Below are 44,186 nucleotides of genomic sequence, written 5' to 3' on the forward strand. Positions count from 1 at the left end.
TGGCAGCCGCGGCGCACAAGCTTTTTCCGCTGTCACGCCTTTTATGCGGCCACAGTCTCGGAAGCGGCTATTACTATACGCTCGAAACGGGAAAGCCTATAAACAAAGAACAGATCGAAGCGCTTGAAAAATCTATCCAAAAGGCATACGAAAAGGGGCGTAAAGTCCCGCCGGGGCTTTATTCGCATCTGGGGCTTTTATATCTAAGCGCGGGCAACGGCGTGAGGGCGAGGGAGAGCTTTGAAAAAGAAGCTCAGGCCTTCCCTGAATCAAAACCGTTTTTGACCTTCGTTACAAACCCCGCCGCGCTTAAAAAAGCTGAGGCTGCAGCCAAGCCCGGCGCCGATAAAGCCCAAGGATCAAGCGGACGCGAAGCCGCCAAAGCAGCCTCTGCAAAGCAAGGCAAAGTTGCCGCAAAGCAGGGCGGCAAAACGAATAAAAAGGCTAAAAAATGAAAAATAAAGCTCAAATAGCGATTTTTAGCGTATTCGTGGCGCTGTTTTTTAACGCGTGCGCTCTAAGCGAGCCTGAAATTTACGACTACTCGGCGCTTCAGCAGGCTAAGCCGCGATCGATTTTGGTGCTGATGCCGACAAACGAACCTACCGAAGTGGACGCAGGTGCTGCCGTGCTTGCCAACGCGATCTATCCGCTAAGCGAGGCGGGCTATTACGTATTTTCGCCTACGCTCGTGCATGAGACCTTCAAAAATAACGGAATTTACGAAGCGAGCGAGATCCAAAACGTCTCCGCGCACAAGCTAAGACAGATTTTCGGCGCAGACGCCGTGCTATACATGGATGTCGTCAAATACGGTACTTCGTATATGCTGCTAAATAGCGTAAGCGTCGTGGCGGTCAATGCTAAGCTAGTGGATCTGCGAAGCGGCGCGACGCTCTGGGAGGGCTCGGCGCAGGTAAGCGACGACTCAAGCAGAGGCAGTAGCGATCTTGTAGGCATGCTGATCTCCGCGGTTATCAAACAGATCGGCGATACCGTCTCCGACGCGGGATACAAGCTCTCTGCGAGCGCAGATGCGATGCTGCTGGGCCAAAACTGCAACAAATGCTTGCTCTACGGCCCGTATTCGCCGCACTACGGCCAGGATAGACAGCTTGGCGGCGGAAAATAAATTTTAAAAAGGACGAAAATGAAACTAGCCGAGGCGCTGATACTGCGCGCCGACATACAAAAACGCATCGAGCAGCTAAAATCAAGGCTCGCGGACAACGCAAAGGTGCAAGAGGGCGAGAAGCCCAGCGAAGAGCCAAAGGCGCTGCTAGCCGAGCTGGATGCGCTCACGGATGAGCTTGAGCGCCTAATCGTTCGGATAAATTTAACCAACTGCACCGCAAAAGCGGACGGCAAAAGCCTAACCGAGCTAATCGCTAAGCGCGACGTACTCACGCTAAAAGCGGGCGCGCTGCGGGCTTTCGCGCAAACTGCCGCACAAAAGGTGGACGTTTATTCTCGCAGTGAGATTAAAATCCTAAGCACGGTCGACGTCGCGGCGCTGCAAAAGCAAGTAGATGAGCTAGCTAGGCAGATCAGACAGCTTGACACGACGCTGCAAGGCGCAAACTGGCAGACCGATCTGACCAACTAAAGCGTCAAATTTAGCGGCGAAATTTGAAAGGATTTCGCGAAAAATAAAATTTCGGGTAAGTATCGCAAGGGGCGAGTACAAAAAATTATGGCAGCGCTCGCGGAAACGGCGCACCCCTTTTACGATTTATTTTCAGTAAATTTACAAGGGCAATGTAACTACGCAATGTAACTACCGCGTACTGATCTAGCGATACCCAGGGCGGGAACGGGGAAATTTTGAAACGAAATTTTGATTTTAATAGCGCGACTTGCTGGCTCGCGGCGAAATTTGGCGGCGATTTTGGCGGGTTTGACGCTCAAATTTTTCGTTAAATTCAGGCGCGCTTGCAATTTTGCATTTTAGCCGCGAGTGTCAAATTTTACAAAAATCATAAAATTTAGCCAAATTTAAAGGATGAAATTTGAAATTTAAAACCCTTGCGCTGGCGGTCGCGTTTTGCTTTGCGACCGGCGTAAATGCAGAGCTCGCTACAGAAGCGAATTCCATAAATTTTAGAAAAACGAGCGGCGCGGAACAAAATCTCGCGGACGCAAAAGACGCCAAATTTCAACACGCGCATTTTAAAAACGCAGATACCGCAGCGAGCGGCACAACCCCAAACTCATCGCAAAAAGCAACCCTCATCGACGAAGCGAAAAATTTCTACCGCGTGGACGAGCTACTGTTTCGTAGTGCTCAGCTTGACGGAAACGACGCCGCAAAGCTGCACGAGCTGGGTGTCAAAAGCATCGTAAATCTGCGCCATTTTAGCAGAGGCGGCGACAAAAGGGTGTTTGGGGATCAATTTTGGCTCGCGAACAAGCCGCTTCGAAGCTGGGAGATAAAGCCCGCGCAGATCGCGGACGTCTTGCGCACCATTCGCGAGCGCCAAAAGGAGGGTGCCGTGCTCGTGCACTGCTATCACGGAGCCGATCGCACGGGCCTTGTGGTGGCGATGTACCGCGTGATCTATCAGGGCTGGAGCTTGGATGCCGCGCGTAGCGAGATGATAGAGGGCGGATACGGCTTTCATCCCATGTGGCAAGATATCGCGGGCTTTTTGACGCCGCAAAACGAAGCGCTCGTAAGAACCGAGCTTGGAATTTAGACGAAATTCGCCCGTTAGATCAAACGGTGGCGAAATTTGTAAATTTAATAATGACAAAGTGCCGTTTATAACGAAATTTTAGAATACGAGCTACGTATATTTTCTGGGGCGAGGCTCTGGGTACACCAAAATAGGGGCGAAAAACGAGCTGCAAAGACGCGCGGAGTTTGAGCAAAAATTTGAGGCGTACAAGCAAAAGGCGCGAGAAATTTTAAATTTATAGATATTGCTAAAATTTTACTCTTTGCGGCGAGCTAAATTTAAGGCCGCAAATTTCTAAAAAATATAGTAAAGAGATTGCAAGATAGCAAAATTTAAGTCGTAAAAATTTACGCATTTTTCTACTAAAAATTCTCATACCTTTTTCAAATATGCGCTCATACCGCTGCGGCGCATGCATAACAAGCAAAAAGCTAAATTTTAAGAGCCCAATTTGCGCTTGCGGCGACTGAGAGCGTTAAACGTCCGCAAATATCAGACAAAATATTCGTAAATTTAGCCGAAACGCAGTAAAATTTGAGCGGCAAATTTAACAAAAGGAGCGATCGTGGAAAATTTATTGTTAGCGCAGCTGCGCGAGGCGCTACCGCAGGGCATGCGCGTGCCAAGCGAACTTGAGGCGCTTTATGCGTGGATCGAAGCGAATGGCTTTTATGACGACGCGGGCGGGCGCAGACGCGGCTATCTCTACCCACAGGATCGGCTGCAGCAGAGTTGGAGCGACGATGAGCGCGAGGGCGGCACGGACATCGCCTTTTTCACGGATGAGCCGAAAAATCGCGACGAGGAGCTAAGGTATTGGTTTTACGGCGAGGATCGCGAGCTTGCCTCGGAGATCAAGCAGCAGCTTTGTGTGTTTGCGGGTAGCGGCTCGGAGGGCTCGATGTGCGCGCTGTGGCTGGATGATGCGGGCGAGACGAAGATCGTGCACATGGGCTCCGGCTCGGGTTCGACGATGACCTGCGTTTTGGCTCATAGCGGGCTTGATTTTTTGCGATTGCTTGCGATCGGATACGATGAGATCTGCTGGGACGAGGATTTTAGCGCTCCGCCAAACAGCGAGGAGGACGACTTTATCGTGCATCCAAACCTGAAATTTCAGCAGTGGGTAACACAGACGTTCAAAACGACGATCCCGCAAACAGCGCTTGAGCTCGTCACTCCCGCGCATCTAGACGACGAGAACCCGAGCGATGAGTTTTTGATCTGGGTAAATCGCGTCGCGGGATAAAATTTAAAGCGGCTTTTGCGCTGCTTAATGAAGTATTGCGGGGTTTGCTTTCACAGGGAACCTTGTGAAATTTAAGCTTTTGCTGGCTAATTTAAAGAGCCTAAATTTAATGGATATCTTTTGATTAAAATTTTAATGGTAGCGGTATCTATTTGGAAAAGCATTAATCATCTATTATTGCTTTTGCTACTCTTAAAATTTTTAATAAATTTGCTCGATAGAATTTAACTCTTTGCAGTGTGGCGGTAGAATTTTTGCTGCTATCCGAAATAAGACGCGATAGAAAAGTTGCTGCGTCTTTAGGAATCCAAATAAAAATTTAGCTAAATTCCGCGTGGATGGATTATATCAAAGCATGGAAGTTCTGTCGGTTTAGCAAAGAACTGATTGAGACTAAATTCTAAAGCAGAAAAAACAAGGTTAAAAGCTTTTCGGTAGTTTTGGCGATAGGTTGTCTTTAAATGTCGTATCAGAAAAATTGTAACCGCAGCGACGCAGGCAGCGCGCGCAGAGCAAAAAATGGCGCGAGCATCTGTATCGGCGTAGCGTTTTTAGGCTTCGTACGAAAGATCGTATCCAAACGATCCTATTGCCAAATATCTGCATAAATTACGACGGATTTTTATCGAGGGTATGGGGGGCGAGCTACAAGGCGTATCCAGCGAATATGTCTTTGCAGCTAGCTGCGCGCAGGCATTTAAAAGACGGAAAGTAAAAGCGAACAGGTTGAAATCTGAAAGCATTAATAGGCGCGCAATAGGCAAATTGCGCTCAGTGGCGAAGTGAGCGCAAACTTTTTGGCAGCTTTGAGCTGTTTGCACGCGCGTAGGGTGGCAGGCGCTACTTTACTTTAAATCTCTTTTTGGATCTTGGGTTTGCGCGTGCAGAGCAGCAAGCGCTAAGCAGCTCGGCGCGGAGGTATCGTATTTTGCACCGCTTTCGCAGTAACTTCTCCTTGATACCTACCAGCTGACGCACTTTCTAGCAAGATGAGTGATTGTTGTTTTGACATTGATGAGGATGAGCTTGGCGGGCTTATGACAGCATATACAGCTCAGTAGCCGTAAACGCGTAGTTCGCAGCGTTTTATGAATTTAGCGGAGGGTTTGAGCCGGGTGGGCATGCATAGTTTTTTAGCGCCTTGTGGAAATTTAAGACGAGTGTTATTGCGAGCGGGTGCAAATTTTTAGGTAAAATTTTATGCTCATTGATTTTTATATGGCTGCACTAAAGCATGCTCTATACGGAAAAATTTCGTATAAATTTTTAACGTAAGCTTTGCCCATTTAAGGGGAGAGGAGAAGGGAATAAAATTTTACGATCAAAAGGGTGGGGGATTATTCAGCAGGCTGTGTGTGCAACGCAAAAATAGCGATACAGGAAGCGTGCCGTGCCAAGCAGTGCGGATGAAAAGATGATTTTCATCCGCCACTTTTAAAATAAAATTTCGCGACCAAAAAGGCGTTTTTGCCTTTGTAAATTTTAAAATTTTGCTAAAAATTCTTTGTATTTTTCTGCACTTTTTGCGATATATTCGCTATCTAGATGAAATGAAAATCCATAGCCAAAGTGGCACGGCAGCAGTTTAGCACCCGTAAAATTCATCGCGCATTTAAAAGGCGTGATAACTTCTTCTATGCCAAATCCGATCGTGCCGTCTTTTTTATAGTTGTTTTGCTCGTCGCCTATAGTGATCGCTAGGGAGAATTCTTTACCTTTTAGCTTGCCGCCGGTGCTGCCGTAAGCCCAGTCGTAGGCGAATACATCGTCGAACCACTGCTTTAAAAGCGGCGGATAGCTGTACCAATAAAGTGGAAACTGAATGATAATTTTATCGTGGCTTAAAAGTAGCTCCTGCTCGCGCGCAACATCTATTTTGCCGTTTGGATAAGCAGCGTAAATTTCGTGAATATCAAATTTATCCGCTTGCTTTTTGGCTACCTCGCGCCACGCCTTATTTGCGTGTGAGCTTGCCATATCGGGATGAGCGATGATGATTAGGTTTTTCATATTTTCTCCTTGTTTGAAATTTCTTACATTATATGTTTTTTGGCTGAAATTTTGATTTACTATTCAGATACTTATATTATGAAGGATCTAAAATTTATATACGAAATGCGATAGGCTTTGTAATCGTAAAATTTTATCAGAATTAAATTTTTTACATAAATTTTATCTGCGAGATTTCATTTAAATTTATAAGTAGATTTTGACCTTAGCCATATTGGAGTGACAAGAGAGATAAAATTTGGTTTATGCGAGACTTTACTTATCAACAAAATTTAAGTTTAAGTAGATACTCTGGATGGGATATTTGCGTCATTGCTTTTAGGTAAATTTCAATATTAGTGTTTAAGTCTTAAGCGAATTAATAAAGCCGAGAGCGAGTCTCGGCTAAATTTTACAATAAAATCGGTGCTATTAGAAAGCCGAGCGCTACTGAAAATGCTATAGCTAAAACACCTGGGAGGAAAAAGGAGTGGTTGAATATATATTTACCTATCCTAGTAGTTCCGGTATCATCCATCTGAACGGCTCCAAGTAAGGTCGGATACGTAGGAAGCACGAATAGTGCGGAAACTGCAGCGAACGATGCAACTAAGATATATGCGTCTCCGTTATTTGTAGCAGTTAGTCCAAGCGCAGCAATAACCGTAGGTATAAGCGCTTTTGCAGTAGCGGCTTGAGAGTAAAGAAGCATACTCGCAAAAAATAACGCTATAGCTAGCATAAATGGATAGTCTTTGACAAAATCACCAGCGAAATTTTTGATAGCATCGGTATGATTTACCACGAAAGTATCACCTAGCCACGCTACGCCGAGTACGCATACGCACGCCGTCATACCACTTTTAAATGTAGCGGTATTAAATAGCTTATCGACTTTGACGCCACAACTTACCGTTATTAGAGTAGCGATGACTAACATGAAACTCATAATGGCATTATCTCTAGTTAGCACTAATACTTTAGTAGGTTTATCGGTATTTTCTACGTATTTTACATTGGTAGTTGAGTCGGTTTTGACTTTTATGTTTTTTGCGACTAGTTCGTTAAATTTATCAGGATCTTTGCTTTCATAGATTTTTTCGTAGCCTGTCACGTAACTTGGTTTTATCCAGCCTACATTTTTGCTAATAGCCGTAGCGTATAAAACGACGGCGATAACACCGATCAAAAATATCAATACCGATCTTTTGGCTCCTGCAGGAAGTTCTTTATTTTCTTCTGTTTTAACCTCTTTTATTAAGCCCTCTTTAAGCCTTCTTTGATATTCTGGATCGCTACTTAGATCGAGATTATAAAATAAATTTATAACAAGAGCCGTAAGCATACAACCGATAAAGGTCGTAGGTATCCAAATAGCAAGCAATAATGGATAGCTAATGCCTAATCCGCCTAAAGCATGCTCGCCTGCCATAAATACAACCGCCGCTGAAACGGGGCTAGCAGTAATGGCTATCTGGCTAGCGACGACGGCTATACTAAGAGGTGCACTAGGCTTAATATTTTGAGTCTTTGCTACCTCTGCAATGACAGGTATCATAGAAAACGCCGTATGTCCCGTCCCTGCAAATACCGTAAGCAAATATGTAACTATCGGAGCTAAGAAATTTATATATTTTGGGTGTTTTCTTAGTATTCCTTCGGCTATTTGTACCAAATAATCGAGTCCTCCTGCTACTTGCATAGCCGTAATAGCGGCGATAACAGACATAATGATTAAAATGACGTCCCATGGTATACTGCCCGCTTTTAGACCAAGCCCCAACGTAAGAATGACGACGCCAAGACCGCCTGCATAGCCTATAGCCATACCACCTAGTCTAACACCCAAAAATATCGCACCGAAGAGTACGATCAATTGCAATATCAATGAAATGTCCATTGCAAAACTCCTTATAAAGTAATTTTTTTAACGGCGCGCAGAATTCTAAAGATTTCAGCAGGTAAAATCCGAATTATCTTTATAATTCAGTGGTCGGAATTCTATGCGGAATTTTATCCTAAAATTTCGCAAGTGGAATTTTACTCCACGGAAGCTAAATCTAACTTGATGAAATTCTGCATCTACGGAATTCTGCACGATCAATTTTATCTATTTAGAATTCTACTTTGCGGAATTTCGCCTATTAAATTAACCGACGAAATTCCGCGCCGCACCTAGTTTGGAACTATTTTTTGCTCATATGTGGGTTGAGCATAGATTTAGGCTCTAGGATCTTATCGATCTCCTCTTTTTTCAAATATCCGCGCTCTAAGCAGATTTCGCCGACGGATTTTCCGGTCTGAAGTGCCTCTTTGGCGATACTTGCGGATTTTTCGTAGCCGATGTATGGATTGAATGCAGTAACAATACCAACAGAATTTAGCACCGATTTTAGGCAAGCTTCAGGGTTTGCTTTTAGATGTTTGATAGCTTTTTCAGCTAGTGTATTCATCGCATTTTCCAAAAGCACAATCGAGTTAAATAGCGCATATGCGATGCCAGGCTCAAACGCATTAAGCTCGAATTCTCCGCGCTCGGAGCAAAGCATGATAGTAACGTCGTTGCCGATTACCTCATAGCAAGCCTCGCCTACGACCTCAGCGATGACTGGATTTACTTTGCCCGGCATGATGGAGCTGCCCGGTTGCATCTTAGGAAGCTCGATTTCGCCTAGTCCGCATCTAGGACCGGAGTTCATAAGACGTAGGTCGTTTGCGATCTTGCTTAGGCGAACGGCTGCTGTTTTTAACGCGCCACTAACGTGAACGAAGTCTGCGGTGTCTTGTGTAGCGGCGATGAAATCCTCTGCAGCTTTAAATTTAACGCCGGTGATTTCACCCAGTTTTTTCTCGACTACGTTTTTGTAATCAGGATGGCAGTTGATACCCGTACCAATCGCCGTAGCGCCCATATTTAGGTAAGTCATCGACTCTCTAGCGGCTTTGATAAGCGCGATATCGGTTTTGATGTAGGTAGCAAAAGCATTGAAAGTGTTTCCAAGAGTAGTAGGAACGGCGTCTTCAAGCTCCGTCCTTCCCATTTTGATGACATCTTTGTATTCTTTGGCTTTAACTTCAAGCTCTTTTTTCAAATTTTCCATAGCTTTTAATAAGTCGGTTAGCTTGGCGTAAGCGGCGACTTTGATCGAGCTAGGATAGGTATCGTTGGTGCTTTGACCCAAATTTGTGTGGTCGTTTGGATGAAGGTATTGGTATTCGCCCTTTTTGTGTCCCATGCTCTCCAAAGCTATGTTTGTAATGACTTCGTTGGTATTCATATTCGTCGAAGTTCCGGCGCCGCCTTGGATCATATCGACTACGAATTGATCTCTAAACTCTCCTGCGATAAGTCTGTCGCAAGCTTTTGCAATCGCATCGGCTTTTTGTGCGTCTAGGACTCCGACCTCTTTATTGGCTAGCGCAGCTGCTTTTTTGATTTGTGCAAATGCTTTGATAAAAAACGGATAGTCTTTGAGCGCTCGTCCGCTTAGATGGAAGTTCTCTAGTGCCCTAAATGTTTGCACACCGTAGTAAAAATCGTCGGAAATTTCTAATTCACCGATGAAATCGTGTTCTTTTCTGGTCTTTGCCATAATAAGTCCTTTCGTTGAAATTGTTAATGGAATTTTAAAGCTTTTAGTATTAAAAGCAGCTTAAAACGTAACGAAAAATTAAAATTTAGAAATTAGTATGATTGTTTAAGGCTTTAAATGGAATTTTACTTAAAAAATATTTTGGAATTCGCTACTAAGGCATAATTACACTTTAATAGAAATATTGTATCGCACGTAGATTATGAAAGTGAAATTATAAAAATTCTTGTTTAGCTTAAATTATAATTTGAAAAATTTGAACTTAAAGGCGATAAAATGGAATTTTTCATTGTATTTGTATTTACTGGCGTGGAACTATTTTTTGCGTTTTATAAAATAAACATATAGAAGCGAGATTATAATGACGACGGCGAACAGAGCGATCGTAATTAGATGCAGATCTTGCTTGATTAGCTCCTCGTTTTCGCCGATGAAATAGCCCAAACTCATAAGTATTAATGTCCAAATCGCAGCTCCAAGCCCAGTAAATAGCACGAAGCGCGCGACATTCATCTTTGCAAGGCCCGCAGGAAGGCTGATGTATTGACGGATGCCAGGGATTAAGCGGCAGTTAAACGTTGAAATTTCGCCATGACGGTTAAAAAACGCTTCGAATTTTGCAAATTTCTCCTCGGTGATGCCTACGTATTTGCCGTATTTAGCGATAATCTTACGTCCAAAAAAGTAGCATAGATAGTAATTAAACAGCGCGCCGGTAATGCTACCACCAAGCCCACAAACAAATGCTATAACAAAGCTCATCTGCGATTTTGAGGCCAGATAGCCCGCAGGGATCATCACGACTTCACTTGGGAAAGGAAAGAAGCTGCTTTCTAAAAACATCATCACAAAAATGCCAAGGTATCCCCAACCTGCGACAAATTCTACGATAAAATTTACGATATTAGAAAGCATTTGAATTCCTTGATTTAATGTGTAAAAACCGACTGTATTTAAAATTACGCAAAATTTAACATCGGCAGAGCAAATAAGTTTGAAATTTAACAATCCGGCGATATAAGAGTGATCTTAAAATTTCACAAAATTTAGCGCATATAAAACAAAGACGCAGGCTAAAATTTATCCCTGCAAGTTGCCGCTGCAGCGAACTTGCATATAAATTTAATAGCCTCGCGCCTTAAAATTAAAACTATTTTGCGTATTCGATGTTTAGTTTGCCGAATAGCTCATTAGCCTTGTCATCGATTTTTTTGTTTACTTTGCTTGGAAGTAATTGATTTTTGATGAGATCTTTTACCTTTTCAAACGGCATAGTCTCAGCCTTTTTGCTGCTTTCTTTGTAGATTACATGATATCCGAATTGTGTCTTTACCGGAGTTTTGCTCATCTCGCCATCTTTTAGCGCAAACGCCGCTTTTTCAAACTCCGGCACCATCATCCCTTTGCCAAAAGAGCCCAAATCGCCACCGTTTTCTTTCGCACTTGGATCGATTGAAATTTCTTTAGCTAGTTTATTAAATTCCTCTTTTAAATTCTCTTTTTTGACTTTTGATAGCTTCGCAATCGCGTTTTTAGCAGCCTTTTCGTCTGCTACTAAGATATGACTTGCGGTAACGGAATCTGGTTGCATGAAATTCTGTTTATTTTCATCATAAATTTTTTTAGCTTCCTCGTCGCTGACGCTTACGTCTTTAGCTTGCTCGCGTTGCCATAGATTAAATGCAATGCCATCTTTAGCAAGCTCTAGCTGATGTTTATATTCGTCGCTGTTTTCAATACCTGATTTTTTCGCCTCTGCGATTAGAAGTTTGTATTTGATTAGATCGTCGATTAGTTTTTTCTTCTCATCGGCGGTTGGTTCCTGTCCGCCGTGCTGCATGCCTTGAGCTAAAAACGGTGCAACATCCTCATCCGTAATAGTGATATTCGCGTCTTTTGCAGTAGCCAAAACGCCTGCATTAAGCGAAGATATAGCCATAGCGGCAACAAAGCTGAAAGATAAAATTCTTTTCATTATTTTTCCTTTATTCGGTAAATTTCGCGCAATTATAAAAAAAGATAGTAAATAAAATAGCCAATGCCAGCAAATTCGGCGCGAATCCTGCGCCGAATTTTAAAAAGAGGGGAGTTAAAACGACGGGATGATTGCGCCTTTATATTGCGTCTCGATAAACTTCTTCACTTTCTCGCTTTGAATCGCTTTATCTAGCGCCTTGATTTTAGGGCTATTTTCGTTGCCTTCTTTAACGCTAATAACATTTGTATAAGGGTTGCCCTCAGCCTTTTCTAAAAATAGCGAATCTTTGATCGGGTTTAAATTTGCGTTAAAGGCAAAATTTGAGTTAATAACGGCAATATCGACATCGCCCAGAGTGCGTGGAAGCGCGGCGCCTTCAAGCTCTAAAATTTCTAAATTTTTAGGGTTTTTCGTGACATCTAACGGCGTGCGTAGCTTGGCGTTTTGATCAACTTCGATGAGCCCCGCGGCTACGAGCAGATCAAGAGCGCGGCTTTCGTTGGTCGGATCGTTTGGCACGGCAACTTTGGCGCCGTTTTTAAGATCTTTTAAATTTTTAATCTTATGGCTGTAGATGCCCATCGGCTCTAAATGCACGCCCACGGTCGCTTTTAATTTTGTGCCTTTGTTGGCGTTAAATTCCTCCATATACGGCACGTGCTGGAAAAATCCCGCATCCACGTCGCCGCTATCGGTAGCGAGATTTGGGGTTACGTAGTCGTTGAAAACCTTGACCTCAAGATCGTAACCTTGGGCTTTTAGATCAGGCTTGATCTGCTCTAAAATTTCGGCATGCGGTATCGGAGTAGCGGCGACTACGATTTTTTCGGCAAGAGCGAAACTGACGACGCTAGCGCTAAGAAGCGAAGCGAGAAGAAATTTCTTCATATTTAATCCTTTTGGTTAAAATTTCGCGGTATTATAGCAGGTAGAATTTTTAATGTCAAGTGTTTTTATATGATTTTTTAAAATTTTATCTAAAATATTCTAAAATTCGATATTTTTATATATATTTAAATACTACATTTTATTGTATAATGCAGAATTGGCACGCTTTAATGAGCGCTTTACATAAATTCCGCTAAAATCGCAAAATTTAAAATTTTAAAAAAGGGCTGAAAATGGCAGATTTTTACGACGCGAAAGCCGTAGAGGAGAGCTTTTATAAAATTTGGGAGCAGCGCGGTTATTTCGAGATCGACGGCAATAAAGATATCCAGCAAAAAGGCAAAAACTTTTGCATTATGATGCCCCCTCCAAACGTCACCGGAGTGCTTCATATCGGGCATTCTCTCACTTTTACGCTGCAAGATATTATGACGCGATACAAGCGAATGGACGGCTACCGTACGCTTTGGCAGCCGGGGCTTGATCATGCAGGCATTGCGACGCAAAACGTCGTCGAGCGCGAGCTTTTGGCGCAAGGGATCAAAAAAGAAGAGATAGGGCGCGAGGAGTTTTTAAAGCACGTTTGGCACTGGAAGGAGCAAAGCGGCGGGCAGATCGTAAAGCAGATGAAGCGTCTTGGCGTCACGCCTGCGTGGAGCAGACAGCGCTTTACGATGGATGAGGGGCTTAAAAACGCCGTTCGCAAAGCATTCGTAAGCTTATACAACGCGGGGCTCATCGTGCGCGGAAACTACATGGTAAATTGGTGCACGCACGACGGCGCGCTAAGCGATGTAGAGGTCGAACACAAGGAAAACAAAGGCAAACTTTATCATCTGCGCTACTACTTTGCGGACGAACAAAATTCAAATTCTTGCAAAGATTCGAGCGAGACGAGCCGCAACTACATTGTTATCGCGACGACGCGCCCCGAGACCTACTTCGGCGACACCGCCGTAATGGTAAATCCCGCGGACGAACGCTATAAAAATTTGGTCGGTAAAAAAGTCGTGCTACCGCTAATCGGTCGCGAGATAGAGATCATCGCCGACGAATACGTCGATATGAGCTTCGGAACGGGCGCCGTGAAGGTCACGCCCGCGCACGATACCAACGACTACGAGGTTGGCAAGCGCCACGAGCTGGGCTTTATCACCGTTTTTGACGAAAAAGGAATTTTAAACGAGCAGTGCGGTAAATTTCAAGGCTTAGAGCGACTTGCCGCGCGCGAGCAGATCGTAGCGGAGCTTGAGCGGCTGGGCTTTATCGAAAAAATCGAGGATTACGAAAATCAAGTCGGCTACTGCTACCGCTGCAAAAACGTCGTCGAGCCGTACATCTCGCAGCAGTGGTTCGTGCGCGCAGATATCGCAAAAGAGGCGATCTCTAAGGTAAATTCCGGCGAGGCGGAATTTTTCCCGAAGCACTGGATCAATAGCTTCAACGCCTGGATGCGCGAGCTGAAGGACTGGTGTATCAGCCGTCAGCTGTGGTGGGGGCATAGAATTCCCGTATTTTACTGCGACTGCGGTCATCAGTGGGCGGATGAGCGCGAGAGCCCCGATGTCTGCCCAAAATGCGGCGGTAAAAATTTTACTCAAGATCCCGACGTGCTCGATACGTGGTTTTCAAGCGGTCTTTGGCCGATCAGCACGCTTGGCTGGGGCAACGGTGAGGCGTTAAAAAACGAGAAGTGGTTTGAGGGGGATTTGAGCGAATTTTATCCGAATACCATGCTGATTACGGGCTTTGACATTTTATTTTTCTGGGTCGCGCGTATGATGTTTCAGTGCCAAAACGCCATGGGCGAGCTGCCGTTTCGCGACATCTACCTGCACGCCTTGGTTAAGGATAAAGACGGCAAAAAGATGAGCAAATCGAGCAAAAACGTAGTCGATCCGCTGCTAAAAATCGATGAGTTTAGCGCCGATATTTTGCGCTTTACGCTTACGATTTTGTGCGTGCAGGGGCGCGATCTGCGCCTTAGCGACGACAAGCTTTTGATATATCGAAATTTTACGAACAAGCTTTATAACGCGAGCAAGTTTTTGCTTTTAAACGCCTCTAAATTTGACGATTTGGACGCGGCACGGATTAAAACAAGCCTCGGCAAATATATGCTTTCGCGCTTCAACTGCTGCGTGGGCGCGGTGCGGGAAAATTTAGACGAATACCGCTTCAACGACGCTGCAACCGAGCTTTATAAGTTTTTTTGGGACGAGTTTTGCGACTGGGGCATCGAGCTTAGCAAAGCGGACAAGACCGCGATCGGCGAGCTGGGGATGATTTTTAAAGAAGCGATGAAGCTGCTAAGCCCATTTATGCCGTTTCTAAGCGAGTATCTGTATCAGGAGCTAAGCGGCACGAAGCTGCAAGACGCGCGCTCCATCATGGTGATGAGATACCCACATCCTGGCGAGCGCGACGAGCGGATCGAGGAGCTATTTTCGCTTCTTATCGAAGCGATCGTTAGCATTCGCCGCGCAAAGGCGACGATCGAGCTCGGCAATGCGCGCGTAGCCAAAGCCTACGTCAAATCCGCGGTCGACCTAAGCGCTGCTGCGGACTACATCAAAACGCTAGCAAAGGTCGATGAAGTGGAATTTACGCAGCAAAATATCGCAAATTCCGCCCGCGACGTAAGCGAGAGCTTAGAAAGCTTTGTACCGCTTGAGGGGGTCGATCTTAGCGGCGTGATTTCGCGCCTTAACGCGCAAAAAGCAAAGCTGCAAAAAGAGATCGAAAAGCTCTCGGGCATGCTAAATAACGAGAAATTCGTGGCCTCCGCCCCGCAAGCCGTAGTCGAAGCCAACCGCGAAGGACTGCAAAGCGCGCAGGAAAAATTCGCCAAGGTATGCGACGAGCTAAAGGCGTTTGGCGAGTAGTCCGCTCGTTTGAGTCTAAATTTAAATCAAGGAGAAAAATATGTCAAAAGGTAGTATCGGTGGATTTACGTTAGGCACGGTCATAGCCGTCGCACTATCGTGGGGAGCCAATAAAAGCATAATGTGGGCGATAATCCACGGATTTTTAAGTTGGTTATACGTGATTTATTATTTTCTACTGAGATAAAATTTCATCGGCGGCGCGCCGTTTTACGCGCTAAATTTTAAAATTTTAAGGATAAAAAATGAGCGAAAAAATAAAAATAGCGGTTTTGGGATATGGAAATTTAGGTCGCGGCGTAGAGCTTGCCGCGCGAAATAACAAGGATTTAGAGCTTTCGGCGGTTTTTAGCCGTAGAAATCCGAGCGAAGTAAAAACATGCGGCGCGCCAGTATTTAGCGTGGATGAAATTTTATCGCACAAGGGCAAATTTGACGTTTTGGTGCTTTGCGGCGGTAGCGCGACGGATCTACCGACTCAGACGCCGGAGTTTGCGCTAAATTTTAACGTCGTAGATAGCTTTGATACGCACGCAAAAATCCCCGAGCACTTCGCCGCGGTGGACGCCGCAGCCAAAGCGGGCGGAAATGTAGGCATCATCGCCGTTGGCTGGGATCCGGGTCTGTTTTCGCTAAATAGACTGCTCGGCGAGAGCGTGCTGCAAAACGGCAGCAGTTATACGTTTTGGGGTAAAGGCGTGAGCCAAGGCCACTCCGACGCTATCCGCAGGATCGAGGGTGTCGTGGATGCGCGACAATATACCGTGCCGATAGAAAGCGCCTTAAAGCGAGTTCGCGCGGGCGAAAATCCAAAACTTAGCACGCGCGAAAAACACCTGCGCGAGTGCTACGTCGTGGTCGAAGAGGACGCCGATAAAGCGCGTATCGAGCGCGAGATAAAAACGATGCCCAATTACTTTGCCGACTACGACACGAGCGTGCATTTCGTGGGTCTTGCAACGCTTAAAAAAGAGTACGGCGGCATCCCTCACGGAGGATTTGTTTTGCGAAGCGGAGCGACGGGCGAGCACGGCGAAAATAAACATCTGATCGAGTTTTCGCTAAAGCTTGATTCAAATCCCGAATTTACCGCAAGCGTGCTCGTAGCCTACGCCCGTGCGGCGTATCGCTTGGCGCAAAGGGGCGAGCGCGGCGCGTTTAGCGTGTTTGACATCGCTCCAGCGTTTCTTTCGCCAAAGAGCGCAGATGAGCTAAGGCGCGAAATTTTATAAATTTCCGGGGGCGTTTCGGCGGAATTATGAACGAGGAAATCTGAGTGATAAAGATAGAGAATTTAAAGAAATTTTACGGCAAAACCTGCGTGATCGACAATGTGAGCCTGGAGGTGAAACAGGGCGAAATTTTTGCCATCGTCGGCCGCAGCGGCGCGGGTAAAAGCACGCTGCTGCGCTGCATAAACGGCCTTGAGGATTATCAAGAAGGAAGCCTTAAGGTAGAGGGCAGGGAGGTACGAGATCTAAGCGCCGCTCAGATCCGCGAGCTGCGCAAAAATATCGGTATGATTTTTCAGCACTTCGCGCTTATGAGCCGCCGCAGCGTCGCGCAAAACGTCGCCACGCCGTTAGCATTTTGGGGCCATCCCGAGGACCACACGAAGCGGCGCGTCGCCGAGCTTTTGGAGCTCGTAGGACTTGCGGATAAAGCAAATGCCTATCCTAGCGAGCTTAGCGGCGGACAGAAGCAGCGCGTGGCGATCGCGCGCGCGCTTGCATTAAGCCCTAAAATTTTGCTTTCCGACGAGGCGACTTCGGCGCTTGATCCCAATACCACCGCGCAAATTTTATCGCTTCTGCGCCGCATTAATCGCGAGCTAGGCATTACGATCGTGCTCGTCACGCATGAGATGGAGGTCGTAAAAGGCATCGCGCAGCGAGCGATCCTGCTTAAGGGCGGGCGCGTGAGCAACTCGGGCGATATCGTCTCGCTGTTTTTGCACCCGGATGAGAATATGAAGGAGTTTTTGGGCGAGGAGGAGGTGCTACCCGCAAGCGGCGTGAATATCAGGCTCTTTTTCCCGCCTGCGGTCGCGTTTGACAGCGTGATCACGCATATGGCGCGCGCCTTGGAGATAAATTTTAACATCGTCTGGGGCAAGCTCGAGCGCCTCGATAAAAACGTCGTCGGAAGCCTCGTCATCAACGTAGAGCCCGCACACGTCGCGCGCGTGGAGGAGTTTATCAAAAACGCGGGCGTAATCTACGAGATCGTAAGCGAGGATGAGATCAAAAGCTGCGCCGCGATCTAGGTGCGATTTCGCGCCCTGTGCGCTTGCGCCGCACTAAATTTAAGGGCTTACGCGGCATAGCGAATTTAAAAGCTCGCGCGATGCCGCAAATTTAAAAGCTCGCGTGGCGTTTTAAATTTAATGACCGAGCCGTGGCATTATAAAATTTAATCAGTTTCGCTGGCGGTTTAAATTTCTATTTTGCCTCGATAAAATAAGCTCGGCAATGCGCTGTTGGCGTGCGCCCTCGCTAGCTTTGATTTGCGTTTAGAATTTGACTAGCCGTAGCGAGCGATTTAAATTTCAGAGATCGCGACCGACCGAGCGCATTTAAGCCGCTCCGCGTTTGAAATTACAGGCGTTTAAATTTAAATTTGAATTTTTTTCGGAATTTCACACATACTTCACTTTTACGGAAGTATAATTCCGCTAATTTCTTTTAAGGAGTACGTAATGAAAAAACTTACTTTGTTTGCGCTTAGTGCGCTATTTGCTGGCACTTTTGCCGTAGCTGCCGACATGGGCATGAAAGATGAGATGAAGGACGCCAATACATCAATGCATAATGGTGCGAAAGAGATGAAGGGCGACATGAAAGATATGCACAAGGATGCTATGAAAGAGGGTAAACATATGAAGGATGAGATGAAAGGCGAAATGAAAAAAGAGATGAAAAAAGAGATGTAGTGAGTAAAATTTTACTCGTAGAGGACGATGAGACGCTTTGCGATCTCATCGGCGAATATCTAAAAGACGCGGGCTTTGACGTATGCGTTTGCAGCGACGCTCAAAGCGCCGCGGATCTTGCTTATGAACAAAAATTTGATCTTTTTATCTTTGACGTAAAAATCCCCAAAGGCGACGGATTCTCACTTTTAAAAGAGCTACGCAAGAGCGGCGATCGCACCCCTGCGATATTCGCCACGTCGCTAAATACGCTTGATGATCTTGAGGTTGGTTTTAAAAGCGGCTGCGATGATTATCTCAAAAAACCATACGAGCTAAAAGAGCTGTTGCTGCGCGTTAATTCTCTCATAAAGCGAAACTTCAGCCACAATTTTGATGATTTTGTAACTATTGACGACGAGTTTAAATTTTACTTTGCAAGCAAAGAGCTACGCAGATCGGGCGTGCCCGTCGCGCTTTCAAACAAAGAGCGCGAGCTGCTGGCACTTTTTTTACAAAATAAAAACAGGCTTTTAAGCAAGGATGAAATTTTCTCCGCGATCTACGCTTTTGACGAAACTCCGAGCGAGGAAGCGCTGCGAACTTATATCAAAAATCTACGCCGCGTCCTAGGCGAAGAGCACATCATAAATCGCCGCAACGCAGGGTATCTGTATGTCTGAAAAGACCGCTTTAACGCTTAAAATTCTATCTTTATATCTCATTTCAAGCGCGTTGTTTTTAGGATATTTTTTCAAGATAAATTACAGTATGAACGAAGCCGCGCTACTTTCGCACAGGATAAAAGAGCTAAAAGAGATCAAAATGATGATCTATATGAAAGCGAGCATGGACGGGCTGGAATCGCTAGCGGACTTCGAGCGCGAAAAGGGTGTAAGCGCGTGTATATTTAAGCCAAACTCTGATGAAATTTACGGCTGCGGCGGTGAGCTTGGCGCTCTTGATAAAGCGAAGCTAAAGGCGGAATTTATAAGTGGCGGTAGGCTAGGAATTTATGAAAATCTGCAAAATATGGAGGAGCGAAACGCCTTTTCCAAGGCTAAAATCATTCTGCTTGGAAGTAGCGTGCAGGGCGAAATTTTAACGCTTCGTATCAAAACAGCAGCGATGATGATAGCGCTTTTGGGCGTGATATTAGCCGTGGCGTTTTATCTGGTGCGGCTAGGCACAAAGCCGCTTTACGACAAGATCGACACGCTAAATCGCTTCATCAAAGATAGCACCCACGAGATCAATACTCCGCTTAGTATTATCTCCATGAGCGTCGAGACGATGCGGCACACAGAGCTTGGAGAATACAACGCCAAGCGCGTCGCTAATATCGACCTTGCCGCTAAGACGCTTTCGCGCATCTACGAGGATCTGGTGTTTTTGACCTTCGGTATGAAAAAGGAGGGCGAGATTATCTCGATCGATCTAAAAAGCCTCGTCGCTTCGCGCTGCGAATACTTCGCGCCGTTTATTCAAAAGCGCAGACTAAGCCTTAAAACCGATCTTGCGGATGCGAGCATGAACGCAAACGTCTATGAAATTTCGCGCCTGATCGACAATCTGCTAAGCAACGCCGTAAAATACGCCGATGCAGGCGGCTACGTGGATGTGCGGCTAAGGCACGGCGAGCTAGCGATCTCAAATAGCGGCGAAGGGATCGATAAGAAAAGGGGCGACGAAATTTTCAGGCGCTTTGCGCGTTTTAACTCAAGCGAGGGCGGCTTTGGAATCGGGCTTAGCATCGTAAGCGAGGTCTGCAAAAAATACTCCTTTTCTATCTCCTACGACAGCGTGCCGGGCGAAGTAACGACCTTCCGCCTTACGTGGCGCGAATAAAATTTTAAAATTTAGCGAAATTTCAAAATTTAAAAGCGGCTGCTTGCGGTTTAAATTTAATCGTCGTTTGGTCGCTTAAATTCCGCGCAAAAAAGTTCTAATCGCAGGGCGTTTAAATTTAATCGTCGCTTGTTTTTGTTCTAAAACGGAGCGCGGAATTTTATCAGTCGTTCGCTTTGCGCTCATAAAATAACTTTGAAAGTTATGGATGGTGGAATTTTATTGGTCCGCGATTTTATAAAATTTAGCTTTTATTTCTCGATAGATATATCCAGTGGACTATATCGCTAAGCGAAATCACGACAAGCATACTCATAAACATCGAGGTGGCTGCGAAAAACGATATCCAGCCAAATAGGCTCTCTCTGCTCGCAAAAGTTGGAAATGTCCGCCCGTTGCCCACTCTGTGTGGGATGCCGTTTACGGCGAAATCGGCGTAGAAATAATTGTTTAATGCCCAGTAAGCGAAAGGTATGCCGATAAGCACAAATATCTGCGTTTTGACGGCGGGAAGCTCTTTTTTGTATAAGAATGCGGCGATCGGACAATACACGCAGCTTAGCGCGAAAGCCGTTAAAATAGGCATCCACATCGCCGCGACGTAAAATTCCGCAAGTTGCGTATGCGGGCTTATTTTGCCGATTGCGGCGATGTTTGGAAAAAACTGCTTCATAAATTTAACGAAGTCCGCGCATGCCGCGCTTACGTCTAAAATATTTTCGGGTAGCACGAATACGCTAAGCGCCGTGATCGCAAACAGCGCAAAAACCGCCGCGTAAAGTCGCCCGAAAAATTTAGTGAATTTCGTATCGGGATACGGCGTATCTTGCTCTTGCGCGCCTTGTGAATTTAGCAAATCGCTCATCGTTCGCTCCTTTAATAAAGTTTGCGTGCCAAAACCCGGCTTGCGCTAAATTTTAAAATTTTATGCCTTATCGTTCGGTAAAATTTCACGACGAGGACTTGCTTTGGAATTTTGCAGTCTAATTTGAAATAAAATTTATTAAATTTAACCAGCAAAGCTTTGTTTAAAAACAAAGCTTTGCCACCTCTAATGTGCAGTGGGGTAGGTGGGGGTTTGGGCGGCAGACCTGCTTGCGGTTGCTAGCCGAAGCAAAGTAAAAGGGAGCTTCGCAAGTATAGCCCCTTACGCTACACCTCTTCCGAGAAAGAATTTAAGCTTTATCGAGAAAAGCGCAAACTCGTATGCAGTGTAGTAACTTCTCGTATCGTCGGGGCCGGGAAGCCTCTAAAATAAAAGGCTCTTTCATTTCACGTAAGCTCGCAGCCAAGACCCAAAATTTAATTGCCTAACAAAAAAGGCAGGTTGGCGTTGCTTGCTCGCAAAATAACCGCGGAACCTCACTAGATAGAATTTAAAATTCCGAGTATTTCTGATAGTCGATCTGCGCGGAGTTTTTGTTGATCGTATCGACCGTGGCTTCGGCGATCGCCAGCTCCTCGTTGGTAGGGATTACGAGCGTTTTGATTTTACTATCCGCCGCGCTTAAATTTCTAATCGAGCCGGTATTTTTGGCGTTTTTTGTCGCATCGATTTCGATGCCGATATGAGCGAGCTTCTCGCAAACATTTTGTCTAAAATGCGGCGCATTCTCGCCGATACCGCCGGTAAAGATCAAAGCGTCCACTCGCCCGAGCACGGCATAATACGCCCCGATCATCTTAACGACGCTGTACACGAGCATCTCAAACGCGAGTTTCGCGCGTGGCTCGCCGCCTTCCATCTTTTCATATACTTTTCGCAGATCGCTTGCGCCGCAGATGCCGAGCAGTCCGCTTTTTTTGTTCATTATGACGTCCATATCCTGCGCGTTGTAGCCCGCGACGCGCTCGATGTATGGGATGATAGCGGGATCGATCGAGCCGCATCTGGTGCCCATGATGATCCCCTCAAGCGGCGTTAGCCCCATTGAGGTGTCGATGCATTTGCCGTTTTCTATGGCGCTCACGCTCGATCCGTTGCCAAGATGTAGCGTAATGGCGTTGAAGTTTTCGTATTTCTTACGTAAAAATTTCGCTCCCATTGTCGAGACGAACCAATGCGACGTGCCGTGCGCGCCGTAGCGACGAACTTTGTATTTTTCGTAGAATTCATACGGCAGCGCGTACATATACGCATAAGGCGGGATGCTTTGATGAAATATCGTATCGAAAACCGCAACGTTTGGAATTTTAGGAGCGATCTTTAGGCAGGATTTGATGCCTGCTAAATTTGCGGGATTGTGTAGCGGCGCAAGCGGCGCAAGCTCGGCGATTTTAGCCATTACGTCCTCATCTATGAGCGCGGGAGCGTCGAAATAATCCGCGCCCTGAACGATGCGATGCCCGATACCGCCTACTTGAGTTAGATCTTTGATTACTCCGCTTTGTTTTAAAAGATCAATCGCGATTGCGATCGCGGTTTCGTGATTTGAAATTTGCTCGTTTTCAACTTTTATGCTTCGTCCGTTGGCGCAATTGATGCTTCCGCTTGCGTGCGTCGAGCCGATCTCCTCGATGAGCCCGCTCGCGATGCAGGCGTGATTTAGCATATCGTGGAATTTAAATTTAACCGAGCTCGAGCCGGAATTTATGACTAGGATATCCATTAATTCTCTCCTGCTTGAATGGCGCTGATAAGTATCGTGTTTACGATATCGGCGACCTTGCAGCCGCGGCTTAGATCGTTTACCGGCTTTTTTAAGCCCTGCAGAATCGGCCCGATCGCCACGGCGCCTGCGGTGCGCTGAACGGCCTTATAACAGATATTTCCGCAGTTAAGATCAGGGAAGATAAATACGTTCGCATGCCCTGCGACCGCGGAGCCTGGCATCTTTTTCTTGGCAACCGCTGCATCGACCGCCGCATCGAATTGCAGCGGCCCGTCGATTGTGAGATCAGGCGCCTTTTCGCGCGCTTTTTGCGTCGCTGCTTTGATAAATTCTACGCTCTCTCCGCTGCCGCTATCGCCGCTGGAGTAGCTTAGCATCGCCACGCGCGGCTCAAGCCCGAACGCCTTTGCGGTCGCGGCGCTTGAGATCGCGATACCCGCCAGATACTCTGCGCTCGGGCTCGGTGCTACGGCGCAGTCGGCAAAAAGCAGAGCCTGCGTATCCAGGCACATTATAAACGCACCGCTAACGCTCGCGATGCCCGGCTTTGTCTTGATGATCTGAAGCGCGGGGCGAATTGTCTCCGCAGTAGTCGTGCTGGCACCGCTTACCATCGCATCGGCTAGCCCTTCATACACGAGCATCGTGCCGAAGTAGGTGCGATCGCGCACTAAATCGCGCGCCTGCGCCTCGCTCATGCCCTTTGCCTTGCGAAGCTCATATAGATCGCGCGCAAATTTTTCTAAGCTCGCATCCGTCTGCGGATCTAAAATTTTAACGCCGCTTAGATCGAGACCTAGCTTGCTTGCGCTTTTTTGCACTTCGTCTTGCCGCCCCAGAAGGATCAAATTTGCCCCGCCGCTTTGTTTTATAATCGCAGCCGCACGCAGAATTCTCTCATCGTCGCTTTCTGGAAGCACGACGGTTTTAACGTTCGCGCGAGCTTTGGCGTAGAGCTTGCTTTCAAATTTCAACGGGGTTAAAATTTCACAGCGCGTGGAGTTTGCAGCGTCCGTTAAGTAGCTTTTATCGGCAACGACTTTATCAAGCTCTATCGCGCCGCTTTGGCAAGCGGAATTTTCGTCGTGAAATTTTGCGCCCTTTTCGCAGGCAGAATTTTTACCGCAAAGCTCTGATTTTTTAGAATTTGCACCCTCTTGTGCAGGTCTTAGCGCGGAAAATGAAATTTTATCCTCATATATGCTGGCAAAGCTTACCGTTTTTGCTGCGGTGATCAAGCGCGTGCCGATGCGCGCGGCAATTTCGTTAGGATAAAATCCGCAAACAGGGATATTTAGATCCTTTGCGATTTGTAAATTTAGTTCGCGCAGATCGGCTCCCGCTACGCCGTGAACCAGTACGAAGTTGCACTGCTCTAAAATCTGCGCAAAGCGCTCTATCGCCGCCTTTCGCACGCGCTCATCCTGCCCGTTTGCGAGCGCTTTTTCAAGCTCGCTCTTGCTAAAAAGGGCATTATCGCCAGCGATGCAAAGTTGCAAAACGTTGTGAAAGCTCATGGATAAAATTTTATCTAGTTTTTTTAGCTCGGATTGGTAGGCGGCGGGCTCGTCGCATAGGAGCAAAATTCCGTTCATCGGCTGATCCTTTGAAATAAGATAGGCAATTGTAGCAAAATTTTGCTTGCGTGTTAATCAAAGATTTATCGTGAGGGTTTAGAATTTGGTAACTTCCAACAAAGGAGCGCACATGAAAAATTTGGTGATTTTGGCTCTTTTAGTGAGCCTCGCCGCGGCGAAAATCAACATAAACGAAGCTAGTCGCTACGAGCTGATGACGATCGGTGGGCTTGATGCGGGTAGGGCGGATATGCTTATGCAATACCGCCAAAAACGCGAAATTTCAAGTGCAGATGAGCTAAAGGGTATCAACGGCTTTGCAAGTTACGATACTGCTAAACTGCAGAAGAGCTTTGAAATATCGCCTAGAGCTAACGTGCAGCAGCCGGTGCAGCCTGATCGCGACATAGTCGTGGTCGAAAAGACCCGCACCCGCACGGTTTACGGAGGCTCTACTTACAGACGCGTTGAAAATTACGGCAATGGCATCACGATCACAGAGACCGGTACTTTACCGCCGCCTCCTCCGCCAGGATATGGTAGGCACGGCGGCATGATGCCGCCTCCTCCCCCGCCTCCTGGCGGCATGCCACCACCTCCGCACGGAGGTATAAAACCGCCTCCTCCGCCACCGCCTCCTCGCGATGATTATTCTCGCAGGAGAAGTTCTAGCAGTATGAGCGATAGCGATATCGGCGGAAGCTCGCGCCGTAACATACCGGTGCCTATGCATATGGGAACGATCCGCTCTAAAAGATCCAGCAGCACCACAAGCTCCGGTAACTGCGATCCGCAAAGTGGCGACTGCGTTAGCGTCGGCGTGCAATAGGGTTTTTAAAATTTAATTTTACGCGGGCGGAATTTTAGAATTTTATAATCGAGATTCCGCCCGCCCTAAATTTACGGATAAATTTTAAAATTTCGTAACGTAGAATTTAAAATTTGCGCAGGAGTTGCTCTGCGCTATGATAAAATTCCAAAAAATTTTATAAATTTAATCAGCAGCTTACGTGGTAAAATTTCAAGCTAAAATTTTACGTTAAAACTGATGCGCCGTATTTTGTCAAGATAAAATCTGCACTTTAAAATTTTAAATCCGAACATCCCGTCCGTTTTAAATTTATGGCTAAATTTTAAATTTGCCTTTTCTACTCTCGCTAAATTCCAAAATTTCGCCCCGTCTTGCTGCTATTAAATTTGAAATTCGACCCGATTTAGCGCCTAAAATTCGTGAAATTTAATTTACAAAATAATATAATCACAAAATTATTCCAACGAAACAGGATGGGCGTATGAAAGAAATTAGCGGATCGCAGATGATCGTGGAGGCGTTGCGGCAGGAGGGGGTCGAGGTAGTTTTCGGCTACCCGGGCGGCGCGGCGCTGAATATTTATGATGAAATTTACAAACAAAAATACTTCAGACATATTTTGGTGCGCCACGAGCAGGCCGCGGCGATGGCTGCGGACGGATACGCGCGCGCTAGCGGCAAGGTTGGCGTGGCCGTCGTCACGAGTGGACCTGGTTTTACGAACGCGCTTACGGGGCTTGCTACGGCGTATAGCGATAGCATCCCGATCGTGCTTATTAGCGGGCAGGTGGCGACCTCGCTTATTGGCACCGACGCCTTTCAGGAGATCGATGCGATCGGAATTTCACGCCCTTGCGTCAAACACAACTATCTGGTTAAAACGATCGAAGAGCTGCCCAGAATTTTAAAAGAGGCTTTTTACATCGCTCGCAGCGGCAGACCGGGGCCCGTGCATGTCGATGTGCCGAAGGACGTAACGGCGAAGCTGGGCGTTTTTGAATATCCTAGCGAAATTAAGATGCAAACTTACAAGCCGAACTATAAGGGCAACGCTAAGCAGATCAAAAAAGCCGTCGAGTTAATCGCAGGCTGCAAAAAACCTATCCTCTACATCGGAGGCGGCGTTATTAGCGCGGGCGCTAGCGAGCTGGTACGCGAGCTTAGCGAGTTTGCGCAGATCCCTGTCGTGCAAACCCTTATGGCGCTGGGAGCCGTGCGAAGCGACGATAAATTAAATTTAGGTATGGTCGGAATGCACGGCAGCTATGCCGCAAATATGGCGCTTAGCGAGTCTGATCTGATAATCTGCTTGGGCGCGAGATTTGACGATCGCGTCACGGGCAAGCTTAGCGAATTCGGCAAAAACGCAAAGATCATCCACGTCGATATCGATCCTAGCTCGATCTCAAAGATCATAAACGCGGATTATCCGATCGTGGGCGATGTGAAATCGGTGTTAGAGGAGATGCTGCCGCGCATTAAAAGCGAGGTTAGCGCTCAAAATTTCGAGCAGTGGCGCGAGCTCATCCGCAAATACGATGAAATTCACCCGCTTAAATTTAACGACAGCGATGAAATTTTAAAGCCGCAGTGGGTTATACAAAGTACCGCAAAAATCGCAGGCGAGGATGCTATCATCGCTACGGACGTGGGACAGCATCAGATGTGGGTCGCGCAGTTTTATCCGTTTTGCAAGCCACGCACTCTGCTAAGTAGCGGCGGGCAGGGCACGATGGGCTACGGTCTGCCCGCAGCATTGGGCGCGAAGGCTTATGCGGGAGACAGACCTGTTATAAATTTTAGCGGCGACGGCTCGATTTTGATGAATATCCAAGAGCTGATGACGGCGAGCGCGAGCGGCCTAAACGTCGTAAATATCGTATTAAACAACAATTTCTTAGGCATGGTGCGGCAGTGGCAGAGCCTATTTTACGGGCAGCGTTTCTCATCGACCGATCTTAGCTCGCAGCCTGATTTCGTAAAAATTGTCGAAGGCTTCGGCGGCGTGGGCTTTAGCGTTAGCAGTAAAGCGGAATTTGAAGACGCGCTGAAGCAGGCTCTTGCGAGCAAAAAGGTGAGCGTCATCGAGGCCAAGATAGATCGCTTCGAAAACGTCTGGCCGATGGTGCCCGCAGGCGGCGCGCTTTATAATATGATTTTTGAGCAGGAGTCGTAGGATGAATAGCATAAGAAGAATAATTTCGGTCGTCGTTACCGATGAACACGGCGTTTTGTCGCGGATCTCGGGGCTTTTTGCAGGGCGCGGCTATAATATCGACAGCCTCACCGTTGCGCCGATCCCAAATACCGGTCTATCGCGCCTTAGCATCGTCACTTCGGGCGACGAGCGCGTCATAGAGCAGATCACTAAGCAGCTTCATAAACTGATCCCCGTCTACAAGGTTATCGAGGATGCAAAATTCGTCGAAAAGGAGATGGTTTTGGTAAAGATCGCGCTGGGCGAAAATTTAGCGGGGCTTGACGCCGTTTTAAAAGCCTACAACGGCAGCATCGCAAACAGCGACGACAGCAAGATCGTCATCATGGCGTGCGATGACGCAGACCGTATCGACGGCTTTTTAAAGACGATAAAAAAATACAATCCGATAGATATCGTACGCGGCGGCAGTGTCGCGCTGGATATGTAAGCGGCGATAAAATTTAATTAAAGGAGCGCAAATGAAATTATCTAAAATTGCCGAAATTTTAAACATAGAGCTTAACGGAGCGGACGCAGAGATCGCCGCGATAAATTCGCTTCAAAACGCAAGAAAAAGCGAGCTAAGCTACTGCGATAGCGACAAAAACGAGAAATTTTTATCCGCCACCAAAGCAGCCGCCGTGTTGGTAAAAATCGGCACCGTAACCCCAAGCGGCGTGCGAGCGCTGGAGTGCGAAAATCCGCATCTAGCCTTTGCGATCTTAAGCGCGCATTTTGCCAAGCCGCTCATTCGCAGCGGCACGCCCGCAAAGATCGCCGCTAGCGCGCAGATCGGGCAGAACGTGCATATCGGCGTAAATTCCACGATCGGCGAGGATTGCGTCATTTCAAGCGGCGCGTATATCGGCGATGACGTGCATATCGGAAGCGGCTGCGTGATCCACGCAAACGCCGTCATCTACAACGACGCGATCATCGGCGAGCGCTGCATAATCCACGCAAACGCCGTTATCGGAAGCGACGGCTTCGGCTACGCGCACACCAAAACGGGCGAGCACGTTAAAATTTATCATAACGGCAACGTCGTGCTGCAAGACGAGGTCGAGATCGGCGCGTGCACGACGATCGATCGCGCGGTATTCGGCTCGACGATCGTTAAACGCGGCAGCAAGATCGACAATCTCGTTCAGATTGGGCACAACTGCGAGCTCGGGCAAAACTGCCTCATCGTCTCTCAGGTGGGGCTTGCGGGCTCGACGACGCTTGGACGCAACGTCGTGATGGGCGGACAGAGCGGCAGCGGCGGGCACGTAAGCGTGGGCGATTTCGCTCAGATCGCGGCGCGCGGCGGCATAAGCAAGGACTTAGCGGGCGGTAAAAACTATGCCGGGCAGCCTATAATGGAGCTTAGCGAGTGGTTCAAGCTGCAGGCTAAGATCGTTAGATTTTTTAGAGATAAAAAGCAAGGTTAAGATTGCTCACGCTTTTTGGCGCGGTTATGATCGCTGCGGCGGTAAATTTTGCTCTTATCGGCAAAATTCTGTCCGCGCCATTTTTTGACGCGCAGGCAAACGGGAGTGAAATTGTGCCCGGCAAAGATTTTATCCGCGCACTCTGTTGCTTTGCAAACGGCGTGATATGAAACGGAAAAGGGGTTTGCGGCAACAGCGTCCATATTCGCTCATATCGCGAGGTATTAGAATTTGGCGCGCATAAGAATTAAAATTTAATGCAGATGCGTCCGCGCTCTTTTTTGATTGCGCCTTGTCTTATTTGCACCATGGACGCTAAATTTAATGGTTTTGCTTGCGCGCAGTATCTTTCAAGCGCCGCCAAAGGGGTGAAATGCTAAAAATCGATATGCTAAAATTTTTTCGCTCGGGAGAGTTTACGGGCGTAGAAAGCGGCTTGAGCTGCGCGCAGATTGCCGCGATGTTCGGCCCTGCGGATGCGAGCTTTAAGAGTGCTGGGGCTGAAATTTTAAGATACGGCGCCTTCGAGTTTCACTTTTTTCAGGACGAAATTTTTATGATTTTTTCGGATCATTTCAGAAGCGAGCCTCTGGATTTCGGCGACGGCAGGGCACAGCAAATCGAAATAGAGCCTTGGATATTTAGCGGAGCCCCTATCGATCTTGCAGCCGTAAAAAGCGCTTTAAATCGTGAGCGGATCGAGTGTCGCGAGCGCGCAACGGATGATGGTTTGGAGCTAAGCTTAAGCAGCGGCGTTGCGCTTGCGTTTGAAAGCTTCAGCGGGTTGGGCGAGCCTCGCAGCTACGAGCTTGCCGCATTTTGGATAAAATTTTAACCGGAAAAGCGTGGGCGAAATCTAGGCAACAAAGTAAAATTTAGCCGAGTGAAAATAAGCGGCTGCTTAGGTAAAATTTTGGCAAGCAATTATAGTAAAAATGAAATTTAACGAGCGAAGGCTTTGGATGAAATTTGATCCGAAAGCCGTGCGGTCAAATTTTTAATGTAAAAGCTACGTAGATAAATTTTAATGCAAAAGACCGCGCGGATAAATTTTAACGACAAAGCCTGCGAGCGCTCGTAGATAGGCATTGCGAGCGTCTCGCATCTGTAGTCGCAAGCCTTTTTTTTCACGCTGTGTATTTATCTATAACGCACAAACGTTTTACTCATCATTAGGCTGCCTCACATAGTTTTTGCCGCCCACCAGATCCTTGCTTATGCCGCCGCGCGCCGCGATCTGCGCCTTCTCATTGGAGATTTTTTAAAATTTCAAAGCATGATTTAGCCGGAATTTCATAAAACTTGCCAAAAACAATCGATCCGGAGGCTGAAAGATCTGTAAATAGATCCAAAATTATACGCACTTGATAAAATTTTTTACAATACTATTAATATTATTTTATAAAAACTATTGACTTATTTAACCCTCTTTTGATAAACTATCGCATCAATTTTACCGCAAAGGAAACACAGATGGATCAAAATTCCTTCCTATATAAGGTGCTTAATTGCCTGTCCAATTCGCAAAGCATATTTGTAAATTGTATAAGGTTTGCAATTTTCGTCGTCATGATCTGGATAGGCGGCCTAAAAGTCGTGCAGTATGAAGCGGATGGCATCGTGCCCTTCGTCACGAACAGCCCGTTTTTCAGCTATCTGATGAAAAATAAAGACGTAGTCGATAACGGCAAGGGCAAAATGGTCGCAGAGTATAATCTGCACAAAAACCCCGAAGGCTTAGTTGTGCCGGATAATATCAAATGGCATAAATCAAACGGCACCTATACGGCTTCTTACATTATCGGCGCGACTATTTGCTCGATCGGTATCTTGATGCTGCTTGGCATATGGTTCCCAAAAATTGGCGTCGTAGGCGGACTTTTGACCTTCGGTATGGCTATCGTTACGCTATCGTTTTTGATAACGACGCCCGAAACCTGGGTGCCGAATTTGGGCAATCCCGCCCTCGGCATAACAGAGAGCCCGAACCACGGCTTCCCGTATCTCTCGGGTGCGGGCAGGCTGGTGATAAAGGATCTGATAATGATGTGCGGCGGTTTGATAGCGGCTGCGGATGCGGCTAAAAGGTGGCTACAAAGTCTTTCGAAGTAAATTATAAAGCTAAAATTCTACCTCGCGGCGGGCGCAGGGCTAAATTTTACCGCCGCGAGCGCTAAATTTAACGCTCCGGCAGTTTTGTTTATAAGCTAAAATAAGCAGCATTAAATTTCCCCCGTTGTGTTTCGCGGCGCGCTACTGCTAGACTTGATGCGGTTTAATTTCTTTGAAGTAAAAGAGCGCAAAAGAGTTTAATTGCGGCCGCCTTTTTAAATTTTCCGATTTGCTCCTCGCGGCGTATTTATTAGGCGCGATGTAGCCCGTGCTTTTATGCGACGATGTGAAATTTTGTGACAAATATAGATTTAAAAGCCGTGCTCGCATAAATTTTGCAGTCAAATTCGGTGCCGACGGATGCGCTGAAATCTGCACCGATAGGCGCAGGTAGGAGTTCTGCATTTTGGAGATTAAATGCCCTCTCGGTCAAAGCCGGTCGAGCTATTTTTTTGGAGCCGCATACCTATAGGCGTTTGTAAAAAATTTCAAAGCAGGAGGCAATGCGCGATTGGGTATTGCTCTGCACAGATATTGAAGGGCACGATCAAAGCGGCGAATTTAAAGAGAGAGCCTACTTTTTTATTAGAAAATTTAGCCCAAATTTAGGGCTAAATTTCATACGTTTTCTAACTTTTCTCGATTAATTTTTTCTCGATAAGTTTTAAAATTTCATCAGCGCTTACACTCTGCCGCTTTAGGCCTGCGCGAGTGATGAACTCGACGCTTCCCTCCGCTAGGGCTTTTCCCGCGAGCACCGCGTATGGAAAGCCCATCAGCTCGAAGTCGTTCATCTTCACGCCGAAACGTTCCGCGCGATCATCAAGTAGCACGCGGATGCCGCGCTCGCGGCACTGCTCGTATAATTTTTCGGCAAATTCTACCGCCGCCGCGTCTTTGTGATTTGAGATGATGATCTCAAGCTCGAAAGGCGCCAGCTCACGCGGCCACACGCAGCCTCGCTCGTCGTGGCTGCTTTCGATCGCCACGGCGATTAGGCGGCTTGCGCCGATGCCGTAGCAGCCCATGTAAAACGCACGAGCCTTGCCGTTTGCATCCAAAAATCGCGCCCCCATCGGCTCTGAATAGCGCGTGCCGAGCTGAAAGATATGGCCCACCTCGATGCCTTTTGTGATGCTAAGCTCGCCGCCGCAGCACGGACATGCGTCGCCTGCGCCCACGGCCGCGAGATCCGCAAAGCGCGATTCGTTAAAATTTATCACGCTAGCGCCCACGTAGTGGTAATCGGGCTCGTTCGCGCCCGCGATCATCTCGCGCGCTCCTTTTAGCTCGGCATCGATATAAAATTTAGCTCCCTCGCCGAGCCCGAAAGGTCCGCAAAAGCCCGCCGTAAAGCCAGCTCGCGCGATCTCTTCCTCGCTGGCATCGACTAGCTCCAGCGCACCGCAGGCGTTTTGCGCCTTGGTCTCTTGCAGCTCGTCGCAGCCGCGGATAAAAAACGCTACGATCTCGCTGCGATCCTCGTATAGCGCTTTTTTGATCACCGCTTTGATAGTGTAGAATTTATCTACTTTGAAAAATTCCGCGACCGCGTCAATTGTTTTCATCACGGGGGTTTTAAATTTCATCATGCCGTCGGTTTCGGGCGCGGCGGCGTTCGTGGTTTTGGGCGCACGGCGCGCAGCCTCGATATTTGCGGCATACTCGCAGCGCTTGCACACGACGATATCGTCCTCGCCGTTATCCGCTAGCACCATAAACTCCTTGCTGCCGCTGCCGCCGATCGCGCCGCTATCCGCATCGACCGCGCGGAAATTTAACCCTAGTCGCATAAAGATCCGCGAGTACGCCTGCCTCATCACCTCAAACTCGCGCTTCATATCTGCAGCGTCTGCGTGGAAGCTATAAGCGTCCTTCATCGTAAACTCGCGTCCGCGCAGAAGCCCAAAGCGAGGGCGCGCCTCGTCGCGGAATTTCGTATTGATCTGATAGATATTTAGCGGCAGCTGCTTGTAGCTCGTGATCTTATCCGCGATCATCAAAACCGCCGCTTCCTCGTTAGTTGGGCTTAGCACGAAGTCGTTATCCTTGCGATCTTTGAAGCGCAATAGCTCCTTGCCGTATTTGGCGTAGCGACCGCTTTTTTTCCACGCATCCGCAGACGTCACGACGCTAAAAGAGACCTCCTGCGCGCCCGCAGCGTTCATCTCCTGCCTGATGACGGCGCAGATCCGCTCCAGCACTATCTTTCCTAGCGGCAAAAAATTATAAAGCCCGCTGCCCAGCTGCTCGATAAATCCCGCGCGGATCAAAAGCGCGTGGCTAGGTAGTACCGCGTCTCTGGGGGCCTCTTTTAGGCTCGGAGCGAAAAGCTTGCTAAATTTCATTCTGTCTGTCCTTTTTCTCATTTTCTTGATTTAAAAATTTTTCGTAGTTTTCTTGCAGTTCAAAAATTTCGACCAGCGCATTTACCGTGCCGTCAGCATCGTCCGCTTCGCCAAGGTTTTTTAAATTTACCGTCGGAGCGTGCAGAAACGCTTTAAAAACCTGATGGATCAGCTTGCGCGCCTCCTCCGCATCGCTGTGCTTTAGATAGCCTTTTTTAAGTGCTTTGGCTAGCTCTAGCTCGGCTACTTGTTTCGCGCTTTGGCGCAAAGCCTTGATGATCGGCGTGGATGCCGCCGCCCTCAGCCATTTGAAAAACTCATTCGTGCATTTTGCTACGATCGAGTAAGCGATCTGCGCCTGCTCCTCGCGAAGCAGCAAATTTTTCTTTACGATCTCCTCCAGATCATCGACGCTATAAACCTCGACGTCCTCGCTTTGGCTAAGCTCTACGTCGCGCGGCACGGCTATATCGAAAAAATATCGCTTAAAGCTTTTGGGCTCAAGCAAGCTATCGGTAATGATCGGCTCTTGCGAGCCCGTAGCGCTGAAAAATAGGCTATTTACGTTTAGATATTTTTTCAGATTATCCAGCGCGTCGGTCTTGATGCGAGCCGCGCAGGTATTTGCGCTGCCTCTTAAATTTGCGCCACCCACGCTATCGTAGCTCGCAGGACCGCTCGCCGTAGAAATTTTATTCGTAGCCGCGTAGCTGCCCGCGCCGCCGTTTGAGCCAGCTTCCGCACAGCTAAAACTCGCGCCGGCGTCTAAATTTATGTCGCAGTTCGTGCTTGCGTTATTTAGATTAATATCCGCGCGATTTAGATCCGCACTATTTTCCGAATTTGCGCCAGCCTTCGCGCCGATCAAAGAATTCGCCAGCCTCTGCGCGCCGACTAAATTTCGATTTAAGATCGTGATATTCGCGCCGCTTGCGAGCAGGTGTTTGCACGCTAGCTCGCTCATCTCTCCCGCGCCCACTACCACGGCGTCCGCGCCCTGCAAGGAGCCCAGTCTATCCTTTGCCATCGCCACGGCGACGCTTGAGACCGAGATCGGATTTTTTGAAATTTCGGTTTGGTTGCGGATGCGCGCCGCGCACTTTAGCGCTTCATCTATCGCTCTTGCGATCTGCGCGCCGGCGCGAGCGTTTTGCATCGCGAATTTATAGGCGTCTTTGAGCTGGCCTACGATCTGCGTTTCGCCCACTACGAGGCTATCAAGAGATGCTGCGACGGCGAAAAGGTGGTGTATCGCGCCGTAATCTTCGTAAATATCGGCACGCTCGGCTAGCTCGTCGTAGCTCACGCCGCTAATGCGCGAAAGTGCCAAAAGCACGAACTTTTGCGCTTCATCAAAGTCGCTTACGACGGTAAAAATTTCTACTCGGTTGCAGGTGCTTAGCACCAAACACTCCTCTATCGCGGAGTTTGAAGCCAAAAGGCGCAAAATTTCTTTCTTGCGCACGTCGTTTGAAAACGACAGTTTCTCGCGCACCGTGATGTCCGTGTTTTTGTGGGTGAAGCTCACGCTCATATACGCCATCAAAACTCCCTATCTATCATATCTCGCACGATTTGCTCCAGCTTGTCGTTTTTAAATTCCGCCACGGCTTCAAGCGCCTTTTGCCCGTAGGCGCGAGCTTCGTTTATACAGCGCTCGATGATGCCGTGCTCGCTAAGCTTCGCCTTGATCCATGAAATTTCGCTCTGGCAGAGCTGCTTTTTAAAAAACGATTTTAGCTTTTGCCGCTGCGCATCATCTAAATTTTCGTATAAATAGATGTAGGGCAGAGTGGTTTTGCCCTCCGCAAAATCGCTCAGGCTCGGCTTACCCAGCGCTTCTGAGCTCTGCGTGACGTCTAAAATATCGTCGATGATCTGAAAGGCAAGCCCAAGGTTTTTGCCGTATTCGCCGAATTTTACGCTCGCGCTTGAAATTTCATCATGATCTTTCGCGGCTTTCGGATTCCTGTCCTCGTTTTTTGCGCCGTTAATATCTGAAATTTCGCCACGATTTTCTGCGCCGCCGAATTTTAAAAACGCCCCGCAGCGCGCGACTTCTTCGATCAAAGCGGAGGTTTTTAGATAGATCATCTGCAGATATTTGCTCGCATCGTCGTTGAAATCGTCGCTTAAGCTCACGTCCATCAGCTCGCCCACGGCTAGTTTCGTGACAGCGCCCGAAAGCGCGGCGGCGATGCGACTTTCAAATTTGCTAAGCTCGAAGTATGCCTTGGAATAGAGTATATCGCCCAGCATCACGGCGTTTTTGGAGCCGTAGGTGGCGTTGATCGAGGGTTTGCCGCGGCGCACAGAGCTTTCGTCGATGACGTCGTCGTGCAGCAGGCTCGCAGCTTGAATGAGCTCGATGATAGCGCACAGACGCAGTGATTTTTCGTCCTTTTGTGCGATGTTTAGCAGCAGCTTAGAGCGCAGTTTTTTACCTGGGCTTAGCCTATCAAACATCTTGCTAGCGGGCTCATATCCGCAGTCTGCGATGAAGCTTTTCATAATTAAATCGATTTGATCTTGCATTATTCGTTATTGCTTAGGATATTTCCGCTCATTTGCAAAAATTTGTCGTTTAGCTCGTCTTGTAGATCCTGCTGCGCGATGAAGCTTTCGATCTCGCGCTCGCTAATGCCGCGCGCTTCGCAGAGCTGCTCACAGGCGATTAGGCGGATTAGAGCTTCTTCGATTTCGTTTTGCACCAAAGTAGGGCTTGCAGCGGATAAAATTTCAAAAAATTTCTCTCTTGGGCTGCCTTCAAAAATATCCATTTACCTTCCTTAAAATTTCGCGATTATAGCAAATGTAAAATTTAATTTAGGTTAGGGCGCGGCAAACTATAGGGGCTTTTAAACAGGAGCGATTACGCATATTTTGCGCTTGCGTGTGATAAATTTTAAGCTTAAGCGCGGGATTTTGGGCTTTGAATCTATAAATTTTAAAATTTTACTTGTTTGCGAGATAGGCAGAGCGAGCGGAATTTAAAAATTTAATCTTGGTCGCGTGGCGGATTAAACGCGAAGCTTTGTAGATAGGCGGAATTTTAAATTTACAGATAAGCAGCTTTATTTTTTTGCGGAAATTTTAAAATTCTTTGGCGCGAGTGAAATTTTAGGTTTCGCTTGATCGGATAGAATTCCGCTTTGTTTAAGAGGTAAAATTCTTGAATTTCGCGTAGGCGGAGAGGATTTTGGCTTTGCTTGTGCGGTAAAATCTTGATTTCTGAGCGGCGGGTAAATTCTATTATCACAAAATTTACTCGCGTGCATAACACAGATCAGGCTTTTTAAAATTTTAAAATTCCGCCGCTTTACGAGAATTTGAAATTTCATAGACACAGTAGAATGCTAAAATCGCGTTTGGCATTAAATTTTTAAACTATATTTTGAGGCAAATTTTAAATTAAGCCGCGAGAGGGCGTCTTTAAATTTTTAAAATTCCGCCCCCTTTTACAGATAGAATTTCATTTTTCGCGCAGATGAAATCGCGCACCACAAGAGCTACTTTTAAAATTTCAAATTTACTCTCGTAAATGAAATTTCTATTTTTGTGCTAGCAGAATTTTTCGCGCAAGGATCATTTTTAAATTTTAATTTCGCTTGCGTTGCACGCGAAGATAGAATTCGCTCCGTTTTAAGAGCCTAAGCGTGATTTTACCCTGCTACAATACTACTTTAATTAGCTATGCCTCAAAAGCCAGGCTACTTTAAATTCCGCCGATGATTTCGCGCGCTTGCGTGATGCTTAGGGCATTGCGACTTAGTTCGCTAGGCTCGCCAAATCCCCAGCATACCTGCAAATACTCAAGTTTTGCGCCTCTTAGATCTGCCAAATTTGCCCGAAAGCATCGTACTGCCGCAGCTTGTACGCCTTCCGTCGCTTCTGCTTTTGCGGAAATTCTGGCGCCTTTAAAGCTTAGTGTTGCCGCCCCGTCAGCATCTGTGTCGTTAGGGCGGAATTTTTCATCCGCGTTAAGATTTTCGCCGCAAGAGTTTAAGCCCTCGCTAGTGCTGAAATTCTCTCTACTCGTGTCACGGCTAGCATTTAAGCTCTCACCGTCATTGCCGCCTTGAAATTCTAAATTTTGTAAAAATTCCGCGCCACGGAGTGCGGCTAGCTCATCCTTTTTGCTATCGCCCAAAAAAATCGCGTTTTTGTGCGGCGAGCATGCAATTACGTGTAGCAGCATCGCAGGGTTGGGTTTTGATGGCATCTGCTCGTTCGCACCTACGACCAGATCAAATAGCCTGCGCACCCCCGTTTTTTCTAAGATCGCGCTTAGGGTATAGGAAGGCGCATTGGAGGCGACTGCGAGAAAAAATCCTGCTTTTTTGCACGAGTGCAAAAGATCTTCGATACCTTCGTAAAGCACGGCAAAATCGCGGTAATTGCTTACGAATTCCTTCTCGAAAAACGCAAGCTCCTCGGCGCTCGCTTCGGTTTTGCCGTAAAATTCTAAAAAGGCGTTCTTGCTCGGATCATTGATGGTGCGGACGATGAAATTCTTTTGCAGTGGCGCTAGGCCGTAGAGCTCGCGGCGAGTGTTATTGACGCTGATTTCGATCGCGCTCGAGGAGTCAAGCAGCGTGCCATCCATATCAAAAATCACGGTTTTCATCTAATAATCCTTTAAAAAATCGATTTTATGCTTGTCTTTTTTGTAACTCTTATTGTTTTTGAGCTTTTGCAGAGCGTTTGCTTCATGCTGTAGCGCCGATCTAAACGCGGCATCGCTGATCTGTCCTGCCTCGCTAGCATCAAGGACGTTTTTAGCAAAGCTCTCAAGCGCCTTGGTGTAGGGACTATCGAGATTTGTAGCGGCCGCTTTAGATAAAATTTCATAGTTTTTAGCTATTCGCTTCGCAAAAAGCTCTGCGTCGAAATCCTCGCGCTTTAGCAGCGCTACGGCGGATTTTACGAAGCGTTCTAGTGCGCGGATATATTTAACGCGCTCATCTTTTTCTTTGATTTGCATGATCTTTCCTTAATTGAAGCGCGCATTATAGCAAAATTCGAAATTTTGGCAAAATTACGCATATTATAAAACTATATTTTAATAACATTTTTTCTATAAATCCCGTTATTATAGGCATTCTAAAATCATATAAAAATACTTGACTTTATTTTAAAATTTCGCTATTATTCGCCAAATTTTTTACAAAGGACAAAAATGCAAAAAGAAACCCTCGCAACTCATTTTGGTTACGACTCCGTCGCAGGCTACGGCACGATGGCAGTTCCCATTTATCAAAGCACCGCGTTTAACTTCGGTTCTAGCAAAAAAGCTGCCGATCGCTTCGCGCTGCGTGATCTAGGGCCGATTTATGGGCGTTTGACAAATCCTACTACTGATGTTTTTGAGGCGCGACTTGCGGCGCTGGAAAACGGCAAAGCTGCAATCGCGGTCTCTAGCGGGCAGGCGGCAATATTTTTTGCGGTGGCAAATTTAGCCGCAGCGGGCGAAAATATCATCATCGCCGAGAAAATTTACGGCGGCGCGACCACGCTTTTGGCGCATACGATCAAGCGTTTCGGCATCGAAGCTAGGGTTTTTGACTCCGAAACGGCAGATAATTTGGAAGGTTTAATCGATGATAAAACTAGAGCGATCTTTTTCGAGACGCTTTCAAATCCTCAAATTTCAGTTGCAAATACCGCTAAAATCGCTACAATCGCAAATAAGCACGGCGTAGTAACGATTGCGGATAACACGATCCCAAGCCCTGCGCTTTACAATCCGCTTGATGACGGCGCCGATGTCGTAATCCACAGCGCTAGCAAATATATAAGCGGACAGGGGCTTAGTATCGCTGGTGCAATCGTTTCGGGCAAGGAGTTAAATTCCAAACTCAAAGGCAATCCGCGTTACGCACATTTCAACGAGCCCGATGAGAGCTACCACGGCTTAGTTTATGCAGATTTAGTAGATAATTTCGACATTTATACGCTTAGGATTCGCTTGTCCCTGCTTCGCGATATTGGTGCGACGCTATCGCCGTTTAACGCGTTTCAGCTCATCCAGGGGCTTGAAACACTGCCGCTTCGCATGCAAAAACACTCGCAAAACGCGCTAAAGATAGCAGAATTTTTGCAAAATCATCCGAAGGTAAAGCAGGTCAATTATCCGGGGCTTGCAAGCTCGCCATTTAATGCCGCGATTAAAGCGAAATTTAAAAACGGCTATGCAAGCAGTCTGATGAGCTTCATCGTAGATAGCGAAGAAACAGCGCTAAAGGCGGTTAGCAAGGTTAAAATTTTCTCCGTCGTAGCAAATATCGGCGATACGAAGTCGATCATCACTCATCCTGCGAGCACGACGCATTCGCAGCTAAACGAGGAGCAACTAAACCGCGCTGGCGTGCCTGCGAGTCTAATCCGCCTAAGCGTGGGTATAGAGGGCGCGAACGATTTGATTTCCGATCTTAGCGAGGCACTGAAATAATGGCACTTTTAAGCACAAAGGGCGTTTATGGGCTGGCTGCGATTTTGCAGATCGCCAAAGCTAGCGAAGTAGCGCCTATAAGTATAAAAGAGATCGCCGAGCGCACGGGAGTTTCTAAGAATTATTTGGAGCAAATTCTAAATACCCTTAGAAACGAGAAGCTAGTGTGTAGCATCAAAGGTAAAAACGGCGGCTATCACCTAGCTAGAGATGCTAGCGAGATTACTTTCGGTGAAATTTTTACCGCTCTTGAAAAGGATCTGCGGATGACTAGCATTCAGATGAGCGATCCCGGACTGCGGGCGTTTTTTGAGAAATTTGACGTCAAGCTGGCAGAGATATTTAACGAGCCTCTAAGCAGCTATGAGGAGATGATGGCGCGAAGCGTCCAGTATTTAAATTTCAGCATTTAAAGGAAAAATATGAAAATAGCAAACGATGTTACGGAGCTCATCGGCAATACTCCGTTAGTTAGAATCAATACGTTTGGCAAAAATGCCCTCATCTTAGCCAAGGCGGAATTTTTAAATCCGAGCCACTCGGTCAAGGATCGCATCGCGTGGCAGATCGTAAAAGACGCGCTAAGCTTGGGCAAAATCGATAAAAATAGCGTTTTGATAGAGCCTACCAGCGGAAACACGGGCGTGGGGCTTGCGATGATCGCGGCAAAGCTCGGTATGAAGCTCATCCTAACGATGCCAAGCTCGATGAGTATCGAGCGCCAAAAGCTCATCGCCGCATTCGGCGCCAAAATCGAGCTAACCGATCCAAAATTTGGAATGAAAGGCGCCGTGGATAGGGCAAATGAGCTGGCTGCGAACACTCCAAATAGCTTTATCCCGAGTCAGTTTGATAATCCAAGCAATCCAAAGGCGCATTTTCAAAGTACTGGACCTGAAATTTGGGAGCAAAGCGACGGCAAGGTAGATATTTTAGTCGCGGGATTTGGCACCGGTGGCACGCTCAGCGGTACGGCGAAATTTTTAAAATCTAAAAATCCAAATCTCAAAGCCTACGGCGTGGAGCCTGCTAGCTCGCCGCTTCTTACGTGCGGCAGTGCGGGTGGGCATAAAATTCAGGGCATCGGCGCAAATTTTATCCCTGATAATCTTGATAGAAGCGTTATCGACGGCTTTTTGAGCGTTGAGAACGACGATGCATTCGCCGCAGCTAGACAGCTGGCACAAAAAGAGGGCCTGCTTGTGGGCATTTCAAGCGGTGCGAACGTTTATACTGCCGCGCAGATCGCCGACAAGCCCGAAAACAAGGGCAAAGTGATCGTTACGATCCTCTGCGATACCGGCGAGAGGTATCTTTCTACCGAGCTTTTCAAATAGACAGCAGTTTTGCGCCAGTGCAGCGTTAACGCGGTAATTTTACGTATTTTACGCGGGCGCGCAGCTTTGCGAGATTAAATTTTACGCTGGCGCCGGAATTGGCACGATGAGTTTTGCGCGATCGCGCGGGTTATTGCAACGATTGAGCGACCATATTTTACATTTTCGCGTTACGTAGGCGATAGATTTACGCGATAGTTTCTGCGCGGGCGAGGCGATAGTTGCGATGGTTGTGCGATGATTTTATGAGAGCGCAACGATTTTTTAGCTTTGCTGATTTTGCGTTTATTGATTTGCTAATTTAGCGGCTCGCTGCGAGATAAAATTTAGCCCCAAAATAGGGTTAAATTTTAAAATTTTGCCTCGCTCACAGACAATAATTTTTGGGCGCGCTATGTATGGCGGCGCGGGCGCACAATACGCGAGGTATTAAATTTTTAAAACCGTTAAGTTCGCCAAATCTGCGCGATCTATTCTCGCCGCAAATTTTATATCGCCGTCCGCACGCGCGGCATAAAATTTTAAAATTCTACTGAAATTTTAAAACTCGCTTTCGCAGCGCAAATTTTAAGCCCGCGCCGTGCATAAATACCAAACTCCGCTGTAAATAAAATTTCAAAATTCCGCCTTTTAAATTTAGCCAAATTTCAAAATTTAATCATAAAAACGCTATCATCGGGGCAAAATTTTTAAGGTTGTAAAATGAGTTTGAGCTTGAAATTTCGCCCCAAGAGCTTAGAGCAGATCGTGGGGCAGGGCAAGATCGTGGCGGTTTTTAAAAAATTCGTCGCCGCAGGCAGCATCCCGCACAGTATATTTTTCGGCGCCGCAGGCAGCGGTAAAACGACGATGGCGCGCGTGATCGCAAGCGAGCTGAACTACGATTTTTACGAGCTTGACGCCACGAGCCTGAAGGTCGAGGATATCCGCAAAATTCTATCCTCGCACGCCGGCTCACTCATCAAGCCGCTCATTTTCATCGACGAGATCCACCGCCTTAGCAAGACGCAGCAGGAGGTGCTGCTAATCCCGATGGAGAACTACGCCGCGATCATCATCGGCGCGACGACGGAAAATCCGCAGTTCGTGCTAAGCAGCGGCATCCGCTCGCGCTCGATGATCTTTGAGTTCGAGCCGCTTAGCTACGAGGATTTGGAGGCGCTTTTTGCGCGGGTGCAGGGCGAGATCGGCTTTGAGATGGACGAGGAGGCGCGAAAATACCTACTAAACTCCAGCAGCGGCGATGCAAGGAGTATGTTAAATCTGCTGGAATTTGCGCTTTTAGCGGACAGCGCCATTACGCTGGATACGCTTCGCACGCTGCGCGCAAATGCCGTGGCTGCAGGCGTTAGCAGCGACGATCTGCATTACGAGCTAGCAAGCGCAATGATAAAAAGCCTGCGCGGAAGCGACGCCGACGCCGCGCTGTATTATGTCGCGAGGCTCATAGATGCGGGCGAGAGCGCGGATTTTATCGCGCGCAGGATGGTGATCCTAGCTAGCGAGGACATCGGCAATGCCAATCCAAACGCCCTAAATATTGCTACTAGCACGCTAACTGCCGTCAGCAAGATCGGCTATCCCGAAGCTCGCATTATTTTGGGGCAATGCGCGATCTATCTGGCGCACAGCCCCAAATCAAACGCCGCGTATTTGGGCATCAACGCCGCTTTGAAGTTCGTCCGCTCCGCTGCTCCGCTGCCTACGCCGCGCTACCTCATCAACTCGGACAAGCAGATCGCAGACTACAAATACCCGCACGACTTCGGCGGCTGGGTCGAGCAAGCCTATATGAGCGAGGCGGCGAAATTTTACGAAAGCAAGGGGATCGGCTTTGAAAAGACGCTGGATGAGTGGCTGGCGCGATTGCGCAGGGAAAAGATCGATATCAAGGAACGAGAATGAACTTCAGCAGCGTCCTAAAACTAATGAAGCAGCGCTACGGCGCGGACGGCGAGTATCTGTGGGATGAATATCCCAATTTTGCGGTTTTTCGTCACGCAGGAGGGAAGCGCAAGTGGTTTGCGCTTTTGATGCGCGGGCTTGCAAACGAAAAGCTCGGTCGCGCACTTCCTGGCTCAAGCGATGTGATAAATTTAAAGATAAAGCCTGATTTGGCGGCAATTTTGCGTGACGAAAAAGGAATTTTTGCAGCCTATCATATGAATAAAAAGCACTGGATCAGCGTCTGCCTCGATGCGGTGCCGCGCGAACAGATCGTGGATCTAATCGAGCAAAGTAGGGAGCTTACGAGGTAGAATTTGCGCCTGGGCTTAGTTTAAATTTGCGTGCGAAAGAGGCTAAATTTGAACCGAGAGCGCAAATTTTATCAGCTCGCGGAGCTTAAATTTAAAAATATTCGCAAGGAGCGCGGATGAATGAGCAAAATTTGAAATATATCGCAAATTTAAAAGTGCAGGACGTGCCGTGGAGTAGGCTCACGACCGCTTACGGCAGGGCGAGCGAGTTTCCCAAAATTTTTGAGAAACTCGCGCGGGCAATCGAAGCTTGTGATGCGGCGCGCGGTTTGGGTGGCGAGCAAAATTTAAAAAGTGAGCCCGACGCAGGGCAAAATTTAAAAAATCATCATGGTTGCGGGCAAAATTCTACGGATGTGGCAAGATGTGGCGCGGCACAAAATTTCGTAAATTTAGCGCAAAAGAGCGAGTCTAAATTTAAAAAGGCGGATAGCGAGGCTGCGAAATTTAAAGCGGGCGGAGAGACGGAGCTTAAAACAGACGCGGCGAAGTGCGGCGAGGCAGAATTTAAGAGTGCCGATAGCGCGGCGATAAAATTTAAAGCGAGTGCGGCGAGTAAATTTAAAACGAGCGCGGCGGATAAGAGCTCGAATGCGAGCAAGCGGGAGAAATTTGACGCCAAGGACCTTCAGGACGCGCTTAGTAAGATTTTTAACGAGATAGAGCATCAAAGTACGCTTTGGCACGTAACCCCTTTTGCGCTGCTGTTTTTGGCGCGCATTTTTATGCAGGCGCGCGCCGTGGCGGGCAAAAACGCGAATAAAAATAATCAAAACGCCGCTGCGGAAGAAATCGGCGGAAATAATCAGAACGTGGCGGATAGAAATGCGGATAAAAGCTGGCAAAATGATGCGGCGAGTAGAAACGACGAAAACTGCGAAAACGAAGCGGCAGGCTTTATCGCGGCTCGGCTCGGCAGGTTTTTTGCGTTTTTATGATTGAGATTTGCGATGATGCCGATAAGATCTCGCACGCAGCGCCGCTGGCGAACTTTTCGGATATGCTTGCGGAAAAATATTTGTGGCCGC

At 47.3% G+C, this 44,186-nt stretch carries 40 protein-coding genes; 25 read left to right on the plus strand and 15 right to left on the minus strand.

Annotated features, from left to right (window positions below):
• The 5 genes from Q0393_RS04535 to Q0393_RS04555 all read left to right on the plus strand — a co-directional run.
• The coding region (locus tag Q0393_RS04535; RefSeq protein WP_298978231.1) for a DUF4810 domain-containing protein at positions 1-455 on the plus strand (455 nt) is incomplete at its 5' end.
• Positions 452-1,132: a DUF799 domain-containing protein gene (locus Q0393_RS04540; RefSeq protein WP_298978233.1), complete on the plus strand. Its 681-nt coding sequence runs from the start codon at positions 452-454 to the stop codon at positions 1,130-1,132. The genes Q0393_RS04535 and Q0393_RS04540, both read left to right, overlap by 4 nt.
• A gap of 18 nt (positions 1,133-1,150) precedes the next feature.
• Entirely contained in the window at positions 1,151-1,606 is a 456-nt protein-coding gene (locus tag Q0393_RS04545) for a DIP1984 family protein (protein ID WP_298978235.1), read from the plus strand.
• A 403-nt stretch (positions 1,607-2,009) separates the two neighbouring features.
• Positions 2,010-2,696 (plus strand): tyrosine-protein phosphatase, encoded by a 687-nt coding sequence (locus Q0393_RS04550; RefSeq protein WP_298978237.1) that lies wholly within the window; start codon positions 2,010-2,012, stop codon positions 2,694-2,696.
• A 547-nt stretch (positions 2,697-3,243) separates the two neighbouring features.
• Entirely contained in the window at positions 3,244-3,927 is a 684-nt protein-coding gene (locus Q0393_RS04555) for an SMI1/KNR4 family protein (RefSeq protein ID WP_298978239.1), read from the plus strand.
• A gap of 1,482 nt (positions 3,928-5,409) precedes the next feature.
• Here the strand turns inward: Q0393_RS04555 and Q0393_RS04560 are convergent.
• The 6 genes from Q0393_RS04560 to Q0393_RS04585 form a co-directional block, all read right to left on the minus strand.
• Positions 5,410-5,937, minus strand: coding sequence for an NAD(P)H-dependent oxidoreductase (locus Q0393_RS04560; protein WP_298978241.1), 528 nt, complete (start codon positions 5,935-5,937; stop codon positions 5,410-5,412).
• 391 nt (positions 5,938-6,328) lie between these two features.
• The gene (locus Q0393_RS04565; RefSeq protein ID WP_177389295.1) at positions 6,329-7,816 is read right to left on the minus strand and encodes an anaerobic C4-dicarboxylate transporter; all 1,488 of its coding nucleotides are present in this window, start codon (positions 7,814-7,816) and stop codon (positions 6,329-6,331) included.
• A 286-nt stretch (positions 7,817-8,102) separates the two neighbouring features.
• Positions 8,103-9,509, minus strand: a complete 1,407-nt coding sequence (locus Q0393_RS04570; protein WP_005870686.1) for an aspartate ammonia-lyase — start codon at positions 9,507-9,509, stop codon at positions 8,103-8,105.
• Positions 9,510-9,824: 315 nt separating this feature from the next.
• Complete coding sequence (locus Q0393_RS04575) at positions 9,825-10,424, minus strand: DedA family protein (protein ID WP_297916153.1); 600 nt, start codon at positions 10,422-10,424, stop codon at positions 9,825-9,827.
• Between the two features lie 235 nt (positions 10,425-10,659).
• Positions 10,660-11,484: a peptidyl-prolyl cis-trans isomerase gene (locus tag Q0393_RS04580; RefSeq protein ID WP_005870679.1), complete on the minus strand. Its 825-nt coding sequence runs from the start codon at positions 11,482-11,484 to the stop codon at positions 10,660-10,662.
• A 114-nt stretch (positions 11,485-11,598) separates the two neighbouring features.
• Positions 11,599-12,375 carry a MetQ/NlpA family ABC transporter substrate-binding protein gene (locus Q0393_RS04585; protein ID WP_005870677.1) on the minus strand — a complete coding sequence of 259 codons (777 nt, stop codon included), beginning with the start codon at positions 12,373-12,375 and terminating at the stop codon, positions 11,599-11,601.
• 233 nt (positions 12,376-12,608) lie between these two features.
• Between Q0393_RS04585 and Q0393_RS04590 the strand changes: the two genes are divergently transcribed.
• From Q0393_RS04590 to Q0393_RS04620, 7 genes are all read left to right on the plus strand, one after another.
• Positions 12,609-15,260, plus strand: coding sequence for a valine--tRNA ligase (locus Q0393_RS04590; protein WP_298978244.1), 2,652 nt, complete (start codon positions 12,609-12,611; stop codon positions 15,258-15,260).
• Between the two features lie 40 nt (positions 15,261-15,300).
• Positions 15,301-15,447: a hypothetical protein gene (locus tag Q0393_RS04595; protein ID WP_169748464.1), complete on the plus strand. Its 147-nt coding sequence runs from the start codon at positions 15,301-15,303 to the stop codon at positions 15,445-15,447.
• 58 nt (positions 15,448-15,505) lie between these two features.
• Positions 15,506-16,492: a diaminopimelate dehydrogenase gene (locus tag Q0393_RS04600; protein ID WP_298978247.1), complete on the plus strand. Its 987-nt coding sequence runs from the start codon at positions 15,506-15,508 to the stop codon at positions 16,490-16,492.
• A 44-nt stretch (positions 16,493-16,536) separates the two neighbouring features.
• Positions 16,537-17,526, plus strand: a complete 990-nt coding sequence (locus Q0393_RS04605) for a methionine ABC transporter ATP-binding protein (RefSeq protein WP_298978249.1) — start codon at positions 16,537-16,539, stop codon at positions 17,524-17,526.
• A 432-nt stretch (positions 17,527-17,958) separates the two neighbouring features.
• Positions 17,959-18,192, plus strand: coding sequence for a hypothetical protein (locus Q0393_RS04610; protein ID WP_291936948.1), 234 nt, complete (start codon positions 17,959-17,961; stop codon positions 18,190-18,192).
• Entirely contained in the window at positions 18,192-18,854 is a 663-nt protein-coding gene (locus Q0393_RS04615) for a response regulator transcription factor (RefSeq protein WP_297879887.1), read from the plus strand. Before Q0393_RS04610 ends, Q0393_RS04615 begins: the two co-directional genes overlap by 1 nt.
• Complete coding sequence (locus Q0393_RS04620) at positions 18,847-20,019, plus strand: HAMP domain-containing sensor histidine kinase (RefSeq protein ID WP_298978250.1); 1,173 nt, start codon at positions 18,847-18,849, stop codon at positions 20,017-20,019. Before Q0393_RS04615 ends, Q0393_RS04620 begins: the two co-directional genes overlap by 8 nt.
• Positions 20,020-20,263: 244 nt before the next feature.
• Here the strand turns inward: Q0393_RS04620 and Q0393_RS04625 are convergent, their stop codons facing one another.
• The 3 genes from Q0393_RS04625 to pta form a co-directional block, all read right to left on the minus strand.
• A complete protein-coding gene (locus tag Q0393_RS04625) occupies positions 20,264-20,884 on the minus strand; it encodes a hypothetical protein (RefSeq protein WP_298978252.1) in 621 nt (206 codons plus the stop codon).
• Positions 20,885-21,395: 511 nt separating this feature from the next.
• The gene (locus Q0393_RS04630; RefSeq protein ID WP_298978254.1) at positions 21,396-22,628 is read right to left on the minus strand and encodes an acetate kinase; all 1,233 of its coding nucleotides are present in this window, start codon (positions 22,626-22,628) and stop codon (positions 21,396-21,398) included.
• Positions 22,628-24,226, minus strand: a complete 1,599-nt coding sequence (gene pta / locus Q0393_RS04635) for a phosphate acetyltransferase (protein WP_298978256.1) — start codon at positions 24,224-24,226, stop codon at positions 22,628-22,630. The genes Q0393_RS04630 and pta overlap by 1 nt, the downstream gene beginning before the upstream one ends.
• Positions 24,227-24,338: 112 nt before the next feature.
• Here pta and Q0393_RS04640 point away from each other — a divergent pair, with 112 nt between their 5' ends.
• The 7 genes from Q0393_RS04640 (at position 24,339) to Q0393_RS04670 (ending at position 30,764) form a co-directional block, all read left to right on the plus strand.
• Positions 24,339-25,037 (plus strand): helix-hairpin-helix domain-containing protein, encoded by a 699-nt coding sequence (locus tag Q0393_RS04640; protein ID WP_298978258.1) that lies wholly within the window; start codon positions 24,339-24,341, stop codon positions 25,035-25,037.
• Between the two features lie 463 nt (positions 25,038-25,500).
• On the plus strand, positions 25,501-27,195 hold the full coding sequence (locus tag Q0393_RS04645) for an acetolactate synthase large subunit (protein WP_298978260.1): 1,695 nt from the start codon (positions 25,501-25,503) through the stop codon (positions 27,193-27,195).
• A gap of 1 nt (position 27,196) precedes the next feature.
• Positions 27,197-27,667: an acetolactate synthase small subunit gene (gene ilvN, locus Q0393_RS04650; RefSeq protein ID WP_298978262.1), complete on the plus strand. Its 471-nt coding sequence runs from the start codon at positions 27,197-27,199 to the stop codon at positions 27,665-27,667.
• 31 nt (positions 27,668-27,698) lie between these two features.
• Entirely contained in the window at positions 27,699-28,652 is a 954-nt protein-coding gene (gene lpxD / locus Q0393_RS04655; protein ID WP_298978264.1) for a UDP-3-O-(3-hydroxymyristoyl)glucosamine N-acyltransferase, read from the plus strand.
• A gap of 2 nt (positions 28,653-28,654) precedes the next feature.
• Complete coding sequence (locus Q0393_RS04660) at positions 28,655-28,822, plus strand: hypothetical protein (protein ID WP_298978267.1); 168 nt, start codon at positions 28,655-28,657, stop codon at positions 28,820-28,822.
• 203 nt (positions 28,823-29,025) lie between these two features.
• A complete protein-coding gene (locus Q0393_RS04665) occupies positions 29,026-29,487 on the plus strand; it encodes a hypothetical protein (protein WP_298978269.1) in 462 nt (153 codons plus the stop codon).
• A 638-nt stretch (positions 29,488-30,125) separates the two neighbouring features.
• Positions 30,126-30,764: a DUF417 family protein gene (locus Q0393_RS04670; protein ID WP_298978270.1), complete on the plus strand. Its 639-nt coding sequence runs from the start codon at positions 30,126-30,128 to the stop codon at positions 30,762-30,764.
• 629 nt (positions 30,765-31,393) lie between these two features.
• On the opposite strand, the gene Q0393_RS04675 is transcribed toward Q0393_RS04670, so the two are convergent.
• The 6 genes from Q0393_RS04675 to Q0393_RS04700 all read right to left on the minus strand — a co-directional run bounded on the left by Q0393_RS04675 (position 31,394) and on the right by Q0393_RS04700 (position 38,099).
• Positions 31,394-33,112: a proline--tRNA ligase gene (locus Q0393_RS04675; RefSeq protein WP_298978272.1), complete on the minus strand. Its 1,719-nt coding sequence runs from the start codon at positions 33,110-33,112 to the stop codon at positions 31,394-31,396.
• Positions 33,102-34,655 (minus strand): glutamyl-tRNA reductase, encoded by a 1,554-nt coding sequence (gene hemA / locus Q0393_RS04680; protein ID WP_298978274.1) that lies wholly within the window; start codon positions 34,653-34,655, stop codon positions 33,102-33,104. Before hemA ends, Q0393_RS04675 begins: the two co-directional genes overlap by 11 nt.
• Positions 34,655-35,647 (minus strand): polyprenyl synthetase family protein, encoded by a 993-nt coding sequence (locus Q0393_RS04685; RefSeq protein WP_298978275.1) that lies wholly within the window; start codon positions 35,645-35,647, stop codon positions 34,655-34,657. The genes hemA and Q0393_RS04685 overlap by 1 nt, the downstream gene beginning before the upstream one ends.
• A complete protein-coding gene (locus tag Q0393_RS04690; protein WP_297962334.1) occupies positions 35,647-35,892 on the minus strand; it encodes a DUF2018 family protein in 246 nt (81 codons plus the stop codon). The genes Q0393_RS04685 and Q0393_RS04690 overlap by 1 nt, the downstream gene beginning before the upstream one ends.
• 935 nt (positions 35,893-36,827) lie before the next feature.
• On the minus strand, positions 36,828-37,739 hold the full coding sequence (locus Q0393_RS04695) for an HAD family hydrolase (RefSeq protein WP_298978278.1): 912 nt from the start codon (positions 37,737-37,739) through the stop codon (positions 36,828-36,830).
• The gene (locus Q0393_RS04700; RefSeq protein ID WP_177387463.1) at positions 37,740-38,099 is read right to left on the minus strand and encodes a hypothetical protein; all 360 of its coding nucleotides are present in this window, start codon (positions 38,097-38,099) and stop codon (positions 37,740-37,742) included. It lies immediately after the preceding gene.
• A 192-nt stretch (positions 38,100-38,291) separates the two neighbouring features.
• Between Q0393_RS04700 and Q0393_RS04705 the strand changes: the two genes are divergently transcribed.
• From Q0393_RS04705 to Q0393_RS04730, 6 genes are all read left to right on the plus strand, one after another.
• Positions 38,292-39,563: an aminotransferase class I/II-fold pyridoxal phosphate-dependent enzyme gene (locus tag Q0393_RS04705; RefSeq protein ID WP_298978280.1), complete on the plus strand. Its 1,272-nt coding sequence runs from the start codon at positions 38,292-38,294 to the stop codon at positions 39,561-39,563.
• Positions 39,563-39,976, plus strand: a complete 414-nt coding sequence (locus Q0393_RS04710) for an Rrf2 family transcriptional regulator (protein ID WP_177387438.1) — start codon at positions 39,563-39,565, stop codon at positions 39,974-39,976. Before Q0393_RS04705 ends, Q0393_RS04710 begins: the two co-directional genes overlap by 1 nt.
• 9 nt (positions 39,977-39,985) lie before the next feature.
• Positions 39,986-40,900: a cysteine synthase A gene (gene cysK, locus Q0393_RS04715; RefSeq protein WP_298978284.1), complete on the plus strand. Its 915-nt coding sequence runs from the start codon at positions 39,986-39,988 to the stop codon at positions 40,898-40,900.
• A 702-nt stretch (positions 40,901-41,602) separates the two neighbouring features.
• Complete coding sequence (locus Q0393_RS04720; RefSeq protein WP_298978286.1) at positions 41,603-42,805, plus strand: replication-associated recombination protein A; 1,203 nt, start codon at positions 41,603-41,605, stop codon at positions 42,803-42,805.
• On the plus strand, positions 42,802-43,158 hold the full coding sequence (locus Q0393_RS04725) for an MmcQ/YjbR family DNA-binding protein (protein ID WP_298978288.1): 357 nt from the start codon (positions 42,802-42,804) through the stop codon (positions 43,156-43,158). The genes Q0393_RS04720 and Q0393_RS04725 overlap by 4 nt, the downstream gene beginning before the upstream one ends.
• Before the next feature lie 116 nt (positions 43,159-43,274).
• The gene (locus tag Q0393_RS04730; RefSeq protein ID WP_298978290.1) at positions 43,275-44,096 is read left to right on the plus strand and encodes a hypothetical protein; all 822 of its coding nucleotides are present in this window, start codon (positions 43,275-43,277) and stop codon (positions 44,094-44,096) included.
• The last annotated feature ends 90 nt before the right edge of the window (positions 44,097-44,186 follow it).

The sequence above is a fragment of the uncultured Campylobacter sp. genome (assembly GCF_938015785.1).
Classification (GTDB): domain Bacteria; phylum Campylobacterota; class Campylobacteria; order Campylobacterales; family Campylobacteraceae; genus Campylobacter_B.

Bases quoted from the DNA above. Each gene is read 5' to 3' on its own strand.
- Q0393_RS04670 (WP_298978270.1), top strand. From the start codon at position 30,126: ATGGATCAAAATTCCTTCCTATATAAGGTGCTTAATTGCCTGTCCAAT.
- Q0393_RS04695 (WP_298978278.1), bottom strand. From the start codon at position 37,739: ATGAAAACCGTGATTTTTGATATGGATGGCACGCTGCTTGACTCCTCG.
- lpxD (WP_298978264.1), top strand. From the start codon at position 27,699: ATGAAATTATCTAAAATTGCCGAAATTTTAAACATAGAGCTTAACGGA.
- Q0393_RS04560 (WP_298978241.1), bottom strand. From the start codon at position 5,937: ATGAAAAACCTAATCATCATCGCTCATCCCGATATGGCAAGCTCACAC.
- Q0393_RS04690 (WP_297962334.1), bottom strand. From the start codon at position 35,892: ATGGATATTTTTGAAGGCAGCCCAAGAGAGAAATTTTTTGAAATTTTA.
- Q0393_RS04545 (WP_298978235.1), top strand. From the start codon at position 1,151: ATGAAACTAGCCGAGGCGCTGATACTGCGCGCCGACATACAAAAACGC.
- Q0393_RS04565 (WP_177389295.1), bottom strand. From the start codon at position 7,816: ATGGACATTTCATTGATATTGCAATTGATCGTACTCTTCGGTGCGATA.
- cysK (WP_298978284.1), top strand. From the start codon at position 39,986: ATGAAAATAGCAAACGATGTTACGGAGCTCATCGGCAATACTCCGTTA.
- Q0393_RS04595 (WP_169748464.1), top strand. From the start codon at position 15,301: ATGTCAAAAGGTAGTATCGGTGGATTTACGTTAGGCACGGTCATAGCC.
- Q0393_RS04640 (WP_298978258.1), top strand. From the start codon at position 24,339: ATGAAAAATTTGGTGATTTTGGCTCTTTTAGTGAGCCTCGCCGCGGCG.
- Q0393_RS04570 (WP_005870686.1), bottom strand. From the start codon at position 9,509: ATGGCAAAGACCAGAAAAGAACACGATTTCATCGGTGAATTAGAAATT.
- ilvN (WP_298978262.1), top strand. From the start codon at position 27,197: ATGAATAGCATAAGAAGAATAATTTCGGTCGTCGTTACCGATGAACAC.
- Q0393_RS04540 (WP_298978233.1), top strand. From the start codon at position 452: ATGAAAAATAAAGCTCAAATAGCGATTTTTAGCGTATTCGTGGCGCTG.
- Q0393_RS04590 (WP_298978244.1), top strand. From the start codon at position 12,609: ATGGCAGATTTTTACGACGCGAAAGCCGTAGAGGAGAGCTTTTATAAA.
- Q0393_RS04585 (WP_005870677.1), bottom strand. From the start codon at position 12,375: ATGAAGAAATTTCTTCTCGCTTCGCTTCTTAGCGCTAGCGTCGTCAGT.
- Q0393_RS04685 (WP_298978275.1), bottom strand. From the start codon at position 35,647: ATGCAAGATCAAATCGATTTAATTATGAAAAGCTTCATCGCAGACTGC.
- Q0393_RS04600 (WP_298978247.1), top strand. From the start codon at position 15,506: ATGAGCGAAAAAATAAAAATAGCGGTTTTGGGATATGGAAATTTAGGT.
- Q0393_RS04730 (WP_298978290.1), top strand. From the start codon at position 43,275: ATGAATGAGCAAAATTTGAAATATATCGCAAATTTAAAAGTGCAGGAC.
- pta (WP_298978256.1), bottom strand. From the start codon at position 24,226: ATGAACGGAATTTTGCTCCTATGCGACGAGCCCGCCGCCTACCAATCC.
- Q0393_RS04620 (WP_298978250.1), top strand. From the start codon at position 18,847: ATGTCTGAAAAGACCGCTTTAACGCTTAAAATTCTATCTTTATATCTC.
- Q0393_RS04675 (WP_298978272.1), bottom strand. From the start codon at position 33,112: ATGAAATTTAGCAAGCTTTTCGCTCCGAGCCTAAAAGAGGCCCCCAGA.
- Q0393_RS04610 (WP_291936948.1), top strand. From the start codon at position 17,959: ATGAAAAAACTTACTTTGTTTGCGCTTAGTGCGCTATTTGCTGGCACT.
- Q0393_RS04665 (WP_298978269.1), top strand. From the start codon at position 29,026: ATGCTAAAAATCGATATGCTAAAATTTTTTCGCTCGGGAGAGTTTACG.
- hemA (WP_298978274.1), bottom strand. From the start codon at position 34,655: ATGGCGTATATGAGCGTGAGCTTCACCCACAAAAACACGGACATCACG.
- Q0393_RS04720 (WP_298978286.1), top strand. From the start codon at position 41,603: ATGAGTTTGAGCTTGAAATTTCGCCCCAAGAGCTTAGAGCAGATCGTG.
- Q0393_RS04725 (WP_298978288.1), top strand. From the start codon at position 42,802: ATGAACTTCAGCAGCGTCCTAAAACTAATGAAGCAGCGCTACGGCGCG.
- Q0393_RS04630 (WP_298978254.1), bottom strand. From the start codon at position 22,628: ATGGATATCCTAGTCATAAATTCCGGCTCGAGCTCGGTTAAATTTAAA.
- Q0393_RS04575 (WP_297916153.1), bottom strand. From the start codon at position 10,424: ATGCTTTCTAATATCGTAAATTTTATCGTAGAATTTGTCGCAGGTTGG.
- Q0393_RS04625 (WP_298978252.1), bottom strand. From the start codon at position 20,884: ATGAGCGATTTGCTAAATTCACAAGGCGCGCAAGAGCAAGATACGCCG.
- Q0393_RS04580 (WP_005870679.1), bottom strand. From the start codon at position 11,484: ATGAAAAGAATTTTATCTTTCAGCTTTGTTGCCGCTATGGCTATATCT.
- Q0393_RS04705 (WP_298978280.1), top strand. From the start codon at position 38,292: ATGCAAAAAGAAACCCTCGCAACTCATTTTGGTTACGACTCCGTCGCA.
- Q0393_RS04710 (WP_177387438.1), top strand. From the start codon at position 39,563: ATGGCACTTTTAAGCACAAAGGGCGTTTATGGGCTGGCTGCGATTTTG.
- Q0393_RS04645 (WP_298978260.1), top strand. From the start codon at position 25,501: ATGAAAGAAATTAGCGGATCGCAGATGATCGTGGAGGCGTTGCGGCAG.